Origin of the sequence: Streptomyces sp. NBC_01428, from assembly GCF_036231965.1 — a bacterium.
Taxonomy (GTDB): domain Bacteria; phylum Actinomycetota; class Actinomycetes; order Streptomycetales; family Streptomycetaceae; genus Streptomyces.
Genome location: NZ_CP109499.1, coordinates 4,517,081 through 4,574,299 on the forward strand (window position 1 = coordinate 4,517,081; position 57,219 = coordinate 4,574,299).

Here is a 57,219-nt window from a genome sequence, read left to right on the forward strand (position 1 = left end):
GTGGCAGCTTCAGGACCGGAAGATCCTTAAGCGCATCAACGCGCTCATCGCGGACATCACCCGCAACGGCAACGAGGGCATCGGCAAACCGGAACCGCTCAAGCACGGATTCCAGGGCTACTGGTCGCGCCGCATCAACGACGAGCACCGGCTGATCTACAAGGCCACCGAGGACAGCGTCCTGATCGCACAGTGCCGCTACCACTACGAAAGCTGACGGGACTCCGGGGTCGGGCACAGCACCCTTCTCACAGCTCCTATTTCGACGCCTTCCGAGCGGACATGGTGGCCAAGCGGGACGTCCTGGCGACGGGCCTGGCCGAGGCGGGCTTCGAGGTCTTCCGCCCGGCCGGCACCTACTTCATCACGACCGACATCCGCCCCCTCGGCCCCGAGCTCTCCCACAACGGCGACGGCTTCGCGTTCTGCCGCGCGCTGCCCGAGCGGGCCGGCGTCGTCGCCATCCCGAACGCCGTCTTCTACGACCACCGGGAGGCGGGCGCGCCGTTCGTGCGGTTCGCGTTCTGCAAGCGGACGGACGTGCTGGAGGAGGCCTCGCGACGGCTGAAGGCGGCCTGGTAGCCCGGCCCGGGCGGCAGGAGGGCCGTTTCCTAGCACCGGCGGACGTCCCCGCCCGCGCGCCACGCCGGGCGGCGAGGATGCGCACCCGCACGGGTGCTCCCGGCTCGCGAACCCCCGCTGGGGATCGCACAGTTCGGGTGTGACCCACCCGAACACCGTCGCCCGCCCCGCCTTCGCGGAACCCGCCGGGAGTGCCGTCGGCCCCTCCCGCGGCGCGCGCGCCGGGTGGTCCCCCCTGCTGACCGCGCTCGGGCTGTTCGCCGCCGCGCGCGCGACGGGCGTCCTCGTGCTCGCCGCGACCGCGTGGGCCACCGGCAGACATCCGGCGACGCTGCTCGCGCGGTCCTGGGACTCGCTCTGGTACCTGAGGATCGCGGCGCACGGCTACGGCCGCACCCTGCACCTGCGCCCCGGGGTCGTCTACAGCGACCTGGCGTTCTTCCCGCTGTACCCGGGGCTCGTGCGCGCGGTGACCGCGCTGACGCCGCTGAACGCGAGCACCGCGGCCCTGCTGGTCTCCTGGCTCGCGGCGGCCGTCGCGGCGTGCGGGATCTACGCGGTCGGGGCACGGCTGCGCGGCCGGGCGGTCGGGACGGCGCTGGTGCTGCTGTGGGCGCTGCTGCCGCACTCGGTGGTGCTGTCGATGGCGTACACCGAACCCCTGCTCACCGCCTTCGCCGCCTGGTCCCTGTACGCGGTGCTCGACGGGCGCTGGGTGTGGGCGGGCGCGCTGGCCGCGCTCGCGGGGCTGACCCGGCCGAACGGCCTCGCGGTGGCCGCGGCGGTCCTCGCGGCGGCGGTGTGCGAGCTCGCGCGCCGCCGCGGCAGGGTTTCCCACAGGCTGTGGACGGGCGCCGCGCTCGCGCCGCTCGGCTGGGCGGGCTACGTGCTGTGGGTCGGCCACCGCAGGGGCGACCTGTTCGGCGGCTACTTCGCGGTGCAGCGGAGCTGGGGCTCGCGCTTCGACCTCGGCGCGGGTGCCCTCCGGTCCGTCCGGCACCTGCTGCTGCACGGCGGCCGGTTCGTGTTCCCCATGGCGATGGTGATCGTCGCGGCGGCCGTGCTGCTGTACGCACTGCTGATCGCGGAGCGGGCGCCGCTGCCGCTGCTGGTGCACAGCGGGGTCCTGCTGCTGATCACGCTGGGCGGCTCGGGGTTCTTCGCGTCGAAGCCGCGCTTCCTGCTGCCCGCGTTCCCGCTGCTGCTGCCGCTCGCCTCGGCCCTGGTCAGGACGGCGAGAGCCCGCCCCTGGCACGCGACCCTGGTGGTCGGTGCCCTGGCCGGGCTCTCGTTCGCCTACGGCGCGTATCTCGTCGTGGTCGCGCACACCCCGCTCTAGAGCGTGTCCGCGAGGGTGCGCGAGGGGTGCGCCGCCGCGAGGAGGAGAACTACTCCCCGTCGTCCTCGGGCTTCTCCGCCTCGTTGATCTCCTGCTCCAGGCCGAGCTGCTCGACGAGCCACTTGTCGAACTCGATGGCGGCGCGGACCCAGCTGACCGTGGAGGACACGAAGTGCTCCAGGCTGACGCCGGTGCCGATCAGCATCTGCGCCTCGCCGATCAGGCGGACGGTGCCGTCGTCGTGCGTGTGGCTGTAGACCTTCGGCCACAGGGTGCGGCGGTTCCAGTCGTCGATCGACTCCAGGAGCGCGGGCTTCTCCTCGAGCTGGTGGGGCCGGTCGTAGAACGTCCGCACCGAGAAGACCTGCTGGTCACCCTCGCCGCGGAACATGAAGTACGTACGGAACTCCTCCCACGGCGCCGCGAGGTCACCCTCGTCGTCGACGACGTACTTCAGCTCCATCTGCTCCAGGAGCTGCTTCACGAGGTCCTGATCCGGGACCACGGGGCCCGCGGGGCCGCCGGGCTGCGGCTCGGGCTGGCCCCCGAAGTTCGGAATCGAGGACGGGTCGATGCTCACCGTGTATTTCCCTTCGTACGGATTCTGCCATCCTCCCCCATGCGGGGCGGGGGGTGGCAACCCCTGGCCGGGCCTGTCCGCCGGGGGCTGACAAGATCCGGTCATCCGGGGACATCGGGCCAGGTGGGGATGGGCCACGGGGGTATGCGGGGCGTCGTGACGGCGACGGCGGGATGAACATGCACATGTCGGTCCCGGAGCGGGCGGAGGCCTCGGCTCCGTTCCGGGCGGCCGAGGAGCCGGCCGGTTCCGGACACGCCGAGGGCCCGCGGCACGGAGCCGCGGGCCCTGGCCGGAACACGTGCTCCGGTTACAGCGTCTTGCCGGTGGCCGGCCCCACGATCAGGCCGTCGCCGAAGGCGTCCACCCGGACCGTGTCGCCGTCCTTGACCTCGCCGGCCAGGATCTCCTTGGCCAGCCGGTCGCCGATGGCGGTCTGGACGAGGCGCCGCAGCGGGCGCGCTCCGTACGCCGGGTCGTTGCCCTCCTGCGCGAGCCAGGCCAGGGCCGCGTCGCTGACCTCCAGGGTGAGCCGGCGCTCGGCGAGCCGCTTGGCCAGCCGGTCGATCTGGAGGCGGGCGATGCGCTCCAGCTCCGCCTGGTCGAGCGCGGAGAAGACCACCAGGTCGTCCAGCCGGTTCAGGAACTCCGGCTTGAACGAGGCCCGGACGACCTCCAGGACCTGACGCTTCCTGTCCTCCTCGGAGCTCATCGGATCGGCGAGGCTCTGCCCGCCGAGGAACTGGCTCCCCAGGTTCGAGGTGAGGACCAGGATGGTGTTGCGGAAGTCCACCGTCCGTCCCTGACCGTCCGTCAGCCGCCCGTCGTCCAGCACCTGGAGCAGCACGTCGAAGACCTCGGGGTGCGCCTTCTCCACCTCGTCGAGCAGGATCACGCTGTACGGGCGGCGGCGCACGGCCTCGGTGAGCTGGCCGCCCTCCTCGTATCCCACGTAGCCGGGCGGGGCGCCGACCAGCCGGGCGACGCTGTGCTTCTCGCCGTACTCCGACATGTCGATGCGGACCATCGCCCGCTCGTCGTCGAAGAGGAAGTCGGCCAGCGCCTTGGCGAGTTCGGTCTTGCCGACGCCGGTCGGGCCGAGGAACAGGAACGAGCCGGTGGGGCGGTCCGGGTCGGCGATGCCGGCGCGGGTGCGGCGCACGGCGTCGGAGACGGCACCCACCGCCTCGGTCTGGCCGATCAGCCGGCGGCCCAACTCGTCCTCCATGCGCAGGAGTTTCTGGGTCTCGCCCTCCAGCAGGCGTCCGGCGGGGATGCCGGTCCAGGAGCCCACGACGTCGGCGATGTCGTCCGGCCCGACCTCCTCCTTGACCATGGTGTCCCGGCCGGCCTCCTCCTCGGCCTCCGAGGCCTCCTCCAAGTCCCTTTCCAGCGTGGGGATCTCGCCGTACAGCAGCTTGGAGGCGGTGTCGAAGTCGCCGTCGCGCTGGGCCCGTTCGGCCTGGCCGCGCAGCTCGTCGAGCTTCTCCTTCAGCTCACCGACGCGGTTGAGGGACTGCTTCTCCTTCTCCCAGCGGGCGGTGAGCCCGCGCAGCTCCTCCTCCTTGTCGGCGAGGTCGCGGCGCAGCTTGTCCAGCCGCTCCCGGCTGGCCGCGTCGGTCTCCTTGCCGATCGCCAGCTCCTCCATCTTCAGCCGGTCGACGACCCGCTGGAGCTCGTCGATCTCGACGGGGGACGAGTCGATCTCCATGCGCAGCCGCGAGGCGGCCTCGTCGACGAGGTCGATGGCCTTGTCGGGAAGGAAGCGGGAGGTGATGTACCGGTCGGAGAGGGTCGCGGCGGCCACCAGCGCGCGGTCGGCGATCTGGACCTTGTGGTGGGCCTCGTAGCGGCCCTTGAGCCCGCGCAGGATGGCGATGGTGTCCTCGACGGTCGGCTCGGCGACCAGCACCTGCTGGAAGCGCCGCTCCAGCGCCGGGTCCTTCTCGATCCGCTCGCGGTACTCGTCGAGGGTGGTGGCGCCGACCATGCGCAGCTCACCGCGGGCGAGCATCGGCTTCAGCATGTTGCCCGCGTCCATGGCGGAGTCGCCGCCCGCGCCGGCCCCGACGACCGTGTGCAGCTCGTCGATGAAGGTGATGACCTGCCCGTCGGAGTCCTTGATCTCCGCGAGCACGGTCTTCAGCCGCTCCTCGAACTCGCCGCGGTACTTCGCGCCGGCGACCATGGCGCCGAGGTCGAGGGAGACGAGGCGCTTGTTCTTGAGCGACTCGGGCACGTCGCCCTTCACGATCCGCTGGGCGAGCCCCTCGACGACGGCGGTCTTGCCCACGCCGGGCTCGCCGATGAGGACCGGGTTGTTCTTGGTGCGGCGGGACAGGACCTGCACCACCCGGCGGATCTCCTGGTCCCGGCCGATGACCGGGTCGAGCTTGCCCTCACGCGCGGCGGCGGTGAAGTCCGTACCGAACTTTTCGAGTGCCTTGTACTGGCCCTCGGGATCCGGGGTCGTCACCCTGCGCCCTCCCCTGGTCTTCTGGAACGCCTCCAGCAGCTTTTTCGCACCGGCGCCCTGCTGGGAGAGTACGTCGCCGCTCCGGCCGCCCTTCGCGGCGATCCCGACGAGCAGGTGCTCGGTGGAGAGGAACTCGTCACCCAGCTCCTTGGCGCGCTCGGCGGCGTCGGCGATGACGGCGAGCAGTTCGCGGTCGGGCTGCGGGGGCGCGACGGTGGAACCGGCCACGCTGGGCAGCCCGGCGAGGACCCGCTCGGCGCCGGCCCGTACGGAGGCCTGGTCGGCCTCCACCGCGGTCAGCAGGTCGATGATGTTCTCGTTGTCCTGCCCCTCCAGCAGAGCCAGCAGCAGGTGGGCGGGGGTGAGGTCCGGGTGCCCCTCCTTCACGGCACGGCTGCTCGCCGCGTTGATCGCGTCCCGGCTCCTGTTGGTCAGCTCGGCGTCCACGTTCGCGTTCTCCTCCTCCTGAGGTCCCTACCGTTGCCTGACACGGGCAACGTACACAAACTTGAGTCTATTCCACTCAAGGCTGGAGCGGGACAGGAACGGGCGGAGCGGGGCGTAGATTCAGGCCTCATGGCTTCCCTTCCGGTGGACCCGCGGCAGCCCGACGCCGCCTACCTGCGCTTCTGGCGTGAGCGCCACCTCTGCACCCTGACGACGCTGCGGCGCGACGGCACCCCGCACGTGGTGCCCGTCGGCGTCACCTACGACCCCGAGGCCGGTCTCGCCCGGATCATCACCGGCGGGGCCACCGCGAAGGCGGCCCACGTACGGGCGGCGGGGCCGGACGGGGCGCGGGTGGCGGTCTGCCAGGTGGACGGCAGGCGCTGGGCGACGCTGGAGGGGCTGGCCCGGGTGTCAACGGACCCCGAGCGCGTCGCGGACGCGGTGCGGCGGTACTCGGAGCGCTACGAGCGGGTGCCGTCCCCGAACCCGGCCCGCGTGGTCATCGAGATCGAGCTGACGCGGGCCCTGGGCCACGGCTGAGAACGACCTGCGGAGCAGGCCGCGCGCCGCGTCGCGACGGCTGGTTCCAGCCCTTGCCGGGATCGGCGGAAACCCGGAGATTTCCGGGAAAACTGCAGCGGCGTCACCGTGTTCAGGTCACGGTGACGCCGCTGCGGGGGGAAGTACCTGCGCGATCTACTACGACGGGGGAATCGCGTCAGGCACTGCGGGGGGTGGCTGCGATGGTCTCGACATCGGGGATGTCGGGCCCGGTCAGTCGCGCGTCGCGCTGATCGAGGTTCACGAAGATCATTCCGTACCGGATGGCACACCGTACTGGCTGCGGCGCCCCCCGAGGCCGCCGCAGACACCGATAGGCCCGTACGTCCTCGTCGTCGTCGCGCGTGACGACGACGGGCTCACCGAAGACGGTCACCATCAGCGAGTCACCGCTGTGGGGGATGGCGGTGACCAGGTCGATGAAATGCCAGCCGGAGCGGTACGCGGTCGCCATCTCGCGCCGGAACGAACGGTCGTCGGGTGGTGTAGTCATGAGTCCACTGAAGCCTTCGTGACGTCACTCGAAGCACTGCCGGCCGGAGCCACGAAACCCCAGCCGCTGTCAGCCAGCACGATCGTCTTCGCGTTGCCCCAGCCACTGTCGGCCAGGTCCGTCCGTACATTGCCCCAGCCGCTGTCGCCGGGCAGCGCCTTCGCCACGTTGCCCCAGCCACTGTCGGCGGGGAGCGCCTTCGCCGCGTTGCCCCAGCCACTGTCCAGAGCGAGAGCCGCCGGCCCGTTGCCCCAGCCACTGTCCAGGGAGAGAACCGCGGGCTCACTGCCCCAGCCACTGTCCGGTGGCGCGGAGGTGGTCGACGAACCCCCCGCCGCGAGACCCACACCACTCAGGGCCCCGACAGCCACAACCGCGGAGAAAGCGGTGGCAAGTACCGAGCGAAGCATTCTCCTGTACATAGTCGGCTTCGTCCTCACTTGATCGGATCCTCTCCCCCGGTAATGAAGACGATGTCTCATTCAGGCACGTCACCACCACCGACACGATGCATCATGTTCCTGCATGTTCAGGACCCTGGGGGGTGGCGATTTGCCCATAGAACGCACAAACCAGACACATCCCCATCCCGTCACGGAACTTTGTGACGAAGGGGCGCGCTTGTACACGAGCGCTTTGAGCACCGGACGGATCGCCCGGGCCGAGGCGACGGCAGCGCCATGCCTGCTGGAGTTCGCCCTGCTGCGCCCGGATCCCGACGACTCCAACTGGCTGCGCCCGGTGCCGCCGTCCGTCGCGCTCACCCAGCGTCTCCACCCTATTGAGCGCGAGATCCAGGAGCGCAGGCGGCGCACCATCGAACTGACCGAATCATTCGAGCCGTTCATGATGGTCAGCGCGATGGCACCCGCCCCCACCCACGCCATCACCGTGCTGGAGGGCATCGACCGGATCAACGCCGCGCTCGACATCGCGACCTCCGAGTGCCACACGGAGATGCTCACCATCCAGCCCGGCGGCCGCCGCAGCGAGCACATCCTGAACCAGGCCCTCGAACGGGACCGCCCGCTCACCGACCGCGGCGTCCGCATCCGCACGCTCTACCAGCACACGGTCCGCTACAGCCAGGGCACCGCCGCCTACATGGACCGCATAGCCAGCGGAAAGATCGAGATCCGGACGCTGGAGGAGCTGATCGAGCGGCTCATCATCTGCGACGGCACCGTCGCCTTCATCCCGGCGAGCGACGACAACCAGTTCGCCCTCGAACTGCGCCACCCCGGCCTCGTCCGCTATCTGACCAGGGTCTTCGAGCAGCTCTGGCGGCGCGCCACCCCGCTGCGCGAGGAAGTCACCTACGAGTCCACCCCGGACGGCATCACGGGCGTCCAGCGCTCCATAGCCAAGCTGCTCATCGAGGGCCACGTGGACGAGGCCATCGCCCGCAGGCTCGGGATGAACGTCCGCACCTGCCGGGCCCACATCGCGAAACTGGCGGCCTCCCTGGGCAGCGGCAGCCGCGCCCAACTCGGCTTCCTGATCGCCCAGTCGGGCATCCTGGAACAGGACCACTGACCGGCCGGCAACTCAGCGCTGGGCGGGCGAGCCCTGACCCGGCAGCCCCTGGACACCGGCCGCGCCCGGACCGGCCACGGAAGGGCCTGCCACGGCACCCGCGCCGTGCCGGGGCACGGTGACGGGGGACGGCTCCGGCGAGCGCGGCGGCCCGTCCAGCCCCGCCTGCGCGATCCGCACGCCCAACTGCGTACGGCTGGCCGCCCCCAGCGTCTCCGAGAGCCGGGCGATGTGGGCCCGGCAGGTGCGGACACTGATGCCGAGACGTTCGGCGACCACCGCGTCCTGATGCCCCTCCGCCAGCAGCGCGGCGATCGAGCGCTCGCGGTGGGTGATGCCCTCGATGCCGGTGGACGGCAGCGGCGAGGCCAGCGGGATCGCGAGGCGCCACAACCGCTCGAACACCGTGACCAGGTAGTCGATCAGCGCCGGATGGCGCAGTTCGAGCGCGATGGTACGGTCCGAGTTGGCGGGGATGAAGGCGACCTTGCGGTCGAAGAGGATGAGCCGTTCCACGACCTCGTCGAGGGTCCGGGCCTCCGCCGCGTCCCCCATCAACTCCATGTAGTTCAGCAGGCCTTGGCCGTGCCGGGCGACATGCGTGTACAGGTCGCGCATGCGCACCCCGCGCCGCCGCATCTCCAGCGCCCGGTGCAGCCCCTCCACCAGTTCGTCCTCGCGCCGGATACCGCCGGGTTGGACCGTCAGGACCTCGCTCGCGCACTCCTCGGTCGCCTTGTCCATGGCGGCCCGGATACGCGGCAGTCCGTCCAGGACGCGGATCGCGGCACCCTCCGCGGGCGCCTGGACGCGGCCGCCGAGACCGGCGTACCACTCGAACGCGGACACCGCGTCGCCCACCCGCGCCTGACTGGCGCTGACCTCCTCGTACACCCCGCGCAGCAGCCGGGTCATGACCTCCTGCGGGGAGGTCGGCACCAGCCAGCCCATGTCGTCGGGGTCGGGGTGCAGCAGCGCCAGTTCCAGCAGGCACGGCACCGGGCCGGCGTCGTCGCGCGGCACCCGGCCGCGCCGCACGGCCCGCGAGTACACCCGGTCGCCGGCCTCGCACAGTCGGTCAGCGCCGTGCGGATGCCCGTCCGTCCCGTGCCCGGCCATCTCCCACCTCTGGCTCCAGCTCCGACCCCTGGCGTGGGCCCCGCGTCAGGGCGTCCTCCGCAGCGCAACTATGCGCGGACGCGTCCGGCACCGCAACACGGCTGCGCCGTCCCCGCGCGCCGTTTCGCCCCTCCTGGTCACCATAAATCCGCACCTCCGCCCCGCCCGTTGCAACAAGCTGCAAGCAGCGCCCCCCGGGCGCCCGGGACTTCGCGGGAACGACCCCCGAAAGACCCCCGGCGCACCGCCCGGGCTTGGCCGGATATCCCCCTCCGCGACGGCGTCCGGCGGGGAGCGGCCCCCGGAACGCGCACGGAACGCGAAGAGGGCCCGGGACGGATGTCCCGGGCCCTCGATGTCGTGCGCCGCTCCACGGGCGCCAGGAGGCTCCCGCCGCTGCCCGGCGGCCTCCCGTGGTGCCCCCGGTGCTACTTGAGCTTCAGAGCGTCGCAGGCCGCCTTGTAGGGGGCGGTGCAGATCTGCTTGACGGTGTAGATGCTGTCCTGCAGGACCGTGTCCTCGATGTTCGCCTTGGTCAGGTCGACCACGGGAACGAGCTGGGCCGGAATGTCCTTGTTCGTCGGGCTGCTCACCTTGTCGCGGGTCAGCGCGTCGAACTCGATCGAGCGGCCCTGGACCCGGGCGACCGCCATCTCCGCGGCGGCGCTCGCCTCCTGCGGATAGGACTTGTAGACGCTCATGAACTGGTCGCCCTTGAGGATCCGCTGCACGGCGACGAGTTCGGCGTCCTGGCCGGTGACCGGCGGCACCTTGCTGACGCCCGCGCTCTTCAGGGCGTCGATGACCGCGCCGGCGATGCCGTCGTTGGCGGCGTACACCCCCGCGATGTTGTCGAGGCCGACCTTCTGGATCGCCTCTTCCATGTTCGCCTTGGCGTTGACCGGGTTCCAGTCCTTGGTGTCGTACTTGTCGGCGACGATCACCTTGTCCTTGAGCTCGGACTCGGCGCCGGACTTGAACTGGGCCGCATTCGGGTCGGTCGTCGCGCCGTTCATCATGACGATCTTCTTCGCCGCCGAGTTGGCACCCAGCGCGCCGACCAGGGCCTTGCCCTGGACCTCGCCCACCAGCTCGTTGTCGAAGGAGATGTACGCGTCGATCGGACCCTGCGCCAGCCGGTCGTACGCGATGACGGGGATGCCGGCGTCCTTGGCCTTCCGCACGCCCTTCGCGATCGACTTCGAGTCCACCGCGTCCAGGAGGATGACGTCGACCTTGTCGTCCACCATCTCCTGGAGCTGGCTGAGCTGCTTGCCCGCGTCCTGCTCGGCGTTCCGGTAGACGACCTCACCCTTCTTCTCGGTGAGCTTCTTGACCTGCTCCTCGATGATCGGGTAGTCGAACTTCTCGTAACGGGTGTTCTCCTTCTCCGGGAGGAGGAGACCCACCTTGATGTCGTCGCCCTTCGTGGGGCTGGCCTTGGCGTCGCTTCCACCGAGCCCGTCCACGACCCCGCAGCCGGCGAGCGAGAGGGCGGCGGCGGACGAGGCCAGGGCTATGACGGTACGACGGAGACCGGTGTTACGAGTGTTCACATCAGGTGCCTTCCGGGCGAGGTTGCAGCATTGCGACCCAGGTGGCTGAAAGCCAACGCGGCGATCACCTCAGCGTCAAGGAGTAGCCACTTAACGAGATGGCAACAGCGTTCTGTGTTCCACAAGTGAACACGGTGGGAAGAGGTTACGCCCGAGGTTCCAGCAATCCCCTCAGCTTCACCCTGTGTCATCCACACGACGCGACCGACGTCCCGGACCGCGCGACCCCATCCACCTTGCCTTTAACGCTTGTTGACAGCCGGGTAAACCCCGGGAACCAGGCCTCGGCGCGAGCCGTCGCGCGGCACCGGATCCCGCGACCACGTCATGCGGGCGTCCGAACGAATGCGGTCAACCCGCCCATTCCGCCTGGACCGTAAAGATCGAGCCACCACGGACCGCGACCGGTCGGAAACGGTCACGGACTCCGCCGAGCACGCGAGAAGGGGCCCGGAGGAAGAACCTCCGGGCCCCTTCTCGGGTGCTGTGCTTCGGTCACTGATCGGGCGACCGCTTGGGACGCCAGACCACCAAGGCGCTCGTGTGCTGGACCTCCTGGTACGGGACCAGGTCACGCCGGTAGGAGGCGTGCACGGCGGCCTCGCGCTGCTGCATGGCCGCCGCGGCGCCGTCGAGGGCCGACTGGAGCTCGGCGACCCGCGACTGGAGCGCCGCCACCTGGTTCTCCAGCTCGATGATGCGCTTGATGCCGGCCAGGTTGATGCCCTCGTCCTGCGACAACTGCTGGACGGTGCGCAGCAGTTCGATGTCGCGGGCCGAGTAGCGGCGGCCCCGGCCGGCCGTGCGGTCGGGAGAGACCAGGCCGAGCCGGTCGTACTGACGCAGGGTCTGCGGGTGCAGTCCGGAGAGCTGGGCCGCCACCGAGATGACGTAGACCGGCGTCTCCTCGGTCAGTTCGTACGGGTTGCGCCGCCGACCGGTGGTGTCCATGGCTCCGTCATGCTCCCTTCGCGGCCTGGAACAGCTCCGCCCGCGGATCCTCACCCGCGGTCGCCTCGCGATACGCCTCCAGCGCGTCACGAGCCTTGCCCGACACGTCCTGCGGAACGGCCACCTCGACGGTGACGAGCAGGTCGCCCCGTGTGCCGTCCTTGCGGACCGCGCCCTTGCCCCGGGCGCGCATGGTGCGTCCGTTGGGTGTGCCCGGCGGCAGCTTCAGCGTCACCGCGGGGCCGCCCAGGGTGGGCACCTTCACCTCGCCGCCGAGGGCCGCCTCCGTGAAGGTGACGGGCACCGTGACGGTGAGGTTGTCGCCCTTGCGGCCGAAGACCGGGTGGGCGTCCACGTGGACCGTGACGTACAGGTCGCCGGAGGGGCCCCCGCGTTCACCGGGAGCGCCCTTGCCGCGCAGCCGGATCCGCTGGCTGTCACTGACGCCGGCGGGGATCCGCACCTGCATGGTCCGGGACGACTTGGCACGGCCGCTGCCCTTGCAGACCTCGCACGGGTTCTCCGAGATCAGTCCGCGGCCCTTGCAGTCCGGGCACGGGTCGGTGAGCGAGAAGCCACCGCCCGAACCGCGGGCGACCTGGCCGGTGCCGACGCACGTCGGGCACACACGGGGTGTGCCGTTCGCGTCGCCGGTGCCCGAACAGGCCTTGCAGGGGGCCTGCGAGGTCATGCGCAGCGGGACGGTCGCGCCGTCCACCGCCTCGGTGAAGCTGAGCGTCACCTCGGTGTCGATGTCCTGGCCGCGCCGGGGCTGCGTACGGGTTCCCGTACCGGCGCCGCCGCGGTTGAACAGGCCACCGAAGACGTCGCCTATGCCCCCGCCGAAGCCACCGGCTCCGCCGGCCTGGCCGCCGCCCTGGGCACCGCCTCCGAAGAGGTCGCCCAGGTCGAAGTTGAAGTTCCCGCCGCCCGCGCCGGGACCCGGCCGGAAGCCGCCGTTGCCGAAGAGGGCGCGTGCCTCGTCGTACTCCTTGCGCTTCTTGGGGTCACCGAGGACGTCGTTCGCCTCGGAGATCTCCTTGAAGCGCTCCTCGGCCTTGACGTTGCCCTTGTTGGCGTCCGGATGGTTCTCGCGGGCGAGCTTCCGGTACGCCTTCTTGATCTCGGCCTCGGTGGCGTCCTTGGGGACGCCGAGGACCTTGTAGAAGTCCTTCTCGATGAAGTCCTTGGTGCTCATCCCCGACGTCCCTCCTTCCTCGTCCGTTCAAGCTCAGCCCTCGTCCGGGCCACCGCTCTCCTTGTCCTTGGCGGTCTCGTCCGCCTCGGCCGCCTCGGCCGACTGGTCGGACTTGACCGTCGTCGCCCCGGGCTGCGGCTCGGCGACCGCCACCCGCGCGGGGCGGATGGTGCGCTCGCCGAAGCGATACCCCGGCTGCAGAATCGCCACGCACGTCGTCTCCGTGACGTCCGGCGCGTACGAGTGCATCAGGGCCTCGTGGATCGTCGGGTCGAAGGGCTCGCCCTCCTTGCCGAACTGCTGGAGCCCCATCTTGGCCGCGACGGTCTCCAGCGACTCGCCGACGGACTTGAATCCGCCGACCAGTTCGCCATGCTCCCGCGCGCGGCCGATGTCGTCGAGCACGGGCAGGAGCTCGGTCAGGAGGTTCGCCACGGCGATCTCCTTGACCGCGATCCGGTCACGCTCGACGCGGCGGCGGTAGTTCTGGAACTCGGCCTGGAGGCGCTGGAGGTCGGCGGTGCGCTCGGTGAGACCCGTGCGTGCCTGGTCCAGTTGTGCCGTCAGGCCGGCCAACTGTGCGCTGTCGTCCCCGTCCGGGGCCGCCGCCCCCTCCGCAGAGGGGGTGGTGGGCTTCGGATCGGCGTCGTCGGAGGTGGCGCCGGAGGGGACGTCGGGCTGCTCTTCGAAGCCCGGGGTCTCCTCCGTCACGCGGCACCGTCCTTGCGGTCCTCGTCGACGATCTCGGCGTCGACCACGTCCTCGTCCGCGCCGTCGGCCTTCGGGGCCCCGTCACCCGGGGCGTCGCCGCCCGCGGCCTGCGCGGCCTGAGCGTCGGCGTACATGGCCTGGCCCAGCTTCTGGGAGACGGCGGCGACCTTCTCGGTGGCCGTGCGGATCTCCGCTGTGTTGTCGCCCCCGGCGGCCTCGCCCTTGAGCGCGGCCTTCAGCTCCTCGACGGAGGCCTCGACCTCGGTCTTGACGTCACCGGGGACCTTGTCCTCGTTGTCCTTGAGGAACTTCTCCGTCTGGTAGACGAGCTGCTCGCCCTGGTTGCGGGTCTCGGCGGCCTCGCGGCGGGCGTGGTCCTCCTCCGCGTACTTCTCGGCCTCTTCGCGCATCCGGTTGACCTCGTCCTTCGGCAGCGAGGAGCCACCGGTGACGGTCATCTTCTGCTCCTTGCCCGTGCCCAGGTCCTTCGCGGTCACGTGCATGATGCCGTTGGCGTCGATGTCGAAGGCGACCTCGATCTGCGGGACGCCACGCGGGGCCGGCGGCAGACCGGTCAGCTCGAACATCCCGAGCTTCTTGTTGTACGCCGCGATCTCGCGCTCGCCCTGGTAGACCTGGATCTGCACGGACGGCTGGTTGTCCTCGGCCGTCGTGAAGATCTCGGACCGCTTGGTCGGGATCGTGGTGTTGCGCTCGATGAGCTTGGTCATGATCCCTCCCTTGGTCTCGATGCCGAGGGACAGCGGGGTCACGTCGAGGAGCAGGACGTCCTTGACCTCACCCTTGAGGACACCGGCCTGCAGGGCGGCGCCGATGGCGACGACCTCGTCCGGGTTCACGCCCTTGTTCGCCTCGTTGCCACCGGTCAGCTCCTTGACGAGCTCGGCGACGGCGGGCATACGGGTGGAGCCACCCACGAGAACGACGTGGTCGATCTCGGAGAGGTTGATGCCGGCGTCCTTGATGACGTTGTGGAACGGCGTCTTGCAGCGCTCCAGCAGGTCGGCCGTCAGCTGCTGGAACTGGGCGCGCGTGAGCTTCTCGTCCAGGTGCAGCGGGCCCTCGGCGGACGCCGTGATGTAGGGCAGGTTGATCGAGGTCTCGGTGGACGAGGACAGCTCGATCTTGGCCTTCTCGGCGGCCTCGCGGAGGCGCTGGAGGGCCATCTTGTCCTTGGACAGGTCCACGCCGTGACCGGCCTGGAACTGCTTGACCAGGTAGTCCATGACCCGCTGGTCCCAGTCGTCACCACCGAGGTGGTTGTCGCCGTTCGTGGCCTTCACCTCGACGACGCCGTCACCGATCTCCAGGAGGGAGACGTCGAACGTGCCACCACCGAGGTCGAAGACGAGGATCGTCTGGTCGTCCTTGTCGAGGCCGTACGCCAGGGCGGCGGCGGTCGGCTCGTTCACGATGCGCAGGACGTTCAGGCCCGCGATCTCGCCGGCCTCCTTCGTCGCCTGACGCTCGGAGTCGTTGAAGTACGCCGGGACGGTGATGACCGCGTCGGCCACCTTCTCGCCCAGGTACGCCTCGGCGTCGCGCTTCAGCTTCTGCAGGATGAAGGCGCTCATCTGCTGCGGGTTGAAGCTCTTGCCGTCGAGCTCGATCTTCCAGTCCGTGCCCATGTGACGCTTCACCGAACGGATGGTCCGGTCCACGTTCGTGACCGCCTGGCGCTTGGCGACCTCGCCGACGAGCACCTCACCGTTCTTCGCGAAGGCGACGACGGACGGCGTGGTCCTGGCGCCCTCGGCGTTGGTGATGACGGTGGGCTCGCCGCCCTCCAGAACGCTGACGACTGAGTTAGTCGTGCCCAGGTCGATGCCGACCGCACGTGCCATTTCGATTCCTCCAACAATGACTTGAGTGGAACAGGCTCAAGTGTGCACGACGTCCGCCGCTCGGTCAACAGACCTGAGTCGTGGGGGCTCAACTCTTATCCGTTCCTTACGCGCAGGAAGCCCGTGACCTGCGGTTTTCACACGCAGCTAGGGGACTTTCACCGCACCGTTCGCCACATCCGCCGGGGGACGGAGGAGATTTCCGGGTCGGTGCGCGGCCCCTGTGGCGGGTCCCCCGGGAGCGGGGATCGCATGCGGACGGGACCGGGGCCGGACGCCGGGGCGGCGCGGGCGGGGTCCGGGACGCAGGGCTCCCGCGGCCCCGACGAGCAGCACGGCGCCGGCCACCCACAGGGCAGCCCGGGCCCCGAGCCAGCCGAGGTCGATGGACAGCCCGACGAGCGCACCCGCGAACGCGGCGAGCCCCATCACCACCATGACGCCCTGCCGGGTCAGCCCCGCCCGGCGCAGCCGGTGCACCAGATGGTCGGGCGCGGACCGCAGTACCGGCCGCCCGGCGCGCCGCCGGGACACGAGGACCAGGACGGCGTCGGCGCTGACCACGGCCGTCAGCGCGAACGCGGCGCCGAACCCGGGCCCGGCGGGCCGCTCCGCGTGCACCAGCACGACGGCCGAGGCCAGCACGAACCCGGCGAACTGGGAGCCGCACCGGCCGGCCGCGATCCGGGCCGGCGGCCAGGCGTGCATCAGGAAGCCGGTGAGCGCGGCGGCCAGCACGCTGAGCAGGGCAGCGAGTCCGTCCATGACCTCGGCGGCGGCGCAGCCGCTGAGCGCGAACGCGGTGACGACCCCGACGGTCCCGAGCACCCCGTCGGACTGGTCGAGCGAGCGGAAGGCGTGGGTCACGAGGACGATCCAGCCGGCCGCGAGCACCCCGCCGGGCACGCCGAGCGCGTCGTAGGGCACGGCGAGGACGGCGGCACCGGCGACGGCGGTCAGCCGCAGCACGGGCGGCACGGGCAGCAGGTCGGCGGCGAGACCGGCCAGGGCGACGACGAGGGCGGCGACCAGCAGGCGGCCGGTCTCCGGGCCGAGCGGGGCGGCCCCGGTCCAGTCGCCGGCGCAGCCGACGAGCGCCGTCGCACCCGCCACGGCGATGCCGCCGAGCAGGGGGACCCGCCGTTCCCGACCGGACGGGACGGGCGGGCCGGACGGGCGGGGCCGGGTCGGGGCGGAGAGGAGCCCCGGCCCGCCGGCGGCACCGAGGCGCAGGGCGAGCGACCGCAGCAGCGCGGTGAGCGCGGCGGTCAGGAGCAGAGCGGCCGTGGCGGCCGCGATTCCGTACAGCACATCGCTAATTTAGGGGTAATTGTCACAGTATTGTGCGAATAACACGATCGGATTTACGTGTCCTTGCGCCAGAACGCCCTGGAGCACGAAACGGACCGTCTGCCCGCCCGCGACGCACCCACTCAGGTTTGCCTCAGCGACGCAGATCACCGCACCTCTGGCTACAGTGCGGCGGAAGAAGTGGGTAGTCTCAGACGGACTGCATAAGTTACCGCTTAGTAATCACTTCGAGGTCGCTCTCGAAGAACACCTCGCAGGCCCGAGGAGCCCCCGAATGCAACTCGCCGCGATCGTCGTGTCGCTGGTCCTGACCGTGGTCGGCGTCGCGCTGATCGCGCGGGCCGTCGCACAGATCTACCGGTTCATCAAGCTCGGCCAGCCCGTCCCCTCCGGCAGCCGCACCGACGACTGGAAGGCCCGCACCGTCACGCTGGCCAAGGAGTTCGTCGGCCACACCCGGATGAACCGGTGGGGCATCATCGGCGTCGCGCACTGGTTCGTGGCCGTCGGCTTCCTGACCCTCGGCCTGACGATCGTCACCGCCTACGGTCAGCTCTTCAAAGCCGACTGGACCCTCCCGGTGCTCGGCGGATGGCTCCCCTACGAGCTGTACACCGAGTTCATCGCGCTGTTCACGACCCTCGGCATCCTCGTGCTGATCGCCGTCCGGCAGCTGAACCGGCCGTCCAAGCCCGGCCGCAAGTCGCGCTTCGCGGGCTCCAAGACCGGCCAGGCCTACTTCGTCGAGGCCGTGATCCTCGTCATCGGCCTCGCCATCATGACCCTGCGCGGCCTCGAGGGCGCCCTGCACGGCGTCGACCACTACGAGGCCGCCTACTGGGCCTCGTACCCCCTGGTCGCCGCCTTCAAGGGACTGAGCCTCGCCACCCTGCAGACGCTGGTCTACCTGACCGCCATGATCAAGCTCGGCGTCACCATGGGCTGGGCGATCACCGTCGGCCTGAACACCAACATGGGTGTCGCCTGGCACCGCTTCCTCGCCTTCCCCAACATCTGGTTCAAGCGCGACGCCAAGGGCGCGACCGCCCTCGGCGAGCTGCTCCCGATGACCAGCGGCGGCCAGGCCATCGACTTCACCGACCCCGGTGAGGACGACGTCTTCGGCGTCTCCCAGGTCGAGCAGTTCTCCTGGAAGGGCCTGCTCGACTTCTCCACCTGCACCGAGTGCGGCCGCTGCCAGTCGCAGTGCCCCGCGTGGAACACCGGCAAGCCGCTCTCCCCGAAGCTCCTCATCATGTCGCTGCGCGACCACGCGCACGCCAAGGCCCCCTACCTGCTGGCCGGCGGCGGCAAGACCATGGAGGGCGAGGAGAAGGCCTCCGAGGAGCAGCTCAAGGACGTTCCCGCGGCCGCCCTCGCCGAGGCCGAGCGCCCCCTCATCGGCACCGCCGAGGAGAACGGCGTCATCGACCCGGACGTCCTGTGGTCCTGCACCACCTGCGGCGCCTGCGTCGAGCAGTGCCCGGTCGACATCGAGCACATCGACCACATCGTAGACATGCGCCGCTACCAGGTGATGATCGAGAGCGCGTTCCCGTCCGAGGCGGGCACGATGCTCAAGAACCTGGAGAAGAAGGGCAACCCCTGGGGCCTCGCCAAGAAGCAGCGCCTGGAGTGGACCAAGGAGGTCGACTTCGAGATCCCCGTCGTCGGCCGCGACATCGAGGACCTCACCGAGGTCGAGTACCTCTACTGGGTCGGCTGCGCCGGCGCCCTCGAGGACCGCGCCAAGAAGACCACCAAGGCCTTCGCGGAGCTGCTGCACATGGCGGGCGTCAAGTTCGCGATCATGGGCGGCGACGAGAAGTGCACCGGTGACTCCGCCCGCCGCCTCGGCAACGAGCCCCTCTTCCAGGAACTCGGCATGGAGAACGTCGCCGCGCTGAACATGGCGTTCGGCGAGGAGACGGACGACGAGGGCAACAGCACCCCCGAGTCGAAGAAGCCGAAGTCGGCGAAGAAGATCGTCGCCACCTGCCCGCACTGCCTCAACACCATCGGCAACGAGTACCCGCAGCTCGGCGGCGACTACGAGGTCATCCACCACACCCAGCTGCTCCAGCACCTCATCGACGAGGGCAAGCTGCTCCCGGTGACCCCGGTCGAGGGCCTCATCACCTACCACGACCCGTGCTACCTGGGCCGGCACAACAAGATCTACACGCCTCCGCGCGAGATCATGTCCGCCGTCCCGGGCCTGCGCCAGCAGGAGATGCACCGCCACAAGGAACGCGGCTTCTGCTGCGGTGCCGGTGGCGCGCGGATGTGGATGGAGGAGCGGATCGGCAAGCGCATCAACAACGAGCGCGTCGACGAGGCCCTGTCGCTGAACCCCGACATCGTCTCCACCGCCTGCCCGTTCTGCCTCGTCATGTTGACCGACTCGGTCAACGGCAAGAAGAACGACGGCAAGGCCAAGGAGTCCGTCCAGGTCGTCGACGTCGCCCAGCTCCTCCTCGACTCGGTCAAGACCCCGGTCGCCGACACCGACGGCGACGACGAGCCCCCGGCGGGCGCGGCGGAGTCGGAGAACGCCCCGGAACCCGAGCCGGTCAAGTAACGCCCCCGGCCGCCCGGTTCACCCCGGTCGGAACGGCCGACGCCCCCGTGTTCCCCGGAACACTGGGGTGTCGTGCGTTCCCGCACCCGGCCGGCCCACCGCCCCCTCCGGCCGCCCCGCGTCGGACACCCCACCGGCCCCGACCGCAACAAAAATTCTCCGAACTCACGTACAACCCTCGCCCCCCATCGGCGGTCTCCTGTTCGCCGATCACCCAGTGAACCGCCGGACGACTCATGGACAACTCCCGGCAAACACGGGCAGTCGGAACCCCATTGACAGGGGATGTCCGCCAGACATCCCCGCATGCCGCAGGAGAATCCCGCATGCACAAGCGTCACCCGCACTCCGTGCGTATCGCCCTCGCGACGGCCACCGCTGCCACGCTGACGGGCGGACTGCTCACCTTCTCGGTCACGACCGCGACCGCCGCGGACTCCGCGCACGTCGCGCAGGCCGACTTCAACGGCGACGGCATCGGCGACGTGGTCTTCTCGGCCCACGCCGCGTACGTCGGCGGCCACAAGGCCGCCGGCCAGATCGTCGCCCTCTACGGCACCGCCACCGGCGTCTCCTCCGCCAAGCGCTCCACGATCAGCCAGGACACCTCCGGCGTCCCGGGCACCGCCGAGGCCGGCGACGGCTTCGGCGGCGAGACCGCGTACGCCGACTTCAACAAGGACGGCTACGACGACCTCGCCGTCGCCTCCCCGTGGGAGAAGGTCGGCAGCGACACCGACGGCGGCACCGTCGCCATCCTGTGGGGTTCCGCCGCGGGCCTCACCGGCAAGGGCGTCACCATCGCCGACCCCTCCCCCTCCTCGCACGACTACTGGGGCAAGGACCTGGCCGCCGGCGACTTCGACGGCGACGGGAAGGCCGACCTCGCCGTCGGCAGCTCGACCAGCACGGTCTACGTCTACAAGGGCGGCTTCACCACGGCCGGCACCCCCGGCGGCCGCTACACCGTCAAGCCCCCGATCCAGTCGGGCTCCAACGACTTCCCGTACGGGCCGCTGAGCCTGACGGCCGGCGACGTGAACGGCGACGGCCGCACCGACCTGATCGTCGACGGCTTCGAGAACGGCACCGGCTGGAACACGAACTACTTCGTGCCCGGCACGGCGAGCGGCCTCAGCGTCGCCTCCGCCGAGGCGCTCAAGCCCGGCCAGATCACCGGCGTCGGCGACATCAACGGCGACGGCTACGGCGACATCGTCAGCGGCGCCGGCTGGGACCACCACACCGACGAGGGCGAGACCATCCCGGACTCCTCCGACGGCGGCCAGGCGAACATCACCTACGGCTCGGCCTCCGGCCCCGCCGGCACCACGGGGATCAACCAGAACACCGGCAGCGTCCCCGGCACCTCGGAGAAGGGCGACAGCTTCGGCTGGGACCTCGACCTCGGCGACGTGAACGGCGACGGCTTCCAGGACCTCGTCGTCTCCGCCCCCAACGAGGACATCGACGGTGTCACCGACACCGGCATGGTCACCGTCCTCTACGGCTCGTCGACCGGCGTGAAGGTCTCCTCCGGCACGCAGTCCTTCGCGCAGAGCACCGCCGGCGTCCCCGGCAGCGACGAGAAGGACGACCTGTTCGGCGCCGACGTCAAGCTCGACGACGTCAACGGCGACGGCCGTGCGGACCTGCTCGTCGGCTCGTACGAGAACGCCGGCAACGGCTCGGTCACCTACCTGCCCTCCAACGGCACGACGATCACCACGTCCGGCTCCCGGACCCTGTCCCCGAGCACCTCGGGCGTCTCGACGACGGGATCGCCGCAGTTCGGCGCCCTGTTCGCCGACTAGTCCCGCCCGGCGGCCCGTCCGCCCTTCCCCGGCCGGCCCTCGGGCCGGCCGGTCCACGCACCACCCGGGGCGCTCCTCCGCGAGCGCCCCGTTCCCGACACGCCGGGCCCGCACCGCTCACGGGCCCGGCGTGTCTCCCTGTCCCGGCGGTTTCCCCACCCGCCCCTCTCGCCCCTTCCGCTACCGGAGTCCCGCCTTGCGCAAGCGCACCCTCCTGCTGGCCGCGACCCTCACCACCGGCCTGCTCACCGCCCTGCCCGCCACCCCGGCCACCGCCGCGCCCTCGGGGCTCTCGGGTGACTTCAACGGCGACGGCCACCGCGACCTGGCCATCTCCGCTCCGCTCGCCAAGGTGTCCGGCAAGTCCGGAGCCGGCTACGTCGCCGTCGTCTACGGCACCGCGAGCGGCCTCGACACCTCCAAGCGGCAGATCATCAGCCAGGCCACCACCGGCGTCCCGGGCACCCCGGAGTCGTACGACTACTTCGGCGACCGCGTGACCACGGGTGACATGGACGGCGACGGCTACACGGACATCGTCGTGGGCGTGCACGGCGAGCGGATCGGCTCCACCGACTCCTCCGGCACCCTCACGGTGCTGTGGGGCGGCGCGAGCGGGGTGAAGTCCGGCACCGACATCGCCTCACCGCTGCCGCAGTACCTCAACGAGCTGGGCTGGCAGGTCGCGGCCGGCGACTTCGACGGCGACGGCCACACCGACCTGGCCGCCGCGAACAACGCCACACCCGCGCTGAACATCTTCCGGGGGCCCATCTCCCGTACCGGCAAGGCCGCCGCACGCATCGGCGTCGACACGATCGCCCAGAGCACCGTCTACCCGGACCAGCTCGTCGCGGGCGAGGTCAACGGCGACGGCAGGACCGATCTCCTGGTCATGGGCCAGGAGGAGACCAGCGGGGGCGACTACCGCACCCGCAGCGTCCTCTACACCGGCTCCACCACCGGCCCGAAGCTCGGCAAGAAGCTCGCGGGCGGTTACGCGGGCACGATCGCCGACGTCGACAAGGACGGCTACGGCGACATCGTCACCGGCAACTTCATGGAGAAGTCGTCGACCGAGCCGGACGGCGGACTCGGCGGCGCGATCACCGTGACGTACGGTGCCGCGGGCGGCCTCAGCACCCGTACGCCGAAGCGGATCACCCAGGACTCGGCGGGCGTGCCGGGCACCGGCGAGAAGAACGACGGCTTCGGCTGGAGCCTGTCCTCGGGCGACACCAACGGCGACGGATACGCCGACGTCGCGATCGGCTCGGACAGCGAGTACATCGGGTCGGTGAAGCACGCCGGCCAGGTCACCGTCCTGCGCGGCTCCGCCTCCGGCCTGACCGGCACCGGTTCCACGTCCTTCTCGCAGAACAGCGCGGGGGTCCCGGGCACCGCCGAGGCCCAGGACTACTTCGGCGACGCGGTCCGGCTCACCGACGCGAACGGCGACGGCCGCGCCGAGCTGGTCGTCGGCGCGCTCGGCGAGAACAGTGCCGACGGTGCGGTCTGGTACTTCAAGGCCGGCGCCTCCGGCATCACCGCCACCGGCTCGAAGTCCTTCAACGGCACCACCCTGGGCGGCCCCTCGGGCGACGCCTACTTCGGCAACGTCCTGGCGGGCTGACCTGCTCCGCGGCCCCCTCCGGGACCCGTAGGGGGCCGCCTCGTCCGCCCCGTAGGGGATGTCACAGCTCGGACCCAATGCCGGGCCCGATCCCCCGGGCCCGGCACGTCACTCTCCGGGACCAGGTACGTTCGATAACGTGGCTGGATTCAGGATCGGACGCGGCGGCCGGGACAACCGTGCTTCGCAGGCGCGACCGCAACAACGACCGTCGTACGGACAGCAGGCCCCCCAGGGAGGCGGGCAGCAGCCGTACGGTCATCCGAACGCGCCTTCGCAGCCGCAGTACGGGGGACAGCCGCCGTACGGCGGCCCGCAGGGCGGCGGTCAGCAGTACCGCGGCAACGCGCAGGGCGGCTGGCCCCAGGGCGGAGGCGGACAGGGCGAGCCGGAGTACTTCGGTGACGGACACCCGCAGCAGGGCCCGGACCCGTACGCGGCGAACAGCCCCGGACACACGCAGGCCTTCTCCATCGGCGAGGACCCGTACAGCCAGGGCGACACGTATCGCGCCGGCCAGGCGGCCGCTCCGCCGGTCGGACCGCGGCTGCACTGGAAGGACCTGCTCAGGGGCATCGTGACCGCCCCCAACAGGACCTTCCTGCAGATGCGCGACTACGCGATGTGGGGCCCCGCCCTGGTCGTGACGTTCATCTACGGCCTGCTGGCGGTCTTCGGCTTCGACGGCGCCCGCGAGGACGCGATCAACGCGACGCTCTCCAACGCGATCCCGATCGTCCTGACGACCGCCGTCGCCATCGTCCTCAGCACGTTCATCCTCGGCGTGGTCACCCACACCCTGGCCCGCCAGCTCGGCGGCGACGGCGCCTGGCAGCCCACGGTCGGCCTCTCCATGCTGATCATGTCCATCACGGACACCCCGCGTCTGCTGGTCGCCATGTTCCTCGGCGGCGACGCGTCGTTCGTGAAGCTCCTCGGCTGGGCGACGTGGGTCGCCGCGGGCGCGCTGCTGACCCTGATGGTCGGCAAGTCCCACGACCTCCCCTGGCCGAAGGCGCTCGCCGCGTCATCCATCCAGCTCATCGCGATCCTGTCGATCATCAAGCTGGGCACGTTCTGACGCCGACGGCACCGAGAACACACGAGAGGGGCTCCCGGCACACAGCCGGGAGCCCCTCTCACGTCACGTCACGCCCACGAACCGTCGTCGTGCCGTGCGGGCGCCCGCCTACGAGTCGAGCACCTGCCCGGCCCGGCGGATCACCGGCGGTTCGACACTCCACGGGAAGTTGATCCACTCGTCCGTGCGCTTCCAGACGTACTCGCACTTCACGAGGGACTGGGTCTTCTCGTAGATCACGGCGCTGCGGACCTCGGCGACCTCGCCGACGCAGAAGTCGTGCACGAGCTTGAGCGTCTTGCCCGTGTCGGCGACATCGTCGGTGATCAGGACCTTCTTGTCGGAGAAGTCGATCGCGTTGGGGACGGGGGCGAGCATCACCGGCATCTCCAGCGTCGTCCCCACCCCCGTGTAGAACTCGACGTTCACCAGGTGGATGTTCTTGCAGTCGAGGGCGTAGGCGAGCCCGCCCGCGACGAAGACGCCGCCCCGGGCGATCGACAGGACGATGTCGGGCTCGTAGCCGTCGTCGGCGATGGTCTGGGCGAGTTCGCGTACGGCGACACCGAACTTCTCGTAGGTGAGGTTCTCGCGCTCGGAGGACATGGTCACCGCCTCAGACCTGGGTCCGGTGGAAGTTCAGGAAGGACCGGGAGGCCGTCGGCCCGCGCTGGCCCTGGTAGCGGGACCCGTAACGGTCGCTGCCGTAGGGGAACTCGGCCGGCGAGCTGAGCCGGAACATGCACAGCTGGCCGATCTTCATGCCCGGCCAGAGCTTGATCGGCAGCGTCGCGAGGTTCGACAGCTCCAGCGTCACGTGCCCGGAGAACCCGGGGTCGATGAACCCGGCGGTGGAGTGGGTGACCAGACCGAGGCGGCCCAGCGAGCTCTTGCCCTCGAGGCGCGAGGCGAGGTCGTCCGGCAGCGAGATGACCTCGTACGTGCTGGCGAGGACGAACTCACCGGGGTGCAGGATGAACGGCTCGTCCCCCTCCGGCTCGACGAGCCGCGTGAGGTCCGCCTGCTCGACCGAGGGGTCGATGTGGGGGTAGCGGTGGTTCTCGAACACCCGGAAATAGCGGTCGAGGCGCACGTCGATGCTCGACGGCTGCACCATGGATTCGTCGTAGGGATCGATCCGGACCCGCCCGGCGTCGATCTCGGCCCGGATGTCCTTGTCTGAGAGAAGCACGCCCTGAGGATACGCAAGGGGCGCGGAGCCACCACCATCGCGATGGCACCGCGCTCCCGCACACCGGTGATGCGCCGCCCCGGCACCGGGGCGTCACGTCACCGGCTCACCGCGTCAATGCTTCTCCATGGTCACCGGCACCACACTGCGGAGCCGGGCGCAGCGAGGGCACCGGACCAGCCGTCCGGGGCCGAGCCGCTCGGCCTGCTGCATCGGGAACGACGCGGTGCTGAACACGTGCCCCTCGGCACAACGGACGACGGTGCGCTCCATCAAGTCCCAGAGTCCCTTCCCCAAGAGCCGTGTCAGGCTGATGCCCTGACAACGAAAGCCACATTACGGGATCAAAGGGACGGCGCTCCAGGCGGCACTCCGGTGCCGTCCGGACCCACGCGAAGACCCACACCGTACGCCTCAACTCCGGCTCGCCGCAGCCTCATCCACCCCGTGAAACACAGGCGGGCCCCGCGGCTTCGACGCCGGGAGCCGGGCATGAGGTAGAGTGAGCGGGCATTCGACACCGGTCCAACCGGCGTCTTACGCGGGTGTAGTTTAGTGGTAGAACATCAGCTTCCCAAGCTGAGAGTGCGAGTTCGATTCTCGTCACCCGCTCCACAGATACCGATGAAGCCCCCAGGTCCGCGACCCGGGGGTTTTTTGTTGTCCGGGAGCGGATCGACCGGACCATGTCGGGTCGGGACCGGTCTCGTCCTGTATCCGGTTGTCCCTGAACTCCCCCGGGATTGTCCGTGATCGGTAACGGGCGCATCCCCTCGTGCACATCTCTCGTCCTGCCAAGTGGTCGCGTCGCGACCGGGCATCGACGGGGCACTGGGCGAGAGCGGGGCGGACATGGCGCGGCACGGCGGAACGCGGGGCTGGTACGGCAAGGTGGTCGGGGCGGCACTCGGGGTGACGCTGTTCGCGGTCGGGGCCTCGGTGTGGACCGCGCAGGCCGACGCCGTGGGCGGCTCCCCGAAGGCGGCCGGGCCGGTCAAGCCCGCCGTGAGGACCGTCGCGACGAGCATCGCGCACGCCTCGGACAAGGGCGCCCACGGCGTGAACATCACCATCGACGACGGCCCGGACCCCGTATGGACACCCCAAGTGCTCGACGTGTTGCGGGAGTACGGGGTGAAGGCCACGTTCTGCATGGTGGGGACGCAGGCGCAGGCCCACCCCGACCTGGTGAAGAAGGTGGTCGCGGCAGGGCACCGGCTCTGCGACCACACGGTGTCGCACGACACCACCATGGACAAGAAGTCCCCGGCCTACCGTTCCCAGCAGATCCTCGACGCCGAGCGCATGATCACCAAGGCGTCCGGAGGGGTCCGCCCGATGTACTACCGGGCCCCCGGCGGCGCCTTCACCCCCGACAGCCGCAAGCTCGCCGCGTCCCGGGGAATGCGCCCGCTGGGCTGGAACGTGGACACCAAGGACTTCGAGCGGCCGGGCACGGACGCCATCGTGACCACCGTCCAGCAGGAGCTCCCCAACGGACCGACGCTCCTCTTCCACGACGCCGGGGGCGACCGCTCCCAGACGGTCGAGGCGTTGCGCCGGGTCCTGCCCTGGCTCAAGCAGCAGGGCTACTCCTTCGGCTTCCCCGTGCGGTGAACCACGGCGACCACCGCGACCACCGCAGCCACCCGCGTCACCTGAGCCACCGGCCCCCGGCCGGTGGCTTCTCGCGTGGCCCCGGGACGCGGGCCCCGCGAGAAGCCACGCCGCACGCCGTCCCGCGCTCCTCGGCAAGGCGGCGCGTCGCCGAAGCGCCCTTCACCGCCGAAGTGTTGCCGTGTCACGACGCTGCCACGGGGGTGTCCGGAAGGGACGACGGGCGTGACCTGCGGACTCTCCGGCCCCTCATAGTCGACACAGAGCGAGGGACCGGCGGGGAACGCCGGCTCCCCATCGTCCCGCCGGAAGGAACTCCCGTGATGAACCGCCACCTGCGCAAGGCCGTCTTCGCCACCGCCGCGATCACCGCCGGGCTGCTGATGACGGCGTGCCAGAACGGCACCGACTCCGACGCGTCCGGCAAGAGCGGATCGGGTTCGTCGGCCGTCGCGGAAAAGGCCTCGGACGCCAAGAAGTCCGCGACGTCCAAGGGCGTCAGCGGCTCGTTCGAGAACGGCAAGGTCACCTACCTCGCCCCGGGCAAGTACATCGTGTCCGTGCCGGGCAGGCAGGGACAGGAGTTCTTCGTCGCCGACGACACCGAGGTCTACGGCACCGGCACCCTCTGCGGCGAGGCGGGAGCCAAGGTGGACGCGCCCTGCACGCTGGACCAGTTGGAGGCGGCGACGAAGAAGGGCGCCGTCGGCGCGAACGTCCGGATGAAGGACGGCATCGCGACCCTGGTGACCGAGCGGCGCGCCGCCCAGCAGGGCTCGGGCTCCGGCACCGGCTCGGATTCCGGCTCCGGATCCGACGCGGGCTCCGACTCCCGCGACACCGCCGTGGAGGGCATCGACAAGGGCAAGGGCGTCAACGGCACCTGGTTCGGGAACGTCTCCTTCCTGGCTCCGGGCAAGTACACGGTCTCCGACACGAAGGGCACCGAGCAGGAGTTCTTCGTCGCCGAGGACACCGAGATCCTGGGCTACGACGACATCTGCGGCGACGCGACCCAGGCAGGCACCAAGTGCACCGAGGACGAGCTGGAGACGGCCGCCAAGAAGGGCTTCAGCGCCGAGGTCGTGATCAGCAACGGCATCGCGACCAGCATCCACGACGACCACTGACGCGGACGTCCGCGCCGCCCGCGGGCGGCGGCGACGGCCGTTCGCTCGCCCCCGGCGCTCGCCGGGGGCGAGCCGAAGAAAAACGAAGAAACGCTGCGACCCGGGCGAGTCAATATCTGTGACCGCCACATGAGAAATGGGCGTCGGACGCACTCAGGATTTCTTGATCCGTTTGGGGTGCGGCGTTATGCAGCGCACATGAACGATCTCGTCGTGCTACTGTCGACAACAGTTGCAGTTGTGGTTCCCAAAACTTGTGAGCTACCACCCTCGTTTCTGCGGTGGAGTTCTTTTGTGTCTCCGGTCTTTTTCCGGCGGGGTAATCATCACGGCGACGCGGAATCCGCGCACTGCGGACTCCGAGCACCGTCCCGAAGGAGAATTGACATGGCTACTGGCACCGTGAAGTGGTTCAACGCGGAAAAGGGCTTCGGCTTCATCGAGCAGGACGGCGGCGGCGCCGACGTCTTCGCCCACTACTCGAACATCGCTGCGCAGGGCTTCCGCGAGCTGCAGGAGGGCCAGAAGGTCTCCTTCGACATCGCGCAGGGCCAGAAGGGCCCGACGGCGGAGAACATCGTTCCCGCCTGACACCCACACGCACAGCGCAGCTGGGGCCCGCACCTTGGGGTGCGGGCCCCAGCTCGCCGCTTTCCCGGGTACGGAGACGGGCACCGGCCGACGCGACAGGCGTCGCCCACCCCGCCCCCGAGCACCCCTCACCCGGACCGCCGTACGAGAGTGGCCGACCCGAACGTGGGTATGAATCCCCTCGGGACCGCCCGCGAAAATCCTGGTTCCGCCGGTGGCACCGCCCCGGCTCCCCCTCTTCGCTTCTCGGCTCCGCCGCCGGTTTCCCGCACGGCTGCATCGACCCCCGGTTCCGCCGCACGGCACCGTCGCCGTTTCGGACCCATCGCTTTCGGGACAGTGCCGGATTTCCGGCCCCGCGTCCCGCTCGAATTCTTCACCGCTCCGGACCGATATCGGTCCGATCCCTTTCGGTGTCGTATTTCATTCGGCTCGTTCTCGCGATTCTCAGCGCTGCACATTCGCTGCGGGAATTCCTTGATACGCGCCCGTTCAAGGAAGGTTCCGCATGAACCGCACGCGCACGAACGATCGTTTCGCCCGTTCCCGATCCGAGGGCGCCGGCCCCAAGAGGAGCGGTGGCAGCCGCTTCGGGTCCGCGTCCTCCGGCCGTTCCGGCGGCCCCAGCAGGTCGAAGGGCTACGGACGCCAGCAGACCTCCCTGCAGGGCGAGTTCGCCCTGCCGGTGACGGTGACCCCCGCCCTCCCGGCCGTGGAGGCGTTCGCCGACCTCGCCCTGCCCGCGCCGCTGCTGGAAGCACTCGGGCACGAGGGCGTCAGCGTCCCGTTCCCGATCCAGGGCGCGACCCTGCCGAATTCCCTCGCGGGACGTGACGTACTCGGCCGGGGCCGCACCGGCTCCGGCAAGACGCTGGCCTTCGGCCTCGCGCTGCTGACCCGGACCGCCGGCCGGCGCGCCGAGCCGCGTCAGCCGCTCGCCCTGGTTCTCGTGCCGACCCGCGAGCTGGCGCAGCAGGTCACCGACGCGCTCACCCCGTACGCCCGCTCCCTGCGGCTGCGGCTCGCCACGGTGGTCGGCGGCATGTCGATCGGCCGCCAGGCCGGCGCGCTGCGCGGCGGCGCCGAGGTCGTCGTCGCCACGCCGGGACGCCTCAAGGACCTCATCGAGCGCGGCGACTGCCGCCTCGCCGACGTCTCCATCACCGTCCTCGACGAGGCCGACCAGATGGCCGACATGGGCTTCATGCCGCAGGTGACGGAGCTGCTCGACCAGGTGCGTCCGGACGGGCAGCGGATGCTCTTCTCCGCCACCCTCGACCGCAACGTGGACCTGCTGGTCCGCCGCTACCTGAACGACCCGGTCGTCCACTCCGTCGACCCGTCCGCGGGTGCCGTCACCACGATGGAGCACCACGTCCTGCACGTGCAGGGCGCGGACAAGAACCGTACGACCACCGAGATCGCGGCGCGGGACGGCCGGGTGCTCATGTTCCTGGACACCAAGCACGCGGTGGACCGGCTGACCGAGCACCTGCTGAACAGCGGTGTGCGGGCCGCGGCCCTGCACGGCGGCAAGTCGCAGCCGCAGCGCACCCGGACCCTGGCCCAGTTCAAGACCGGGCACGTGACGGTCCTGGTGGCGACCAACGTCGCGGCGCGCGGCATCCACGTCGACCAGCTCGACCTGGTGGTGAACGTCGACCCGCCGAGCGACCCCAAGGACTACCTGCACCGTGGCGGCCGTACGGCCCGCGCCGGTGAGTCGGGCAGCGTCGTGACCCTGGTGACACCGAACCAGCGCCGCGACATGACCCGCCTGATGGCGGCCGCCGGGATCACCCCGCAGACCAGCCAAGTCCGTTCCGGTGAAGCCGAGTTGACCCGCATCACGGGCGCCCAGGCGCCTTCGGGTGTGCCGGTCGTCATCCGCGCGCCCGTGTCGGACCGGCCCCGGCGTGGGGCCTCCGGCTCCTCTCGCGGCCGGCGTGGCCGCTCCGGTCAGGGCGGTGGCCGCTCCACCGGTACGGGCGCGCACCGCACGTCCGAGGCGGGCGGGCGGCGTCCCGCCGAGGCCGCCGCGCGCCCCACGGCCGAGCGCTAGTCCGGACCGGACCCACCGCGCGCCGCACATCAGCCGTCCGGTCCGGCCGCTCGCCCTCCGGGGTCGGCGGCACGGGCCGGACTCCGGTGCGGCGCCCGGCCGGCTCCGGATCGGCCCCGTACGTCCACTCCGCACCAACGCCGCAGGAGGCACCTTTGACGATCATTCAGCTTCCGCCGAGGCAGCAGGGTCAGCCGGCGCGGACGCGTTCCGCCGGGGCCGTCCCCGTGGGTCTCGCCGACCGGGAGGAGCTCTCCGGGCCGCGTGTGGGGGCCGACATGACCGTCGAGGTGGCGCTGTCCGTCATGGCGGGCGCCGGCGTCGCGTACCTGCTCGTCTGCGACGAGGACGACCAGTGCACGGACTCGGTCACCGCGGCGCAGCTCGCCGTCGTCCGCGCCGGCTCCGCCTACACCGACCGCGTCCGTGTCCGGGACGTCCTCGCCCGCCGCCGTTCACCGGGCGTCCTCGCCCTGTCCGGCTGAGCGTCGGGGCCTGCCGCCCCCGCGGCGCCCGTACGCTGGGCGACACGCCCGGCCGCATTCTCCGTTGCTTCTCCCCGCTCCTCCCCTTTCCCCGCTTCCTCTCGTCACCTGTGAGGCACCATGCGCTGTGTCATCGCCCGCTTCCCGTTCGATCTCACCAAGAGCGGTGTGCTGGACTCGATGAAGGGCGTCAAGCCCGAACCCATCACGGGGGAATCCGTGATCATCGGCCGCTGCCACTACCCGGTCAAGCAGGTGGGTGAGGTCATCACCCGCCAGGACCGCCGCGACTTCACCAGCGGGGAGGTCACCCGCGCCATGGCCCGCCTCGGCTTCACCTGCCGCACGCCCGAGGTGGCCCCCGTGCCGCGCGCGCTCAGCCCGCTGCAGAACGCGTCCGCGCTGCTCGGGAGCCCCGCCCCGCTCGAACCCTGAGGACACCCCACGCCACCGGGACGACGGACCCACCGGGTCCGGACCCCGGGAGCAGGACACGGCCATGAGGGCCCCGCCGACACCGTCGGCGGGGCCCTCATGACGTTCCGGCCGGCGGACGGGCACGCGGCGTCCGTACGCCCGCCCGGTCGCCGTCGCCGTCGCCGTCGCCGTCACTGTCGCTGTCGCTGTCGGTACGGGCTCAGTGGTCGGAGTAGCTGAAGTCACCCACCGTCCAGGCCCCCACGTCCTCGATCGCGACGCGGTACATGCCGCCGGTCTCGGGGATCCCCACGCTGCCCTGGAGGATGCGGGCGAGGTGGAAGTGCAGATGGGTGGGTGCCGGGGCGTTCCCGGAACGGGCCGCCGCCCGGCCGGAGCCGAAGATGTCGGAGAACGGGCCGAGGCGGTCCGAGTCCCTGAGGACCTCCGACACCCGCTCCCGCCACACCGCTTCGGGGGCCAGCCGGCCGGTGATGACGGCGCCGCCGACGACCACCGTCAACGACATCTGCGTGCTGTGCCCGGACTCCACCATGGCGGAGATGTCAACGAGGAGCTCGTCAGGGTTCGACATGGGAGCCGATTCTATTCAGCAGCCCCGCCCGGCGCTCCGGTCCTCGCGCACCCCAGTATTCCTGCGACACGAGCGAACCAAAATCTATCGCCGTCATGGTAGACATCGCGCGTTCGCTTGATTAGGGTTTCTCTTGTAGACATCGCGGGCCGCCGAAGTTCCGGGCAGGTCCGACTCGAGATCCCTCCAGAGGAAGGACTGAGGAAGCAGACGCCATCAGGATCGCCCCGTCCGAGAGGGATTCGGGCGCGGGTACCGCAAGACCAGGATTGGAAGGTGGTCCCCGGTCACGCAACCGCGATCCCCGCTCAGCCGCCCGACACCCGGGCCTGTGAGCGGAAACAGACGGTCGGCTCCGCAGTAGAGCCGGCAGATGGTGTTCAATTTCCTTCGGGGCCCTGGTGCCGTACGGCATCGGGGCCCCTCGACGCGTGCCACAACGAGGTGAAATGACAGCGGACACTCCACTCACGGGTCGTCTCGACGACGACGACTATCCCGCGTACACGATGGGCAGGGCAGCCGAGATGCTCGGCACCACGCCGGGCTTCCTGCGGGCGATCGGCGAGGCCCGCCTGATCACCCCGCTCCGCTCGGAGGGCGGCCACCGGCGCTACTCCCGCTACCAGCTGCGGATCGCCGCCCGTGCGCGCGAACTCGTCGACAAGGGGACCCCTATCGATGCCGCGTGCCGCATCGTCATCCTCGAGGACCAGCTGGAGGAGGCCCAGCGCATCAACGCCGAGTACCGGCGCGCTGCCGCCTCGGACTGATCCGGCGCCCGCACCGGCCGAACCGTCCGAGGGCGGAGACCGCGTTGACACGGGCAGGCACCCGGCGTTGACTGACAGCCCGGTGCACAGCCGGCCCACGCCTCTCCGACGACCGTGGCAGCCGTGGTCACCGAGGTGACCGGCACAGCGGTCCGCGAAGTGATCACCGAGGTGATCGTCGTCGCGACGGCAGCCCACGCGGGCGGGTCCTCGACCGTACCGACCGATCGCGCTCACGCGCCCGGCCGGTACGACGTACAGGAAGTGGCCCACGATGATGTACGACCAGACACGCGCCCAGCAGCCCCCGGACCGGCAGCCCGGCTCCTCCGGGCGTCGCGCGGCAGGCCCGGAGCCCCTGCTCGGGCCGGACGAGCGGGGCGAACTCAGCCAGCGGCTCAACCACGCCCTCAACACCTTCGCGCACAACCCGCGCGAGGCACTCGGAGAGGCCGAGACCGCGTTCGACGAGGCGGCCGCCCATGTCATGAGCGCCCTCACCGAACGGCGCGCCGCCCTCCACGAGGGCTGGCAGGACCGGGACCCGGAGACCCAGGGCGACGAACTCCGTCAGGCGCTGCGGGAGTACCGGGAGATCACCCAGCGCCTGCTGCGCATGTGAGCCCGGCGGCCGGGCGAGGTCTTACGGAGCCGTGACGTGTCGGGCGCGGTGCCACCGCGGAACGGTCTGCCGGTCCTAGCGTTCGGGGCATGCGTGTACTGGTAACCGGCGGGGCCGGGTTCATCGGAGGTCATGTCGTCGAGGCGCTGCGGGCGCGCGGGCACGAACCCGTCGTGTTCGACCTGCGCGACGGACAGGACGTACGGGACGCCGAGGCGGTCGCGGGCGCGCTCGCGGGCGTCGACGCCGTCTGCCACCAGGCCGCCATGGTGGGCCTCGGCGTGGGGTTCGGCGACGCGGTCGAGTACGTGTCGCGCAACGACCTCGGAACGGCCGTGCTGCTCGCCGCGATGGCGGACGCGGGGGTACGGCGGCTGGTGCTCGCCGGGTCGATGGTCGTGTACGGGGAGGGGCGCTACGCGTGCGAGTGGCACGGCGTGGTGCGCCCGGGGCCGCGCGCCGTCGCCGACCTGGACGCCGGGCGGTTCGAGCCGCGGTGCCCGCGCTGCGGCGAGGAGTTGACGCCGGGTCTGGTGGAGGAGGACGCGCCCGTCGACCCGCGCAACGTGTACGCGACGACCAAGCTGGCGCAGGAGCACCTCGCGGCCGCGTGGGCCCGTTCGACGGACGGTTCCGCCGTGTCGCTGCGCTATCACAACGTCTACGGCCCGGGCATGCCCCGGGACACCCCGTACGCCGGGGTCGCCTCCTTCTTCCGCTCCGCGCTGGCCCGCGGTGAGGCGCCGCGTGTCTTCGAGGACGGCGGACAGCGGCGGGACTTCGTCCACGTGGGGGACGTGGCCGCCGCCAACGTGGCCGCGCTGGAGGCGGGTTCGCCGTCCGGTGCGCTGGCCGTCTACAACACCGGGAGCGGCGACCCTCACACCGTCGGCGAGATGGCACACGCGCTGGCCGCCGCGTACGGAGGCCCCGAGCCGGTGGTGACCGGCGAGTACCGCCTCGGCGACGTCCGCCACATCACCGCCGACTCGGCCCGGCTGCGCGCCGAACTCGGCTGGAAGGCGGAGGTCGGATTCACCGAGGGGATGCGGGAGTTCGCGGGCGCGAGGTTGCAGGGGGAGTAGGCGGTACGGATCCGGACCCCCCGGGCCGGGGCGCGGTGACGCCCCGGTCCGGGGGGTCGGTGGATCCGGTGAGCCGGTGGCCCGGCGGACCCGGTGGACCCAGTGAGTCATCTGGCTTCAGACAGCCGCCGCCATCGGCCCAGTGAGCCCAGTGGGCCGGCAAGCCCAGTGAGCCGGTGAACCCGGTGGGCCGGTGAACCCGGTGGGCCGGTGAACCCGGTGGGCCGGTGAACCCGGTGGGCCGGGTGAACCCGGTGGGCCGGGTGAACCCGGTGACTTCAGACGCCCGCCGCCATCAGCCCAGTGGGCCGACAAGCCCGGTGAAGCGGTGAACCCAGTGGGCCCGGTGAGTCATGTGGCTTCACACGCCCGCCGCCATCGGCCCAGTGAGCCGGTGAGCCCGGTGAGCCCGGTGATCCGGTGAGCCCGGTGGCTTCAGACGCCCGCCGCCATCGGGAGGGTCACCTCGAAGCGGCAGCCGCCGGGGACGTTGCGGACGGCGGCCCGGCCGCTGTGGGCCTCCACGATGCCGCGGACGATGGCGAGGCCGAGGCCCGCTCCGGCGGGCGGGGTCCGGGCGTGGGTGCCACGCCAGCCGGTGTCGAAGACACGCGGCAGGTCCTCCTCCGGGATGCCCCCGCAGCCGTCGGTGACGGACAGGACGACGCCCACGTCGGACCGTTCGGCGGTGACCGCGACGGTGCCGTCGGCGGGGGTGCGGCGGATCGCGTTGACCAGCAGGTTGCCGAGGACCCGGCTCATCTCCTTGCCGTCCACCTCGACCGGCACCTGCTCGATGCGGTCGCCGACCAGACGCACGCCGTGCTCCCGGGCCAGCGGGTCCGCTCCCGCGAGGGCGTCGCCGACGAGGTCGTAGACGGAGACCCGGGAGGGGGACAGCGCGAGGGCGCCCGCGTGGATGCGGGACAGTTCGAAGAGGTCGCCGACCATGTCGTTGAGGCGCTCGACCTCCGTGCGGATCTGCCGCAGATAGCGGTCCGGGTCCGCGGCGACCCCGTCCTCCAGCGCCTCGGACATGGCACGCAGTCCGGCCAGCGGGGTGCGCAGGTCGTGCGAGATCCAGGCGACGAGTTCACGCCGTGAGGTCTCCAGGGCACGCTCGCGGTCACGGGACTCCGACAGTTTGCGGCTGGTGGCGGCCAACTCCCGGCTGAGCGCCGACAGTTCCGCCGTCGCCGGGCCGGTCGGGGCCGCGAAGTCGCCGCCGTCGCCGAAGGAACGGGTGGCCAGCGTGAGCGCCCTGCTGCGGGCCACCACCCACCGGCCGAGCAGCAGCGCGGTGGCGAGGGAGACCACGGCGGCCATGGCGACGACCGTGGTGACCACGTACAGGTCGTGCGAGGACAGGAACATCGCCCAGGCCACCACCAGCGTGCCCGCGAGCATCGCGCAGACGGCCACCGCGGCCACCACCGTGAGCGAGGCGGTCAGCGAGCGGCGGCGGATCAGCCACAGGACACCCGCCCCGCCCAGGCCCGCCGCGGCGGCGCCCAGAAAGGCGTACAGGGCCATGGCCACTATCGCGTTCACGGGCGGGCCTCTTCCTGGCGTACGGCGGGGGAGTCCGGGTGGGGCCCGACGGTCCGGCCGGCGGCCGGGGCTGTCCGGTCTGCCCGGTCGGCCGGGTCCGCGTGGTCGGCGCGGGCGGGGACCGCACCTTCGGGGTCGGCGAACCGGTAGCCGACCCCCCACACCGTCTGGATCAGGCGGGGATGCGCGGGGTCGTCCTCGACCTTGCCGCGCAGCCGGCGCACATGGACGGTGACCGTCGACAGGTCGCCGAAGTCCCACCCCCACACCTCCCGCATCAGGTCCTCCCGCGCGTACGCCCGTCCCGGATGCCGCAGGAAGAAGGCGAGGAGGTCGAACTCCCGCAGGGTCAGCGCGAGTTCGACGCCGTCCTTCGCGGCGCGGCGGGACGACGGGTCGACGGTGAGCCCGGCGGCGTCCAGGGGGCGCGCGGCCGGGGCGGGGCGGGCCCTGCGCAGCACCGACTCGACGCGCAGGACGAGTTCCCGGGGGCTGAACGGCTTGGTGACGTAGTCGTCGGCGCCGACCTCCAGGCCGAGGATCCGGTCGTCCTCGTCACCGCGCGCGGTGAGCATGATGACCGGCACGGGGCCCTGGGCGCGCAGCCGTCGGCACACCTCCAGGCCGTCCATGCCCGGCAGCATCAGGTCGAGCACCACCAGGTCCGGGCGGTGCGCGGCGGCCCGGGCGAGTGCGGCGGGACCGTCCGCGGCCCGGTCCACGAGGTGGCCGGCACGGTCGAGGTAGCCGGAGACCACCTCGGCCACGGTCGGATCGTCGTCCACGACGAGGACGCGGGTGGCCGCCACGCCGGGAGCGGTCTCCTTCCTCGCGGCGGAGCCCGTCCCGGCCCGGGCACCGGTGTCCGCGCCGGGACGCGGGCCCTCGTCGGCGCCGGTACCTGGGGATTCGTGCGGTTGCTGCATGCCTTCAGCGTCCCACCCGGGCGGGCGCGGCGCGGCTTCCCGCCACCGACGTCCGAGTTTCGTAAGGTCCCGAAGTCCGGTATATCCCTTTCGCGTTCGTAGGGTGAGGCCGTGACGACCTATCCCGTACCGAACCCGGACGTCGACGTGGTGCTGCCCTGCCTCGACGAGGCCGGTGCCCTGCCCTGGGTCCTGTCCCGCATTCCGCCCGGCTGGCGGGCGCTCGTCGTGGACAACGGCTCCACGGACGGCTCCGCCGAACTGGCCCGTGAACTCGGCGCCACCGTCGTACGCGAGGAGCGCCGCGGGTTCGGCGCCGCCTGCCACGCCGGCCTGACCGCGGCCACGGCGGACATCGTCTGCTTCTGCGACTGCGACGGCTCCCTCGACCCCGGTCTGCTCCGGCCGTTCGTCGCCGAGGTCCTGGCGGGCGAGGCCGACCTCGTGCTCGGCAGGCGCAGGCCGCGGGAACGCGGCGCCTGGCCGCCGCACGCCCGCGCGGGCAACGTCGCGCTGGCCCTGATGCTCCGGCGCCGGACCGGCCTGCGGCTGCACGACCTCGGGCCGTTGCGTGCCGCCCGCCGTGAGGCGCTGCTCGGGCTGGGGCTCACCGACCGGCGCAGCGGTTATCCGCTCCAGATGGTCGTCCGCGCCGCCGACGCCGGCTGGCGCGTCACCGAGCACGACGTGCCGTACCTGCCGCGCACCGGTGTCTCCAAGGTCACCGGGACCTGGCGCGGCACCTGGCAGGCCGTCCGGGACATGAGCCAGGTGCTGGCCGAACCGCCGGTGCCCGCCCCCGGCACGGCGGCCGCCCCGTCCACCGGCGTGCCCTCCCAGACCCCGCCCGGCGCCGAGGTTCCGGGCCGGACCCCGGTGCCCGCCTCGGCCACCGCTCCCCCACCGGCGCCGGCCCGCGTGTCCGCGTCGGCGCCCGCATCGCCCCGAGGAGGATCCGTCCAGTGAGCCCCGCACGCCCCGCAGGTCCCGTGGACCCTGCGTGTCCCGAGAGCCCCGAGGGCTCTGAGAGCGTCACCCTGCTCGTCATCGCCAAGGAGCCGCTGCCCGGCAGGGTGAAGACCCGGCTCACACCGCCGTTCACCCCCGAGGAGGCGGCCGCGCTCGCCGAGGCGGCCCTCGTCGACACCCTGCGCGCCGTGGCGGCGACGCCCGCGCGGCGCCGGGTGCTGGTCCTGGACGGAGCGCCCGGTGCCTGGCTGCCGGACGGCTTCGACGTCGTACGTCAGTGCGCGGGCACGCTGGACGAACGGCTGGCGGCGGCGTTCGCGGCGTGCGACGGGCCCGCGCTGCTCGTCGGCATGGACACCCCGCAGGTGACGCCCGAGCTCCTCACCGTGGACTTCGCCGGCTGCGACGCCTACTTCGGGCCGGCCGAGGACGGCGGCTTCTGGGCGCTGGGGCTGGCCGAACCGGATCCGGCCCTGCTGCGGGGCGTACCGATGTCGACGGACACCACGGGTGCCGTGCAGCGGGCGCGACTCGTCGAGGCGGGGCTGCGGGTCCGGGATCTCCCCCGGCTGCGCGACGTCGACACGGCACCCGACGCCACCGCGGCGGCAGCGGCGGCACCCGGCGGGTCCTTCGCCGCGGAACTGACGCGCCTGCGCGGCCCGGCGGCCCCTTCCCTGCCGTCCCCGGCACCGGCTCCGCTCGCGGTTCCGAGCCCGCTGCCGGGTCAGGTCCCGGCGCGGGACACCACGGGCCTGGACGCGGCGCGCGCGACCGTCGGACGGGGTACCGCCCGATGAGCGCCGCCCGCGGGACGACCCCGCCCGGCGTGACGGGCCCCCGAAGGCCCCGACCGGTCCCGGAGATCGCCGCGCCCGGGCCCGAGGCGGCGCGGGGGACCGAGGCCCGGTCCGGAGCGGAGACCGGAGCGGGTGCGGAGGTCCCGGCCCGGACGGAGACCGCGTCCGAGACGGCCTCCCGGCCCGGGACGGTGCTCGCGCCCGGGAGGGAGGCAGGGCCGGAGCCGGGAACCCGGACCGGCACGGACCCCCGGCTCGGCCGGGACTCCCGCCCGGCGTCGACGCTCCTGCCCGGGAGCACGGACCCCGGGGCCGCGGCCGGGACCCACGCGAAGGCGGAGGACGTGACCCGCCCCGAAACCAGGTCCGCGACGGGCTCCCGGCCCGGGACGGCGCTCCCGTCCCGGAGGGAAGCCGCGTCGGACTCGGGCCGTCCCGCAGGCGTGGGAGCCGGGGGCGGTCCTGGGGTCCGGGCCCGGGCGCATACCGGTTCCCGGTCCGGGGCCCGGGTCGGGGGAGAAGGTGCCGGTGGTGAAGGTGCCGGTGGTGAAGGGGCCGGCTGCGGGGGGCGGTCCTGGGCCGCCGATCCGTATGCGGACGCCCTCGGGGCCGAACGGGGGCCGCTGTTCCTGCGGCGCACCGACGGGTGGCTTCTCCCGCTGGAGGTGGAGCGCTGGTGCGCCCGTGCCGACGCCGTGGACCTCCAGGTGCTGGCCCACTGCGAGGGCACCGTGCTCGACGTGGGCTGCGGGCCGGGCCGGCTCGTCGCGGAACTCGCCGCCCTCGGCCGTCCCGCGCTCGGCATCGACGTCAGCGAGGCCGCCGTCGCCCGTACCGTGCGGCTCGGCGGCCAGGCCCTGCGCCGGTCCGTCTTCGAGCCGCTTCCGGGCGAGGGACGCTGGGGCACCGCCCTGCTCGTCGACGGGAACATCGGCATCGGCGGCGACCCGGCCGCCCTCCTGCGCCGTACGGCCCAACTGCTCGCTCCCGGCGGGCTGCTGATCGCCGAGACGGTGGCGGGCGCGGACGTGGACGAACGCGTCGATGTGCGGATCGTCAGCGCGGCGCACCCCGGCGACGCCGGGAACGACGCGGCCCGCGAGGACGCCGACGCGCGGGAAGGCGGCCCGTCCGCCGACCGGGCCGCCTTCCCGTGGGCCCGGGTCGGCACCCCGGCCCTGCTGCGCCACGCGGTCCCGGCCGGTTGGCGCACGGACGCTCAGTGGGAGGCCGGCGGCCGCTCCTTCGTGGCGCTGCGCAACGGTCCCGGACGGGACGGCCGCAGGGACCGCAGGACGAGCAGCAGCGCCGACCCCGCGAACAGCGCCGCCGTGATCAGCAGCCAGTGGGCCAGGAAGCTGTCGCCGGGCAGGGCGGTGGCCGACCGGTAGTGGTCGGCCACCTGGCCGCTGATCAGCGGGTACCAGATCAGCAGCAGGAGCCCGGCGAGCGCCGCCGGAACACGGACGTACATCGTCAGGTTCCGGCGGCCCGTCGCCTTCAGCGTCTGCGACACGACCCGGTCCGCGCCCGCGTACAGCGGCACGAACACCAGGTCGTGCAGGACGGCGGCGCCGACGAACCAGAGCGCCACCTTGAACCAGTCCCCCTGGAGCAGCCGTACCGCCGCGTAGGCGGCGAGCGCGAACGTGAACGCCAGCATCAGGAGTTGGAAGGGGCTGCCGATCACCTCCCGGGCCGTCACCGGGCGCCGCTCCGGCAGCCGCGCCCCGAGGTGCCGCCCCCGCGCCGCGGCACCCCGCCGCAGCGCGTCGAGGCGGCGCCGCATCGGGGGCCGGCCTGGCGTCCCGCTCTCTTCGCCCATCTCAGGCCTCCGTCGCGTCATCACAGGGCCCCGAACGTCATCCGGGACACCCACTTGGTGTTCAGCACCCCGGGCGCGGCGGGGACGATGATCCGCGCGGGGTAGCCGTGGTCGGGGGTCAGGTCGGCGCCGTTGACCGACAGGGCGAGCAGGGAGAGCGGGTCGCGGACCTGGTTGTACCGCAGCGCCGCCACCCGGAACGCCCCCGCCCGCTGGAGCGACTCCACGACGACGTCGGGGGCGGTGTCGGTGTCGTAGCCGACGAGTTCCGCGAGGTCCCGCAGTCGTACGCCCCGCCACTCCTGGTCGGACGTCGACCAGCCCTCGACGCAGGCGATGGGCAACGCCGATCCGTGCAGGGGGAGTTCCTGGAGCTGGGCCCGGCTGAGCCGGACCGTCCGTCCGTTGCCGGCGACGACCAGGCGCCACGCGTCCGCGCCGGTCTCCTTCGGGTCGATGCCCCGCGACGCGGCTGTCTTGTTGATCTGGAAGGCGCCGGGTCCGGAACCCGGTTCGGGGCCGCCGTGCGGGGCGAGCAGCGCGGTCTCGCGCACCGGTGCGTCGAAGCTGTGGCCCACCGTGGTGGCGGCCAGGAGAAGGGACCCTCCGCCGACGAACGCGATGGCCCCGCGGCGCGAGACCGTGGGCGGCAGCGGGTCGGGGGAGATCAACTCGTCCTCGGGCCGGGCCGGTTCACCGACCGCCGGAGCCGGAACGGACCGCCCCGGAACTCGGTCCGGGCCGCCATGCGGCCCTTCCTCCCCGCGTGCGGGCCCCGAGGACGCCCCCGGCCTCCCTCCACCAGCCGCGCCACCGGACACAGCGCCTCCGCCGCCCGGCGCGCGACCCGCGTCGTCGGGCACCGGGCCCGGGTCTTCGGGCGCGCCACCGGACACACCGGGGTGCGGGCCCGGAGTGCCGGGCGAAGTGCCCGGCCGCCCGGCTCCCGAAGCCGTTCCCTCGGGTGCCGAACCCGGTCCCTCGGGTGCCGGGCCCGGACCCTCAGGCGCCGAGCCCGGACGGCCGCCGGCGGCAGGACCCGTCCGGTCGGAGGCCGATCCGGCCGAACCGCCCGGGCTCCCGGACACCGGGCCCGGCCCGTCAGCCGCCGAACCCCGGTCGGGCTGCCCGCCGGACCGTTCCGCGTCCGCCCCCTCGGGCCACTCGCCCCGGCGGCGCATCGCGCCCAGGTTGCGCAGAGCCATCGGCACGCGCAGGACCGCGTGGGTGACGAAGGCGGCGATGAACACCCAGGCGCCGTAGAAGTGCAGCGTGTAGAAGGAGCCCGGGAAGATGTAGTCGAGCTGGATGTTGAGCACGCCGGTGACGAACTCGAAGAGAGCGCCGCCGACGAGCAGCAGGAGCGACAGCCGTTCCAGGGCGTGCGCGAGCGAGCGGGCCGGCGGCAGCGCGAACAGTTTCGGGACGACCGACCACAGCTTCGCCAGCAGCACCGGGATCAGCGTGATGCCGAGCGTGACGTGCACGCCCTGCGTGAGGCGGTACAGCCAGACCGGATGGGTCGGCCAGGAGAACAGGTAGAACCCGAGGATCCCCTTGTCGGGGGTCTTGTCGTTCACCGCCGCGAGGTTCGGGTTGTACGCGGCGTACGACAGCAGTCCGGTCACGAACATCACCGTGATGCCGACGAGCAGCACCACGCCGAGCAGGGAGGTGAACCAGGGACCGCGGAGCGGACTGCGCCAGAACGCGGGTGAGGAGGGGGACCGTGGCATGCCCCGACCGTAGGCCGCGGGGACCCCCCGAACGGGTTCTCAAACCATGACGAAACTCTGACGTCCACCCCTGTCACGGCTCTCTCGGGGGCTGTCCGGCCTAGCGTGCGAGGGTGAACCGCGATCTTCCCCGCGACATCCCCGGCGACCTCCCCCGCGATCTGCTCGACGACCGCCATGGAGGCGTGTCCCGCGCCCCGTCCCCGGTCCCCTCCCCGGCTCCGCCCCCGTCCGGGACCTCCACCGCGGATCCCTCTCCGGATTCCCCGGACTCCCCGGATGTCTCGGCCGGGTCCCGGGGCGTCCCGCGGGTCCTGGCCGCGGCCGGTTCCCGGGTCCGGGTGCGGGCCCGCTCCGGTGAACTCTCCGGCGCGCTGCTCGGTGATCGGCCCCGGCAGTCCCGCCGCGACCTGGCGGTCGCCGTCGCCGCCGCGCTGCTCGTCGCGACGGCGGCGGTCGTCGGGTACGTCATCGAGCACAGCGACGGCACCCTGTTCGTCAGTGCCGCGCCGCTGTACGGGCGTTGGGGCCCCCATGTCGGACCGGGCACCGCGGCCGCCATCGCCGTCGCCGTCGCCGTCGTCCTGTACGGACCGTCCCTCGCCGCCCGGCTGCCCTGGCGGTGGCTGCTGCCCGCCGCCTGGGGCACGGGAACGGCGTGGACGTTCTCCCTCGCGCTGATCGACGGCTGGCAGCGGGGTGTGGCCGGACGCCTCACCGCACGGTACGAGTACCTCCAGGTCATCTCCCCGGTGAACCGGTTCCACGACATCCCGGCCGCCCTGCGGGACTTCACGCACCACATCCTGATCCACTCCCCGGGCCACTGGCCCGCGCACATCGCCGGGCACCCGCCGGCCGCCACGCTCACGTTCGTGTACCTCGACCGGATCGGTCTGGGCGGCGGGGCCTGGGCGGGGGTCTGGTGCGTCACCGTCGGGGCGACGGCGGCGGCGGCCGTCCTGGTCACCGTCCGGGCCCTGGCGGGCGAGGCGCTCGCCCGGCGGGCCGCGCCCTTCCTCGTCCTCGCCCCGGCGGCCGTCTGGATGGGAACCTCCGCGGACGGCTACTTCGCCGCGGTCGCCGCCTGGTCCGTGGCCCTGCTCGCCCTCGCGGTCACCGGCCGCCGGCCCCGCGCGGCCGGCCTCGCCTCCGGGCTCCTCCTCGGCCTCACCGCGTATCTCTCGTACGGGCTGACCCTGTTCGCCGTGATCGCGGGCGCGGCGGTGCTGCTCGGCTCGCGGTCCCGGCTGCGTCCGCTCCCGTTCGTGCTGGCCGGACTCACCGTCGTACCAATGGTGTTCACGCTGCTCGGCTTCAACTGGTGGGAGGCCTATCACCTGTTGGTCACCCGCTACTACGAAGGGGCGGGCGGCGTCCGGCCGTACGGCTACTGGGTCTGGGCGAACCTCGCCTGCACGGTGCTGATCGCGGGCCCGGCGACGGTCGCGGGCCTGCGCCGGGCGGGGGTGACGACGGTACGGCTGGCTGCGGCGGCCCTGCGGAGTCCGGCGCCCCCCACCGCGCCGCCCGCCCCCGGTCCCCGGCCCGGCACCGCCGACGGCACCGGCATCGCGACCGGCGCCGGCACCGGTTCAGCCGCTCCCCGCCTCGCCGTTCTCGTCGTCGCCGCGTTGATCGCGCTGCTGGCCGCCGACCTCTCCGGGATGAGCAAGGCGGAGACCGAACGCATCTGGCTGCCGTTCGTCCTGTGGATGCTCCCGGCGGCCGCGTTCCTCCCCCGCCCCCGCGCCTGGCTGATCGCGCAGGCGGCCCTGGCCCTGCTCCTCAACCACCTGCTGCTGACGGGCTGGTGACCGCCCGGGCCGGGTGAGCGGGCAGGAACGGGAACGGGCCGGCCCCAAGGGTCCGGGACCGGCCCGCCCGAGCGCACTCCGTCAGGCGCTGGGCCAAGGCCACCGTGAACGCTTCCCCGGAGCCGGTGGCCAAGGGGAGGACGATCACGGCGCGGCTCCGCGGAGCGCTGAGGACCACCGCTACGGCGAACGTCGACGGCTATTGGCGCTGGAGTTTCGGCGGCACCTCCACCACGGGCCCGTCAGATCGCGTCGACGAAGTCGCTCGTGGACGTGTCCGTGTGCCCGGCGGTCGGCGGGTCTGCCCGTGCGGTCAGTGGCCGGCCCGGCCGCGCTGAAGTGAACCGGACGGCCCTCCCGTGCGTCCCCGTACCGGTCGCGCGCATCGCCGCGACCGGCCGGCGGTGGACGGGGAGGACCGGATGGGCGGGCGAAGGAGCATCAGGGGGACCGTGGGCGTCGTGGCGGCGAGTGCCGTCGCGCTCGTGGCGATCCCGGGGGCGGCGGTGCAGGGCGCGACGGCGGCCGGGGGGCCGGACGCCGGGCCGGCACTCGCGTCGGGGCGTACGACGGAGTGTGCCGGCACCCGGCCGGCGCGCAGCCTGCCGGGACCGGGGCCCGCCGTGTACCGGGTGCTCGACTACGCCGAGAAGCGCGGCGCCACCCGCTTCCGGAACGTCTTCACCGGCTCGTCGGTCGACGAGGGCCGGCGGACCGCGCACGTGTACCGCATCCCCTCCCGGGCGTTCGACGCGGACGTCTGCTCCCACGCGGAGAAGGGCGTCCGGGTGCGCCTGCACGCCACGGACGTCAGCGGGGTCCGGCTCGCGGCGCTGGTCGAGCGGGTCGGTGACGACATGAGCCGCTGGGACGGCCGGTTCGAGCTGCGTGAAGTGGCGCCGGACCCCCGAGGGTTCGTGTTCTTCGGCGTCGACGACCCGGCGGCGGCCGAACCGGTCCTGCGCAAGGCGTTCGGACCGTTCTGGGCGCGGCACATCACGGTGCGGTACGCGGAGGAGTCCTCGGCTCTCCGACTCGCCTCCGACCTGTTCGAACGGGCTGTGTGACCTTCCCGGGCCCGGCTTGCAGGCGCGTGGACCACCTGCCTATGGTCGCGCGTATGCAGTCCTACACCATCGGCCAGGCCGCCCGGCTTCTCGGGGTGAGTCCCGACACCGCCCGGCGCTGGGCGGATGCCGGGCGGGTGACCACGCATCGCGACGAGGGCGGCCGGCGGCTCATCGACGGCCGCGACCTCGCCGCGTTCTCGGTGGAGCTGGCCAGGACCGGCGGTGAGGACGGCGTCCCCTCCCACACCTCCGTGCGCAACGCGTTCCCCGGCATCGTCACCGCCGTCAAGCTCGGCGACGTCGCGGCCCAGGTGGAGATCCAGGCGGGACCGCACCGGCTGGTCTCCCTGCTGACCCGCGAGGCCGTCGAGGAACTCGGCCTGGAGGTCGGCATGGAGGCCACCGCCCGGGTCAAGTCGACCAACGTGCACATCGACCGGACCTGAACCGGGTCCGGTTCCGGTCCGGACCCTGCCCGGGGTCAGGGGAAGACGGCACGGCTCAGGACGTGCTCGTGGTCGTCGTCGAGTACGAGTGGGCCCCCGTACCGGCGAGCGCGCCGCCGTCGACGATCAGGTACTCGTCGCGGATCGGTGTGCCGTCCAGCCAGGACTCCAGGATCTCCCGGGTGCCCGCCGCGTAGCGGGTCTGCGCGGAGAGCGAGGAACCCGAGATGTGCGGGGTCATCCCGTGGTGCGGCATGGTCCGCCAGGGGTGGTCGGCGGGGGCCGGCTGCGGATACCAGACGTCTCCCGCGTACCCGGCCAACTGCCCGCCGCGCAGGGCCCGGTCGACGGCGTCCCGGTCGACGATCAGGGCGCGCGCGGTGTTGATGAGGTAGGCGCCGCGCTTCATCGCGCCGAGCAGTTCGTCGCCGAACAGGCCCTCGGTCTCCGGGTGCAGCGGCGCGTTGATCGTGACGACGTCGCAGTGCGGGGCCATGTCCTCGGCGGACGCGTGGAAGGTGAGCCCGAGCTCCCGCTCGACCTCCTCCGGCAGCCGGTGCCGGTCGGTGTAGTGCAGCTTCACATCGAAGGGCGCGAGCCGTCGCAGCACCGCGAGCCCGATGCGCCCGGCGGCGACCGTCCCGACGTGCATGCCCTCCAGGTCGTACGAACGGGCCACGCAGTCCGCGATGTTCCAGCCGCCGTCGAGCACCACCCGGTGGGCGGGCAGGTAGTTGCGGACCAGGGAGAGCGTCATCATCACCACGTGCTCGGCGACGCTGATGCTGTTGCAGTACGTCACCTCGGCGACGGTCACGCCGTGCTCGATGGCCGCGTCGAGGTCGACGTGGTCGGAGCCGATGCCGGCGGTGACGGCGAGCTTCAGGTTCTTGGCGGCGGCGATGCGCTCGGGGGTGAGATAGGCGGGCCAGAACGGCTGCGAGATCACGACGTCCGCGTCCGGGAGCTCACGGTCGAACACCGAGTCGGCGCCGTCCTTGTCGGAGGTGACCACGAGGGTGTGCCCGCGCTCCTCCAGGAAGCGCCGCAGGCCGAGTTCACCGGTCACGCTGCCGAGCAGGCTCCCCGGGGTGAAGTCGGTGCCCTTCGGGGTGGGCGTGGTCTGGCCGCCGGGGTAGTGGTCGATGACGGGCAGGTCGTCCCGGGCGTACGTCGTGGGGTATCCGTCGGTCGGGTCGTCGTACAGCACGCAGAGCACCTTGGCCATGACGCGGCTCTCCTCAACTCCGTTGTTCGGAAGGTGCTTTCCACCATCCTCGGGGCCGAAGGCGCTGGTCAAAGCGAACCTCGCTATGGGCCGATAGCCGGCAGCTATGAGCGGGCCCGGCCCAGGTGCTCGTTCAGCAGGGCGTCGAGCGCGTCCCGGACACCCGCCTCTCTCGCGACCGTCAACAGGGCCTGGGCGAGCACCGACCGGGGTTCGTGCCGGGCGACCACCAGGCCGACCCGGGGCCCGTGCGCGGGACCCTCCAGCGGCACCACGCGCATCCCCTCCGGCACCCCGAACATGTGCAGCCAGGCATGGGAGATGACACTCGACCAGCGGCCTCCGGGAAGGTGGGCGTACAGGCCGGCGACGCTGTCCGACTCGATCGACGGGTTCGCCCGGGCACCGTCCGCGGCGAAGCACTCGTCGATGATCCGCCGGTTGCGCATGCGCGGGCCGAGCAGGCACAGCGGGAGGGCCGCGGCCCGCGCCCAGCGGGCCGTCGTCGCACCGGCTAGGGGGCCGTCGACCGGGGTGAGCAGGACATAGCGCTCCTCGTACAGCGGGAAACGCCGCACGTGCCGCAGGTCCTCGTCGTCGAGGTAGGTCATCGCCGCGTCGAGTTCGAACTCGGCGAGTCCGTGGTGGATGTCCGCCGAGGACAGCGACTCCAGGCTGACCCGGGCCGCCGTGTGGCGTTCGCAGAACGGGGTGGTGAGCAGGGAGGCGGCCGGCAGCGCGGTGGGCACGACGCCGAGGCGCAGGGTGCCGGTCAGTCCGCCGCGCAGCGCCGACAACTCCTGGTGCAGCGCGTCCCGTTCGGCGAGGATCCGGTGCGCCCAGGCGAGCACGACCTCGCCCTCCGGGGTGAGGCCCTCGTAGCGCCGGCCGCGGCGCACGATCGGCACGGCCAGTTCGTGTTCGAGGCGACGGATCGCGGCGGACAGCGACGGCTGCGACACGAAGCAGGCGGCCGCCGCGCGGGCGAAGTGCCGTTCCCTGGCGAGCGCGACCAGATACTCCAGCTGACGCAGCAACATGCGCGCCCTCCCGTCGGCGGGCCAGCGTCGCAGACAGCGGACCCCTCTGTCACGGTCATGGCCGTGCCGGTCGCCGCGGGCGGCAGAGCAGGGCGGCCCGCAGGTCGAGGCGGTCGTAGAGGCTCGACAGGTCGCGTCCGGTGAAGTGCTCGACGCGCTGCACGCGGTAGTGGACGGTGTTGACGTGCAGATGGAGGGCCTCGGCGGTGCGTGACCAGGATCCGTCGCGGGCGAGGAAGATCTCCAGGGTCTCCAGCAGGGCGGCGAAGGACGGGTTGCCGGCCTCGAAGAGGGGACCGAGCACCGTCCGGCTGAAGGCGGTGCGCACTTCGGCGGGTATGCCGGTGAGGAGCGTGCCGAGACCGGTGAGCGACGCCGCGTCGATGAGGGCGGACGCGTCGGGCGAGGTGGTGCGGGCGGAGGCCAGGGCGTAACGCGCCTGTGCCAGGGCCCCGTTGAGCCCCTCGGCGCTGTCGGCCCGGCCGGTCCCGCCGTGCAGCGCGACGGCGGGCTCGGCGGCGGACAGCAGCGCCCAGACGGCGGGGAGATCAGGCGCGGCTCCCGCGGCGGGCCGTCCCGCGGTCGCGGTCCGCCGCCCCGGGCCGGCCGTGTCCCCGGTGCTGCCCTTGTCGTCCTTGCCGTCCTTTCCGGACCGCGCTCCCCGCCCCCGCGCCGCTGCCGTCCCCGGGGCGGGATCCGGGGTGTCCTCGCGGAGGACGGCGAAGGCCGTGCCGTCGGGGAGCCGGCCCACCACGGCGTGCGCGGGGTCCAGGTGGGCGACGGCCTCGGCCAGCGCACCCTCGGCCGGGACCGCCACGCCCGTCCGGTCGGCACTCCCGGACCCGGCGGCAGCGGCCTCGGCGACGATCACCCGGTGGAGCCCCTCGCCCTCCAGTCCGCAGACCCGCAAAGCCGCCTGGAGGGAGGGCAGTTCGGCTCCGGCGGGCAGTGCCAGCAGGGCACCCAGCTCGTCGGCCGTCTGCTGCTCGGCGGCGCCGCGGCGGGCCAGGGACTCCTGGCAGCGGGCCAGCACCTCGGCGACCTCCCGCAGCATCCGCGGCGGGGCGTCGTCGGCCTCCGGAAGGTGCAGATACCAGCGCTCGTACGGGGAGACGGTCTCGCAGTCGACCGGCACCGTGGCCCCCGTGGCGCCCTCGACCAGCGCCGCGGCCTCGTGGGCCGGCACCGGGTCGGCCCCCTCGGTCGCCGCGACCGTGCGGCCGGATGCCGTGAGGACGTACGCGCGGACCCGGCCGAGGTAAGCGAAGGCGGCCTCGACGACGGCGGCGGGGCCCTCCTCCCGGGCGAGGAGCCGGTTGAGCCGGCCGCGCACGGCGCCGGGCAGCGCCTGAAGGCGGCTCAGCTCGCCCCACTGCCGCAGATAGACGGTGTCCGTGATGGCGCGGAACATGATGTGGGCCGGGACCGCCGCGACCGGCAGCCCGTGGCGGCGGCAGGCCGTCACGAGGTCGTCGGGCACCGCACCGTGGGTCTCCTCGCCGGCCAGCAGGACCGCGGCGCCCGCCGTGCTCAGCGCGGAGACGAACCGCTCGGCCCGGTCCGCGCCGTCCTCCCGGCTCCACCACACCAGACCGCTCAGCACCACCTCGCCGGGGCGCACGAACCGGGCGGGGTCCTCCAGGTCGGTGGCGGTCACCCCGCTGATCTCCTGCCTCAGCTGCGGTTCCTCGGCCCACAGCAGGCGCAGTCCGAGGGACTCGTCGTTCAGGAGATGGTCGACGTACATGTGCGGGAGCTCCTTGTGCGGCCGCCGGGCAGGGGGGCCTGACACCCGGCATCTCGCATTCACCAGGCGGGTGCGAGTCACAGCATCGTAAATGCAAGGTGAAACAAGCGGAACGCCTCTTGGTTGATCATCCAACCACCCTGCCGGAAACGTCGGTGTTTCCGTGCTGTGAACCAGTCGTCCCGGACGGGTCCGCGTTGCTTCACTGGCGCTCATGGACCTGAACACGGTGGTGGAGACCCGAGACGCCCGCGACCCGGCGCCCTGGCGGCCCGGCGACGCCTGGCTGGGCGGCGGCACCTACCTGTTCTCCGAGCCGCAGCCGCACCTGCGGCGGCTCGTCGACCTCGGCCGCACGGGCTGGACACCCGTCGCGGCCCTGCCCGACGGCTCGCTGGAGATCGCCGCGACCTGCACGATCGCCCGGCTCTCCCGGTTCGCCGCCGCCCTGCCGGCCGCGGCCGCGCCCCTCTTCGAACAGTGCTGCCGCGCCTTCCTCGCCTCGTTCAAGATCTGGAACATGGCCACGGTCGGCGGCAACCTCTGCAACGCCCTGCCGGCCGGCCCGATGATCTCGCTCACCGCCGCCCTCGACGGGGAGACCCTGCTGCTGGCCCAGGACGGCTCGCGGCGCCGGGTCCCGGTCACGGACTTCGTGACCGGAGCGGGCCGCAAGGTCCTCACCGAGGGCGAGCTGCTGCGGTCGGTCACCCTGCCCGCCCGCGCCCTCGCCTGCCGCACCGCGTTCCGGCAGGCGTCCCTGTACGGGCTCGGCCGCTCCGGTGTGCTCGTCATCGGCACCCTCGACCCGGTCGACCACTCCCTCGCCGTCACCGTCACCGCCGCGACCGTGCGCCCCGTACGGCTGTGGTTCCCGCTGGTGCCGGCAGCCGACCGGCTCAGGGCCGCCGTCGAGGCGGCCGTCGCCGAGCACGAGTGGTTCGACGACATCCATGGGCTGCCCGCATGGCGGCGGCACATGACGTTCCGCTACGCGGAGGAGATCCGCCGCGAACTGGAGGACCGTTCCTGATGGACTCTTCGATGAACTCGTCGACGGACTTCTCGGTCGACGTCAACGGCAGGCCCTTCTCCGAGACCCCGCGGCCGGGACAGTGCCTGCGCACCTACCTGCGCGACCGCGGCTGGTTCGGGGTGAAGAAGGGCTGCGACCAGGGCGACTGCGGGGCCTGCACCGTCCATGTGGACGGCGAACCCGTGCACAGCTGCCTCTACCCCGCCTTCCGCGCCGAGGGCCGCTCCGTCACCACCGTGGAGGGACTCGCCGCACCGGACGGCGAACTCCACCCCGTGCAGCGGAAGTTCCTCGACGCGCAGGGCTTCCAGTGCGGGTTCTGCACCGCCGGCTTCCTGATGACGACGGCCGCCCTGAGCGAGGACCAGCTCACCGACCTGCCCCGCGCGTTCAAGGGCAACCTGTGCCGCTGCACCGGCTACCGGGCCATCGAGGACGCCGTCCGCGGGGTCTGCCACGCCGAGGCCCCCTCCGCCGGCGAGGCCGTCGGCCGCAACCTGCCCGCGCCCGCCGGGCCCCAGGTCGTCACCGGCACCGCCCGCTACACCTTCGACGTCGACATCCCGGGCCTGCTGCACATGAAGCTGCTGCGCTCCCCGCACGCCCACGCCCGCATCACCGGCATCGACACCTCCGCCGCTCTGCGGGTGCCCGGCGTGCACGCCGTCCTCACCCATCACGACGCCCCCGAACGGCACTTCTCCACCGCCCGCCACGAACACCCCGAGGAGGACCCGGACGACACCCGCGTCCTCGACGACACCGTCCGGTACATCGGCCAGCGCGTCGCCGCCGTCGTCGCGGACAGCGAGGGCGCCGCGGAGGAGGGCTGCCGCCGCATCGAGGTGACGTACGAGGTGCTGCCCGCCGTGCTCGACCCGGAGGAGGCGATGCTTCCGGGCGCCCCGGTCGTGCACGACAAGGACGCGGCCACCGCCCGGATCTCCCGCCCGCGCGACAACGTCGTCGGCGAGGCGCACGGCGAGATCGGCGACGTCGAGGCGGGCTTCGCCGCGGCCGACGTCGTGTACGAGGACACCTACCGCACCCAGCGCGTGCAGCACGCCAGCCTGGAGACGCACGGCGCGGTCGGCTGGTTCGACGAGGACGACCGGCTGAACGTGCGCACCAGCTCCCAGACGCCGTTCCTGACCCGGCGCGCCCTGTGCGCGCTGTACGACCTGCCCGAGGAGCGGGTGCGGGTCGTCGCGGGCCGGGTCGGCGGCGGCTTCGGCGGCAAGCAGGAGATGCTCGTCGAGGACATCGTGGCGCTCGCGGTGCTGCGGCTGCGCCGCCCGGTGAAGCTGGAGTACACCCGCGCCGAGCAGTTCTACGGGGCGACCACCCGGCATCCGTTCACCGTCCGGGTGAAGGCGGGTGCCCGCGCCGACGGCACCCTCACCGCGCTCCAGCTGCGCGTCGTCTCCAACACGGGCGCCTACGGCAACCACGGCCCGGCCGTCATGTTCCACAGCGTCGGCGAGTCCCTGGCCGTCTACCGCGCCCCGCACAAGAAGGTCGACGCCTTCTCCGTCTACACGCACGCCGTCCCGGCCGGCGCCTTCCGCGGCTACGGCCTCGGCCAGGTGATGTTCGCGATGGAGTCCGCCCTCGACGAACTCGCGCGCCGGCTCGGCCTGGACCCCCTGGAGTTCAAGGCGAGGAACATCATCGGCCCCGGCGAGGCGATGATCACCCCCGGCGGCGAGGAGGAGGACCTCCACATCGCCAGCTACGGCCTCGACCAGTGCGTGGGCATCGTCCGCACCGCCCAGCGCGAACCCGTCACCGAAGCCGCCCCGGAGGGCTGGCTGGTCGGCGAGGGAGCGGCCCTCGCCATGATCGCTACGGGCCCGCCCGGCGGCCACATCGCGGACGCCCGCGCCGCCCTGCTGCCGGGCGGCGGCTTCGACCTCGCCGTCGGGACGGCCGAGTTCGGCAACGGCACCACCACCGTCCACCGGCAGATCGCCGCCGGTGAACTCGCCACCACCGTCGACCGCATCACCGTCCGGCAGTCCGACACCGACGTCGTCCGCCACGACACGGGCGCGTTCGCCTCCACCGGCACCGTCGTCGCCGGCAAGGCCACCCTGCGCGCCTCCCGCGCCCTCGCCGACCAGCTCCTCGACTTCGCCGCCGCCCATCTGCGGGTGCCGCGCGCCGACTGCCGGCTCGTCGAGGAGGCCGTCGCGCACACGGGCGGCCGGCTGACCCTGAAGGAGCTGTACGAGGCGGCCCGCGCCGTCGGGGTCACGCTCGCCGCCGACGGGCACTTCGGCGGCACCCCCCGCTCGGTCGCCTTCAACGCCCAGTGGTTCCGGCTGGCCGTCGACCCCGGCACCGGCGAGATCCGCATCCTGCGCAGTGTGCACGCCGCCGACGCCGGCAAGGTCATGAACCCGATGCAGTGCCGCGGCCAGGTCGAGGGCGGCGTCGCCCAGGCACTCGGCGCGACCCTCTTCGAGAACGTCCGGCTCGACGCGCGCGGCGAGGTCGAGACGGCCGCCTTCCGCCGCTACCGGCTCCCGCAGTACGCCGACATCCCGCGCACCGAGGTCCACTTCATGGAGACCGCCGACGCCATCGGACCGCTCGGCGCCAAGTCGATGAGCGAGAGCCCCTTCAACCCGGTCGCCCCGGCCTTCGCCAACGCCCTGCGCGACGCGACCGGGCTGCGCTTCACGAAGCTTCCGGTCACCCGGGACCGGGTCTGGCTGGCCCTGCACCGGGCCGGCCGGGACGGATCGCCCGGCGAGCCCGGTGAGCCCGGTCAGGCGGGTCGGCCCGCTGCGGCCGGGGGCCGGGCCGGGTAACAGCCGTCCACCCGGATGGCGTTGATGCCGCTGATGTGCCGGGCCCCGCACCGGTCCTGCGGCAGGACCAGCTGCGGGCCCGCCCGGTCCAGCGGTGTGCCGTCGATGCCCACCGCGAGCAGGACGGGGGCGTCGGCGAAGTCGGGGTCGATCTCGGCCCAGGTCAGCAGGACGTGGTGACCGTCCGCGCCCGCCACCGCGATCAGGAAGCGCAGCCGGTCCTTGCGGCGGCCCGGATCGAAGCGCGGTCCGGCGTCCCGCAGCACGTCGTGCAGCAGGGGCCCCGCGAAGCCGTGGTGCTGCACGCCGCTGGTCGCGCAGTCGAAGCTGACCCGCACCCGGTGCTGGGGCCAGGCGAGCAGGTCGGGCACCGTCAGCCGGGCCGGCCGGGCGAGATCGCCGGTCAGCGCGAAATCGGCGAGCGACGGCGCGGGCGGAGTCGGCTGTGTCAGGGACTGGCTCACGGGCAGCACCTCCCGCAGAACGGTACCCAGCGAGAGGTCCCGTACAAACGCACATGCGTACATCCCAACTGCGAACCCACAGCTCATGCGATGCAACAGAAGACTTCTCGCTCGCATCTGCGTCACTATGATCTGGGCATGCTGAAGAGAGCTCAGGACTGAAGAGCACGACGGAGGCTTCAGCGACAGCGAGCTGCAGCGTTTTCCGTTTTTCGTTTTCCGAGGGAGTAGATCCGTGATGACCCGATCCGCGCGCCGGACCCGCCGCACCACCCGGAGCCTTCAGGTGGCCGGCGTCAGTGCCGCCGCGCTGCTGGCCCTGAGCGCCTGCTCCTCCTCCGACGACGCGTCGTCGGACTCCTCCTCGACGCCGAAGTCCTCGGCCTCGTCCTCGCCGAAGCTCACCGGCACGGTGACCGTCTTCGCCGCCGCCTCGCTCAAGGAGAGCTTCACCTCCCTCGGCAAGGAGTTCGAGCAGGCCCACCCGGGCACGAAGGTCACCTTCAACTTCGGTGGCAGCGACACCCTCGCCGCGAGCATCACGGGCGGCGCCCCGGCGGACGTCTTCGCGGCGGCCAGCCCGAAGACCATGGCGATCGTGACCGACAAGAAGGACGCGGCGACCACCCCCGCCACCTTCGTGCGCAACCAGCTGGAGATCGCCACCCTGCCCGGCAACCCGGACAAGGTCTCCTCCCTGAAGGACCTCACCAAGTCGGACCTGAAGGTCGTGCTCTGCGACAAGACGGTGCCGTGCGGCGCCGCCGCGCAGAAGGCGCTGGACGCGAGCCACCTGAAGCTCACCCCGGTCTCCTACGAGCAGGACGTCAAGAGCGCCCTGACCAAGGTGGAGCTGAAGGAGGCCGACGCCGCGGTCGTGTACAAGACCGACGTGAAGGCGGCGGGTGACAAGGTGGAGGGCGTGGAGTTCCCCGAGTCCGCCGACGCCATCAACGACTACCCGATCGCCCTGCTCAAGGACGCGCCCAACGCGGAGGCGGCCAAGGCGTTCATCGCCCTGGTGCAGTCCCCGGAGGGCCAGAAGGTGCTGACGGCGGCCGGGTTCCTGAAGCCCACCGCCTGACCCGCCCGCTCCGTCCGTCACGGCACGCGTCGTCCGGCGCGTGCCGTCCGGCACAGCCCCCTTGCCGCCGCTGCGCCGAAGACCGTCTCCTGAAGACATGAGTGATCCCGTGCCCGCGCTCGACAAGTCCGACGCCCCGGCCGACACTCTGACGGGTGGGCCGCGGCGCGGGCGTGTCCGCGGCCGGGCCGGGACCGGTGGCCGGCTCCGGGGCGGGGCGCCGCTGCCCCTGCTGCTCCCGGCCCTCGTCGGGCTGGTGTTCCTGCTCCTGCCGCTGCTCGCGCTGATCGTGCGGGCGCCCTGGCGCACCCTCCCGGACCAGCTGGCCAAGCCCGAGGTGTGGCAGGCCCTCCAGCTGTCCCTCTTCTCCGCCACGGCGGCCACCGCGGTCAGCCTGGTGCTCGGCGTGCCGCTCGCCTGGCTGCTGGCCCGCACCGACTTCCCCGGACGCGGGCTCGTCCGGGCCCTGGTCACCCTGCCGCTCGTGCTGCCTCCGGTGGTCGGCGGTGTGGCCCTGCTGCTGGCCCTCGGCCGCAACGGCGTGGTCGGCAGACTCCTCGACTCCTGGTTCGGCGTCACCCTGCCCTTCACGACGGCCGGAGTCGTCGTGGCCGAGGCGTTCGTGGCGATGCCGTTCCTCGTCATCAGCGTCGAAGGCACCCTGCGGGCCGCCGACCCGCGCTACGAGGAGGCCGCCATGACACTCGGCGCCTCCCGCTTCACCGCGTTCCGCCGGGTCACCCTGCCGCTCATCGCCCCGGGCATCGCCGCCGGTGCCGTCCTCGCCTGGGCCCGCGCGCTCGGCGAGTTCGGTGCGACGATCACCTTCGCGGGCAACTTCCCGGGCCGCACCCAGACCATGCCGCTCGCCGTCTACCTGGCCCTGCAGAGCGACCCCGACGCGGCGATCGCCCTGAGCCTCGTCCTGCTCGCGGTGTCGATCGCGGTGCTCGCCGGGCTGCGGGACCGCTGGATCACGGCGTCATGACCGGCGCCCACGCGAGGGAGAACACGCGATGACCGAGACGACCCCGGCCCCGGCCGCGCCGTCCGGCAAGGGGCTGGACGCCCGTCTCGTCGTCCGGCGCGGCGCGTTCCACCTCGACGTCGAACTGAGCGCAGCCCCCGGTGACGTCGTCGCCCTCCTCGGCCCGAACGGCGCCGGCAAGACCACGGCCCTGCGCGCACTGGCCGGACTCACCCCCCTGTCCGAGGGCGGCCGGCTGCGGCTGGACGGCGCCTCCCTGGACCGCACACCCCCCGAGTCCCGCCCCGTCGGCGTCGTCTTCCAGGACTACCTGCTCTTCCCGCACCTCTCCGCCCTCGACAACGTCGCCTTCGGGCCGCGCTGTCAGGGGGTGCCGAAGGCGGAGGCCCGCGCGCAGGCGGCCGTCTGGCTGGAGCGCATGGGCCTGGCCGGCCACGCGGGGGCCAAGCCGCGCCGGCTGTCCGGCGGCCAGGCGCAGCGCGTCGCGGTCGCCCGCGCCCTCGCCACCCGTCCCCGGCTGCTGCTGCTCGACGAGCCGCTCGCCGCGCTGGACGCCCGCACCCGCCTGGAGGTCCGGTCCCAACTGCGGCAGCATCTGGCCGCGTTCGAGGCGGTCGCCGTCCTCGTGACCCACGATCCGCTGGACGCGATGGTGCTGGCCGACCGGCTCGTCGTCATCGAGGACGGCCATGTCGTCCAGGAGGGCGGCCCCGCGGAGATCGCCCGCCGGCCGCGCACCGACTACATCGCCCAGCTCGTCGGCCTCAACCTCTACCGGGGCGAGGCCGCGGGCCACACCGTACGTCTGGACACGGGCCCGGAGATCACCACGACCGAGGAACTCCGCGGGCCCGTCTTCGTGGCGTTCCCGCCGAGCGCCGTCACCCTCCACCGCGACCGCCCCACCGGCTCCAGCGCCCGCAACGTGTGGCAGTGCAGCGTGCGGGGTCTGGAGACCCACGGCGACCAGATCCGCACGGACCTCACGGGTGAACTCCCGCTCGCGGCCGACCTGACCACGGTCGCCGCGGCCGAACTCGACCTGCGCCCGGGCGCCCCGGTCTGGGCCACCGTCAAGGCGACCCAGACCCACGCCTACCCGGCCTAGGGCCTGTCCGACCGGCTGCCCGGGAAGCACCCCGGCGGTGCCGACCGGCCGCGCTCCCGCTACTCGTCGTCCGCCGGGACCGCCGCCGCGCGCACCATCACGCAGTCGAACTCGACGACCCGGCCCGTCGCCTCTTCCCGTGTGACGGGGTACATGCCGGTG

51 protein-coding genes, 1 tRNA gene and 1 pseudogene (2 of these 53 only partly in view) are annotated in these 57,219 nt (G+C 72.2%); 30 read left to right on the forward strand and 23 right to left on the reverse strand.

Annotated elements, in window-relative coordinates; genetic code table 11:
* From OG406_RS19555 to OG406_RS19565, 3 genes and pseudogenes are all read left to right on the forward strand, one after another.
* Positions 1-217, forward strand: the 3' portion of a protein-coding gene (locus OG406_RS19555) for a Txe/YoeB family addiction module toxin (RefSeq protein ID WP_266615268.1). Its footprint begins 44 nt before the window's first position; only the last 217 of its 261 coding nucleotides appear in the window; its start codon lies beyond the left edge, outside the window; the stop codon is at positions 215-217.
* Positions 218-255: 38 nt separating this feature from the next.
* Positions 256-582: pseudogene (locus OG406_RS19560) on the forward strand (aminotransferase class I/II-fold pyridoxal phosphate-dependent enzyme); the annotation flags it as partial.
* A 139-nt stretch (positions 583-721) separates the two neighbouring features.
* A complete protein-coding gene (locus tag OG406_RS19565; RefSeq protein WP_443067090.1) occupies positions 722-1,921 on the forward strand; it encodes a glycosyltransferase family 39 protein in 1,200 nt (399 codons plus the stop codon).
* A gap of 49 nt (positions 1,922-1,970) precedes the next feature.
* On the opposite strand, the gene OG406_RS19570 is transcribed toward OG406_RS19565, so the two are convergent.
* Both OG406_RS19570 and clpB read right to left on the reverse strand, forming a co-directional pair.
* On the reverse strand, positions 1,971-2,501 hold the full coding sequence (locus OG406_RS19570) for a YbjN domain-containing protein (RefSeq protein WP_081218471.1): 531 nt from the start codon (positions 2,499-2,501) through the stop codon (positions 1,971-1,973).
* Positions 2,502-2,811: 310 nt separating this feature from the next.
* On the reverse strand, positions 2,812-5,424 hold the full coding sequence (gene clpB / locus OG406_RS19575; RefSeq protein ID WP_326842718.1) for an ATP-dependent chaperone ClpB: 2,613 nt from the start codon (positions 5,422-5,424) through the stop codon (positions 2,812-2,814).
* A 129-nt stretch (positions 5,425-5,553) separates the two neighbouring features.
* Here clpB and OG406_RS19580 point away from each other — a divergent pair, with 129 nt between their 5' ends.
* Positions 5,554-5,967, forward strand: coding sequence for a pyridoxamine 5'-phosphate oxidase family protein (locus OG406_RS19580; protein WP_327409330.1), 414 nt, complete (start codon positions 5,554-5,556; stop codon positions 5,965-5,967).
* A gap of 178 nt (positions 5,968-6,145) precedes the next feature.
* Here the strand turns inward: OG406_RS19580 and OG406_RS19585 are convergent, their stop codons facing one another.
* On the reverse strand, positions 6,146-6,481 hold the full coding sequence (locus OG406_RS19585; protein WP_081218468.1) for a hypothetical protein: 336 nt from the start codon (positions 6,479-6,481) through the stop codon (positions 6,146-6,148).
* Positions 6,478-6,828, reverse strand: coding sequence for a hypothetical protein (locus OG406_RS19590; RefSeq protein ID WP_164372618.1), 351 nt, complete (start codon positions 6,826-6,828; stop codon positions 6,478-6,480). Before OG406_RS19590 ends, OG406_RS19585 begins: the two co-directional genes overlap by 4 nt.
* Positions 6,829-7,006: 178 nt before the next feature.
* On the opposite strand from OG406_RS19590, the gene OG406_RS19595 reads away from it, so the two are divergent.
* Entirely contained in the window at positions 7,007-8,017 is a 1,011-nt protein-coding gene (locus OG406_RS19595; protein WP_081218466.1) for a helix-turn-helix transcriptional regulator, read from the forward strand.
* A gap of 12 nt (positions 8,018-8,029) precedes the next feature.
* Here OG406_RS19595 and OG406_RS19600 read toward each other — a convergent pair whose 3' ends face one another.
* The 7 genes from OG406_RS19600 to OG406_RS19630 all read right to left on the reverse strand — a co-directional run bounded on the left by OG406_RS19600 (position 8,030) and on the right by OG406_RS19630 (position 16,728).
* Complete coding sequence (locus OG406_RS19600) at positions 8,030-9,136, reverse strand: helix-turn-helix transcriptional regulator (RefSeq protein WP_164372818.1); 1,107 nt, start codon at positions 9,134-9,136, stop codon at positions 8,030-8,032.
* 428 nt (positions 9,137-9,564) lie between these two features.
* Positions 9,565-10,692 (reverse strand): sugar ABC transporter substrate-binding protein, encoded by a 1,128-nt coding sequence (locus tag OG406_RS19605; RefSeq protein WP_164372817.1) that lies wholly within the window; start codon positions 10,690-10,692, stop codon positions 9,565-9,567.
* A 495-nt stretch (positions 10,693-11,187) separates the two neighbouring features.
* Positions 11,188-11,643 carry a heat shock protein transcriptional repressor HspR gene (locus OG406_RS19610; RefSeq protein ID WP_081218463.1) on the reverse strand — a complete coding sequence of 152 codons (456 nt, stop codon included), beginning with the start codon at positions 11,641-11,643 and terminating at the stop codon, positions 11,188-11,190.
* Between the two features lie 7 nt (positions 11,644-11,650).
* Entirely contained in the window at positions 11,651-12,841 is a 1,191-nt protein-coding gene (dnaJ, locus tag OG406_RS19615; protein ID WP_164372816.1) for a molecular chaperone DnaJ, read from the reverse strand.
* 33 nt (positions 12,842-12,874) lie between these two features.
* A complete protein-coding gene (gene grpE, locus OG406_RS19620; RefSeq protein WP_329186926.1) occupies positions 12,875-13,552 on the reverse strand; it encodes a nucleotide exchange factor GrpE in 678 nt (225 codons plus the stop codon).
* Positions 13,549-15,417, reverse strand: a complete 1,869-nt coding sequence (dnaK, locus tag OG406_RS19625; RefSeq protein WP_164372814.1) for a molecular chaperone DnaK — start codon at positions 15,415-15,417, stop codon at positions 13,549-13,551. The genes grpE and dnaK overlap by 4 nt, the downstream gene beginning before the upstream one ends.
* 147 nt (positions 15,418-15,564) lie before the next feature.
* Positions 15,565-16,728, reverse strand: coding sequence for an MraY family glycosyltransferase (locus OG406_RS19630; RefSeq protein ID WP_329186929.1), 1,164 nt, complete (start codon positions 16,726-16,728; stop codon positions 15,565-15,567).
* A 274-nt stretch (positions 16,729-17,002) separates the two neighbouring features.
* Between OG406_RS19630 and OG406_RS19635 the strand changes: the two genes are divergently transcribed.
* From OG406_RS19635 to OG406_RS19650, 4 genes are all read left to right on the forward strand, one after another.
* Complete coding sequence (locus tag OG406_RS19635) at positions 17,003-19,309, forward strand: (Fe-S)-binding protein (RefSeq protein WP_329186930.1); 2,307 nt, start codon at positions 17,003-17,005, stop codon at positions 19,307-19,309.
* Positions 19,310-19,635: 326 nt separating this feature from the next.
* Positions 19,636-21,123, forward strand: coding sequence for an FG-GAP and VCBS repeat-containing protein (locus OG406_RS19640; protein WP_329186931.1), 1,488 nt, complete (start codon positions 19,636-19,638; stop codon positions 21,121-21,123).
* Between the two features lie 196 nt (positions 21,124-21,319).
* Positions 21,320-22,756 (forward strand): FG-GAP-like repeat-containing protein, encoded by a 1,437-nt coding sequence (locus OG406_RS19645; RefSeq protein WP_164372810.1) that lies wholly within the window; start codon positions 21,320-21,322, stop codon positions 22,754-22,756.
* A 58-nt stretch (positions 22,757-22,814) separates the two neighbouring features.
* Positions 22,815-23,837 (forward strand): Yip1 family protein, encoded by a 1,023-nt coding sequence (locus tag OG406_RS19650; protein ID WP_164372809.1) that lies wholly within the window; start codon positions 22,815-22,817, stop codon positions 23,835-23,837.
* Positions 23,838-23,945: 108 nt separating this feature from the next.
* Here the strand turns inward: OG406_RS19650 and OG406_RS19655 are convergent, their stop codons facing one another.
* From OG406_RS19655 to OG406_RS19665, 3 genes are all read right to left on the reverse strand, one after another.
* On the reverse strand, positions 23,946-24,443 hold the full coding sequence (locus OG406_RS19655; protein ID WP_164372808.1) for a phosphoribosyltransferase: 498 nt from the start codon (positions 24,441-24,443) through the stop codon (positions 23,946-23,948).
* A 10-nt stretch (positions 24,444-24,453) separates the two neighbouring features.
* Positions 24,454-25,029, reverse strand: a complete 576-nt coding sequence (gene dcd, locus OG406_RS19660) for a dCTP deaminase (protein WP_010985889.1) — start codon at positions 25,027-25,029, stop codon at positions 24,454-24,456.
* Positions 25,030-25,143: 114 nt separating this feature from the next.
* Positions 25,144-25,302: a hypothetical protein gene (locus OG406_RS19665; protein ID WP_203660494.1), complete on the reverse strand. Its 159-nt coding sequence runs from the start codon at positions 25,300-25,302 to the stop codon at positions 25,144-25,146.
* A gap of 268 nt (positions 25,303-25,570) precedes the next feature.
* On the opposite strand from OG406_RS19665, the gene OG406_RS19670 reads away from it, so the two are divergent.
* The 7 genes from OG406_RS19670 to OG406_RS19700 all read left to right on the forward strand — a co-directional run bounded on the left by OG406_RS19670 (position 25,571) and on the right by OG406_RS19700 (position 31,349).
* Positions 25,571-25,644: transfer RNA gene (locus OG406_RS19670), tRNA-Gly, on the forward strand.
* 237 nt (positions 25,645-25,881) lie between these two features.
* A complete protein-coding gene (locus OG406_RS19675; protein ID WP_329190888.1) occupies positions 25,882-26,646 on the forward strand; it encodes a polysaccharide deacetylase family protein in 765 nt (254 codons plus the stop codon).
* A gap of 323 nt (positions 26,647-26,969) precedes the next feature.
* Positions 26,970-27,776, forward strand: coding sequence for a hypothetical protein (locus tag OG406_RS19680; RefSeq protein ID WP_164372805.1), 807 nt, complete (start codon positions 26,970-26,972; stop codon positions 27,774-27,776).
* Between the two features lie 387 nt (positions 27,777-28,163).
* Positions 28,164-28,367: a cold-shock protein gene (locus tag OG406_RS19685; RefSeq protein ID WP_030224351.1), complete on the forward strand. Its 204-nt coding sequence runs from the start codon at positions 28,164-28,166 to the stop codon at positions 28,365-28,367.
* Positions 28,368-28,875: 508 nt separating this feature from the next.
* Entirely contained in the window at positions 28,876-30,429 is a 1,554-nt protein-coding gene (locus OG406_RS19690; protein ID WP_326842725.1) for a DEAD/DEAH box helicase, read from the forward strand.
* Positions 30,430-30,584: 155 nt separating this feature from the next.
* On the forward strand, positions 30,585-30,914 hold the full coding sequence (locus tag OG406_RS39425) for a hypothetical protein (RefSeq protein ID WP_388700415.1): 330 nt from the start codon (positions 30,585-30,587) through the stop codon (positions 30,912-30,914).
* A gap of 120 nt (positions 30,915-31,034) precedes the next feature.
* Positions 31,035-31,349 (forward strand): SCO5918 family protein, encoded by a 315-nt coding sequence (locus OG406_RS19700; RefSeq protein WP_081218450.1) that lies wholly within the window; start codon positions 31,035-31,037, stop codon positions 31,347-31,349.
* A 202-nt stretch (positions 31,350-31,551) separates the two neighbouring features.
* On the opposite strand, the gene OG406_RS19705 is transcribed toward OG406_RS19700, so the two are convergent.
* Entirely contained in the window at positions 31,552-31,926 is a 375-nt protein-coding gene (locus tag OG406_RS19705) for a hypothetical protein (RefSeq protein WP_081218449.1), read from the reverse strand.
* Between the two features lie 449 nt (positions 31,927-32,375).
* Here OG406_RS19705 and OG406_RS19710 point away from each other — a divergent pair, with 449 nt between their 5' ends.
* The 3 genes from OG406_RS19710 to OG406_RS19720 all read left to right on the forward strand — a co-directional run bounded on the left by OG406_RS19710 (position 32,376) and on the right by OG406_RS19720 (position 34,406).
* Positions 32,376-32,699, forward strand: coding sequence for a MerR family transcriptional regulator (locus OG406_RS19710; protein ID WP_164372803.1), 324 nt, complete (start codon positions 32,376-32,378; stop codon positions 32,697-32,699).
* Positions 32,700-32,976: 277 nt separating this feature from the next.
* Positions 32,977-33,321 carry a hypothetical protein gene (locus OG406_RS19715; RefSeq protein ID WP_203660613.1) on the forward strand — a complete coding sequence of 115 codons (345 nt, stop codon included), beginning with the start codon at positions 32,977-32,979 and terminating at the stop codon, positions 33,319-33,321.
* An 89-nt stretch (positions 33,322-33,410) separates the two neighbouring features.
* A complete protein-coding gene (locus OG406_RS19720; protein ID WP_266847666.1) occupies positions 33,411-34,406 on the forward strand; it encodes an NAD-dependent epimerase/dehydratase family protein in 996 nt (331 codons plus the stop codon).
* Positions 34,407-34,841: 435 nt separating this feature from the next.
* Here the strand turns inward: OG406_RS19720 and OG406_RS19725 are convergent, their stop codons facing one another.
* Positions 34,842-35,939: a sensor histidine kinase gene (locus tag OG406_RS19725; RefSeq protein WP_203660611.1), complete on the reverse strand. Its 1,098-nt coding sequence runs from the start codon at positions 35,937-35,939 to the stop codon at positions 34,842-34,844.
* Between the two features lie 14 nt (positions 35,940-35,953).
* On the reverse strand, positions 35,954-36,883 hold the full coding sequence (locus OG406_RS19730) for a response regulator transcription factor (RefSeq protein WP_329186939.1): 930 nt from the start codon (positions 36,881-36,883) through the stop codon (positions 35,954-35,956).
* A gap of 111 nt (positions 36,884-36,994) precedes the next feature.
* Here OG406_RS19730 and OG406_RS19735 point away from each other — a divergent pair, with 111 nt between their 5' ends.
* The 3 genes from OG406_RS19735 to OG406_RS19745 all read left to right on the forward strand — a co-directional run bounded on the left by OG406_RS19735 (position 36,995) and on the right by OG406_RS19745 (position 40,043).
* Positions 36,995-37,849: a glycosyltransferase family 2 protein gene (locus OG406_RS19735; protein ID WP_329186941.1), complete on the forward strand. Its 855-nt coding sequence runs from the start codon at positions 36,995-36,997 to the stop codon at positions 37,847-37,849.
* Between the two features lie 23 nt (positions 37,850-37,872).
* The gene (locus tag OG406_RS19740; RefSeq protein ID WP_329190889.1) at positions 37,873-38,652 is read left to right on the forward strand and encodes a TIGR04282 family arsenosugar biosynthesis glycosyltransferase; all 780 of its coding nucleotides are present in this window, start codon (positions 37,873-37,875) and stop codon (positions 38,650-38,652) included.
* A gap of 623 nt (positions 38,653-39,275) precedes the next feature.
* Entirely contained in the window at positions 39,276-40,043 is a 768-nt protein-coding gene (locus OG406_RS19745) for a class I SAM-dependent methyltransferase (protein ID WP_387105601.1), read from the forward strand.
* 454 nt (positions 40,044-40,497) lie between these two features.
* Here the strand turns inward: OG406_RS19745 and OG406_RS19755 are convergent, their stop codons facing one another.
* Positions 40,498-42,213, reverse strand: a complete 1,716-nt coding sequence (locus tag OG406_RS19755; protein ID WP_329186943.1) for a molybdopterin-dependent oxidoreductase — start codon at positions 42,211-42,213, stop codon at positions 40,498-40,500.
* A gap of 374 nt (positions 42,214-42,587) precedes the next feature.
* On the opposite strand from OG406_RS19755, the gene OG406_RS19760 reads away from it, so the two are divergent.
* The 3 genes from OG406_RS19760 to OG406_RS19770 all read left to right on the forward strand — a co-directional run bounded on the left by OG406_RS19760 (position 42,588) and on the right by OG406_RS19770 (position 45,546).
* On the forward strand, positions 42,588-44,030 hold the full coding sequence (locus OG406_RS19760) for a hypothetical protein (protein ID WP_267051674.1): 1,443 nt from the start codon (positions 42,588-42,590) through the stop codon (positions 44,028-44,030).
* 452 nt (positions 44,031-44,482) lie between these two features.
* Positions 44,483-45,097 carry a hypothetical protein gene (locus tag OG406_RS19765; protein WP_329186945.1) on the forward strand — a complete coding sequence of 205 codons (615 nt, stop codon included), beginning with the start codon at positions 44,483-44,485 and terminating at the stop codon, positions 45,095-45,097.
* Between the two features lie 53 nt (positions 45,098-45,150).
* Positions 45,151-45,546: a TOBE domain-containing protein gene (locus OG406_RS19770; protein WP_081221695.1), complete on the forward strand. Its 396-nt coding sequence runs from the start codon at positions 45,151-45,153 to the stop codon at positions 45,544-45,546.
* A 55-nt stretch (positions 45,547-45,601) separates the two neighbouring features.
* Here OG406_RS19770 and OG406_RS19775 read toward each other — a convergent pair whose 3' ends face one another.
* The 3 genes from OG406_RS19775 to OG406_RS19785 all read right to left on the reverse strand — a co-directional run bounded on the left by OG406_RS19775 (position 45,602) and on the right by OG406_RS19785 (position 49,561).
* Entirely contained in the window at positions 45,602-46,774 is a 1,173-nt protein-coding gene (locus OG406_RS19775; protein WP_329186947.1) for an NAD-dependent formate dehydrogenase, read from the reverse strand.
* Between the two features lie 104 nt (positions 46,775-46,878).
* Positions 46,879-47,814 carry a LysR family transcriptional regulator gene (locus OG406_RS19780; RefSeq protein ID WP_266615219.1) on the reverse strand — a complete coding sequence of 312 codons (936 nt, stop codon included), beginning with the start codon at positions 47,812-47,814 and terminating at the stop codon, positions 46,879-46,881.
* Positions 47,815-47,869: 55 nt separating this feature from the next.
* Positions 47,870-49,561, reverse strand: a complete 1,692-nt coding sequence (locus OG406_RS19785; protein ID WP_329186950.1) for a PucR family transcriptional regulator — start codon at positions 49,559-49,561, stop codon at positions 47,870-47,872.
* A gap of 214 nt (positions 49,562-49,775) precedes the next feature.
* Between OG406_RS19785 and OG406_RS19790 the strand changes: the two genes are divergently transcribed.
* Both OG406_RS19790 and OG406_RS19795 read left to right on the forward strand, forming a co-directional pair.
* On the forward strand, positions 49,776-50,594 hold the full coding sequence (locus tag OG406_RS19790) for an FAD binding domain-containing protein (RefSeq protein ID WP_267051391.1): 819 nt from the start codon (positions 49,776-49,778) through the stop codon (positions 50,592-50,594).
* A complete protein-coding gene (locus tag OG406_RS19795; protein WP_329186953.1) occupies positions 50,594-53,413 on the forward strand; it encodes a molybdopterin-dependent oxidoreductase in 2,820 nt (939 codons plus the stop codon). The genes OG406_RS19790 and OG406_RS19795 overlap by 1 nt, the downstream gene beginning before the upstream one ends.
* Here the strand turns inward: OG406_RS19795 and OG406_RS19800 are convergent.
* Entirely contained in the window at positions 53,371-53,877 is a 507-nt protein-coding gene (locus OG406_RS19800; protein WP_266847672.1) for a molybdopterin-dependent oxidoreductase, read from the reverse strand. The two genes, OG406_RS19795 and OG406_RS19800, sit on opposite strands and share 43 nt — an antisense overlap.
* Before the next feature lie 238 nt (positions 53,878-54,115).
* On the opposite strand from OG406_RS19800, the gene modA reads away from it, so the two are divergent.
* The 3 genes from modA to OG406_RS19815 all read left to right on the forward strand — a co-directional run bounded on the left by modA (position 54,116) and on the right by OG406_RS19815 (position 57,057).
* On the forward strand, positions 54,116-54,961 hold the full coding sequence (gene modA, locus OG406_RS19805) for a molybdate ABC transporter substrate-binding protein (RefSeq protein ID WP_267051389.1): 846 nt from the start codon (positions 54,116-54,118) through the stop codon (positions 54,959-54,961).
* 97 nt (positions 54,962-55,058) lie between these two features.
* The gene (modB, locus tag OG406_RS19810) at positions 55,059-55,949 is read left to right on the forward strand and encodes a molybdate ABC transporter permease subunit (RefSeq protein ID WP_203660492.1); all 891 of its coding nucleotides are present in this window, start codon (positions 55,059-55,061) and stop codon (positions 55,947-55,949) included.
* A 28-nt stretch (positions 55,950-55,977) separates the two neighbouring features.
* Positions 55,978-57,057 (forward strand): ABC transporter ATP-binding protein, encoded by a 1,080-nt coding sequence (locus tag OG406_RS19815; RefSeq protein ID WP_267051388.1) that lies wholly within the window; start codon positions 55,978-55,980, stop codon positions 57,055-57,057.
* Positions 57,058-57,116: 59 nt separating this feature from the next.
* Here the strand turns inward: OG406_RS19815 and OG406_RS19820 are convergent, their stop codons facing one another.
* Positions 57,117-57,219 carry the end of an FkbM family methyltransferase gene (locus OG406_RS19820; protein ID WP_329186955.1) on the reverse strand. It continues 833 nt past the right edge of the window, so the window shows 103 of its 936 coding nt (coding positions 834-936); its start codon lies beyond the right edge, outside the window — the gene reads right to left on this strand; its stop codon occupies positions 57,117-57,119.

Coding starts and splice junctions, on each gene's coding strand:
- OG406_RS19700 (WP_081218450.1), top strand. CDS start 31,035: ATGCGCTGTGTCATCGCCCGCTTCCCGTTCGATCTCACCAAGAGCGGT.
- OG406_RS19650 (WP_164372809.1), top strand. CDS start 22,815: ATGTCACAGCTCGGACCCAATGCCGGGCCCGATCCCCCGGGCCCGGCA.
- OG406_RS19655 (WP_164372808.1), bottom strand. CDS start 24,443: ATGTCCTCCGAGCGCGAGAACCTCACCTACGAGAAGTTCGGTGTCGCC.
- OG406_RS19705 (WP_081218449.1), bottom strand. CDS start 31,926: ATGTCGAACCCTGACGAGCTCCTCGTTGACATCTCCGCCATGGTGGAG.
- OG406_RS19815 (WP_267051388.1), top strand. CDS start 55,978: ATGACCGAGACGACCCCGGCCCCGGCCGCGCCGTCCGGCAAGGGGCTG.
- dnaK (WP_164372814.1), bottom strand. CDS start 15,417: ATGGCACGTGCGGTCGGCATCGACCTGGGCACGACTAACTCAGTCGTC.
- OG406_RS19790 (WP_267051391.1), top strand. CDS start 49,776: ATGGACCTGAACACGGTGGTGGAGACCCGAGACGCCCGCGACCCGGCG.
- OG406_RS19690 (WP_326842725.1), top strand. CDS start 28,876: ATGAACCGCACGCGCACGAACGATCGTTTCGCCCGTTCCCGATCCGAG.
- OG406_RS19775 (WP_329186947.1), bottom strand. CDS start 46,774: ATGGCCAAGGTGCTCTGCGTGCTGTACGACGACCCGACCGACGGATAC.
- OG406_RS19770 (WP_081221695.1), top strand. CDS start 45,151: ATGCAGTCCTACACCATCGGCCAGGCCGCCCGGCTTCTCGGGGTGAGT.
- OG406_RS19640 (WP_329186931.1), top strand. CDS start 19,636: ATGCACAAGCGTCACCCGCACTCCGTGCGTATCGCCCTCGCGACGGCC.
- OG406_RS19720 (WP_266847666.1), top strand. CDS start 33,411: ATGCGTGTACTGGTAACCGGCGGGGCCGGGTTCATCGGAGGTCATGTC.
- dnaJ (WP_164372816.1), bottom strand. CDS start 12,841: ATGAGCACCAAGGACTTCATCGAGAAGGACTTCTACAAGGTCCTCGGC.
- OG406_RS19585 (WP_081218468.1), bottom strand. CDS start 6,481: ATGACTACACCACCCGACGACCGTTCGTTCCGGCGCGAGATGGCGACC.
- OG406_RS19785 (WP_329186950.1), bottom strand. CDS start 49,561: ATGTACGTCGACCATCTCCTGAACGACGAGTCCCTCGGACTGCGCCTG.
- OG406_RS19730 (WP_329186939.1), bottom strand. CDS start 36,883: ATGCAGCAACCGCACGAATCCCCAGGTACCGGCGCCGACGAGGGCCCG.
- OG406_RS19600 (WP_164372818.1), bottom strand. CDS start 9,136: ATGGCCGGGCACGGGACGGACGGGCATCCGCACGGCGCTGACCGACTG.
- OG406_RS19595 (WP_081218466.1), top strand. CDS start 7,007: ATGTTCAGGACCCTGGGGGGTGGCGATTTGCCCATAGAACGCACAAAC.
- OG406_RS19665 (WP_203660494.1), bottom strand. CDS start 25,302: ATGGAGCGCACCGTCGTCCGTTGTGCCGAGGGGCACGTGTTCAGCACC.
- OG406_RS19780 (WP_266615219.1), bottom strand. CDS start 47,814: ATGTTGCTGCGTCAGCTGGAGTATCTGGTCGCGCTCGCCAGGGAACGG.
- modA (WP_267051389.1), top strand. CDS start 54,116: ATGACCCGATCCGCGCGCCGGACCCGCCGCACCACCCGGAGCCTTCAG.
- OG406_RS19580 (WP_327409330.1), top strand. CDS start 5,554: ATGGCTTCCCTTCCGGTGGACCCGCGGCAGCCCGACGCCGCCTACCTG.
- OG406_RS19725 (WP_203660611.1), bottom strand. CDS start 35,939: ATGGCCCTGTACGCCTTTCTGGGCGCCGCCGCGGCGGGCCTGGGCGGG.
- OG406_RS19755 (WP_329186943.1), bottom strand. CDS start 42,213: ATGCCACGGTCCCCCTCCTCACCCGCGTTCTGGCGCAGTCCGCTCCGC.
- OG406_RS19680 (WP_164372805.1), top strand. CDS start 26,970: ATGAACCGCCACCTGCGCAAGGCCGTCTTCGCCACCGCCGCGATCACC.
- modB (WP_203660492.1), top strand. CDS start 55,059: ATGAGTGATCCCGTGCCCGCGCTCGACAAGTCCGACGCCCCGGCCGAC.
- OG406_RS19715 (WP_203660613.1), top strand. CDS start 32,977: ATGTACGACCAGACACGCGCCCAGCAGCCCCCGGACCGGCAGCCCGGC.
- OG406_RS19675 (WP_329190888.1), top strand. CDS start 25,882: ATGGCGCGGCACGGCGGAACGCGGGGCTGGTACGGCAAGGTGGTCGGG.
- OG406_RS19610 (WP_081218463.1), bottom strand. CDS start 11,643: ATGGACACCACCGGTCGGCGGCGCAACCCGTACGAACTGACCGAGGAG.
- OG406_RS19685 (WP_030224351.1), top strand. CDS start 28,164: ATGGCTACTGGCACCGTGAAGTGGTTCAACGCGGAAAAGGGCTTCGGC.
- OG406_RS19710 (WP_164372803.1), top strand. CDS start 32,376: ATGACAGCGGACACTCCACTCACGGGTCGTCTCGACGACGACGACTAT.
- OG406_RS19635 (WP_329186930.1), top strand. CDS start 17,003: ATGCAACTCGCCGCGATCGTCGTGTCGCTGGTCCTGACCGTGGTCGGC.
- OG406_RS19795 (WP_329186953.1), top strand. CDS start 50,594: ATGGACTCTTCGATGAACTCGTCGACGGACTTCTCGGTCGACGTCAAC.